Source organism: Actinomadura vinacea, assembly GCF_039532545.1.
In the GTDB taxonomy this organism is placed as follows: Bacteria; Actinomycetota; Actinomycetes; order Streptosporangiales; family Streptosporangiaceae; genus Spirillospora; species Spirillospora vinacea.
In genome coordinates this window covers 453,892-510,056 of record NZ_BAAARW010000012.1, presented here as the reverse complement: position 1 = coordinate 510,056, position 56,165 = coordinate 453,892, and the positions used below count along the sequence as shown (strand labels likewise).

At 72.1% G+C, this 56,165-nt stretch carries 56 protein-coding genes (2 of these 56 only partly in view); 31 read left to right on the top strand and 25 right to left on the bottom strand.

Translation table 11 applies throughout. From position 1 onward, the window contains the following. Positions 1-1,765, top strand: partial view of an ABC transporter ATP-binding protein gene (locus ABD340_RS17735; RefSeq protein ID WP_344590080.1) — the 3' portion only. The gene continues 2 nt to the left of window position 1, outside the view; only the last 1,765 of its 1,767 coding nucleotides appear in the window; the start codon is cut by the window's left edge — 1 of its three bases falls inside, at position 1; the stop codon is at positions 1,763-1,765. Positions 1,766-1,774: 9 nt separating this feature from the next. On the opposite strand, the gene ABD340_RS17730 is transcribed toward ABD340_RS17735, so the two are convergent. After that, positions 1,775-3,871 (bottom strand): S9 family peptidase, encoded by a 2,097-nt coding sequence (locus ABD340_RS17730; protein WP_344590079.1) that lies wholly within the window; start codon positions 3,869-3,871, stop codon positions 1,775-1,777. Positions 3,872-4,137: 266 nt separating this feature from the next. On the opposite strand from ABD340_RS17730, the gene ABD340_RS17725 reads away from it, so the two are divergent. From ABD340_RS17725 to ABD340_RS17715, 3 genes are all read left to right on the top strand, one after another. Further along, complete coding sequence (locus ABD340_RS17725) at positions 4,138-5,541, top strand: serine/threonine-protein kinase (protein WP_344590078.1); 1,404 nt, start codon at positions 4,138-4,140, stop codon at positions 5,539-5,541. A gap of 93 nt (positions 5,542-5,634) precedes the next feature. Next, positions 5,635-6,537: an N-acetyl-1-D-myo-inositol-2-amino-2-deoxy-alpha-D-glucopyranoside deacetylase gene (gene mshB, locus ABD340_RS17720; protein ID WP_344590077.1), complete on the top strand. Its 903-nt coding sequence runs from the start codon at positions 5,635-5,637 to the stop codon at positions 6,535-6,537. Between the two features lie 21 nt (positions 6,538-6,558). Beyond that, complete coding sequence (locus ABD340_RS17715) at positions 6,559-7,275, top strand: DUF6113 family protein (RefSeq protein ID WP_344590076.1); 717 nt, start codon at positions 6,559-6,561, stop codon at positions 7,273-7,275. Here the strand turns inward: ABD340_RS17715 and ABD340_RS17710 are convergent. From ABD340_RS17710 to rocD, 3 genes are all read right to left on the bottom strand, one after another. Next, positions 7,160-8,824, bottom strand: coding sequence for a DHA2 family efflux MFS transporter permease subunit (locus tag ABD340_RS17710; protein WP_344590075.1), 1,665 nt, complete (start codon positions 8,822-8,824; stop codon positions 7,160-7,162). The genes ABD340_RS17715 and ABD340_RS17710 overlap by 116 nt on opposite strands. A 24-nt stretch (positions 8,825-8,848) precedes the next feature. After that, positions 8,849-9,427, bottom strand: coding sequence for a PadR family transcriptional regulator (locus tag ABD340_RS17705; protein WP_344590074.1), 579 nt, complete (start codon positions 9,425-9,427; stop codon positions 8,849-8,851). A gap of 128 nt (positions 9,428-9,555) precedes the next feature. Next, positions 9,556-10,749: an ornithine--oxo-acid transaminase gene (gene rocD / locus ABD340_RS17700; RefSeq protein WP_344590073.1), complete on the bottom strand. Its 1,194-nt coding sequence runs from the start codon at positions 10,747-10,749 to the stop codon at positions 9,556-9,558. A 128-nt stretch (positions 10,750-10,877) separates the two neighbouring features. Between rocD and ABD340_RS17695 the strand changes: the two genes are divergently transcribed. Further along, positions 10,878-11,333, top strand: a complete 456-nt coding sequence (locus tag ABD340_RS17695) for an Lrp/AsnC family transcriptional regulator (protein WP_344590072.1) — start codon at positions 10,878-10,880, stop codon at positions 11,331-11,333. On the opposite strand, the gene ABD340_RS17690 is transcribed toward ABD340_RS17695, so the two are convergent. Next, positions 11,326-12,426: a serine/threonine-protein kinase gene (locus ABD340_RS17690; protein WP_344590071.1), complete on the bottom strand. Its 1,101-nt coding sequence runs from the start codon at positions 12,424-12,426 to the stop codon at positions 11,326-11,328. The two genes, ABD340_RS17695 and ABD340_RS17690, sit on opposite strands and share 8 nt — an antisense overlap. A 123-nt stretch (positions 12,427-12,549) precedes the next feature. Between ABD340_RS17690 and rraA the strand changes: the two genes are divergently transcribed. Both rraA and ABD340_RS17680 read left to right on the top strand, forming a co-directional pair. Beyond that, on the top strand, positions 12,550-13,029 hold the full coding sequence (gene rraA, locus ABD340_RS17685; RefSeq protein ID WP_344590070.1) for a ribonuclease E activity regulator RraA: 480 nt from the start codon (positions 12,550-12,552) through the stop codon (positions 13,027-13,029). Between the two features lie 132 nt (positions 13,030-13,161). Further along, positions 13,162-15,228: a M6 family metalloprotease domain-containing protein gene (locus ABD340_RS17680; protein WP_344590069.1), complete on the top strand. Its 2,067-nt coding sequence runs from the start codon at positions 13,162-13,164 to the stop codon at positions 15,226-15,228. A gap of 1,455 nt (positions 15,229-16,683) precedes the next feature. Here ABD340_RS17680 and ABD340_RS17675 read toward each other — a convergent pair. Then, a complete protein-coding gene (locus ABD340_RS17675; RefSeq protein WP_344590068.1) occupies positions 16,684-17,952 on the bottom strand; it encodes a Cmx/CmrA family chloramphenicol efflux MFS transporter in 1,269 nt (422 codons plus the stop codon). Positions 17,953-18,026: 74 nt separating this feature from the next. Beyond that, positions 18,027-18,599 (bottom strand): TetR/AcrR family transcriptional regulator, encoded by a 573-nt coding sequence (locus ABD340_RS17670; RefSeq protein ID WP_344590067.1) that lies wholly within the window; start codon positions 18,597-18,599, stop codon positions 18,027-18,029. 50 nt (positions 18,600-18,649) lie between these two features. On the opposite strand from ABD340_RS17670, the gene ABD340_RS17665 reads away from it, so the two are divergent. Genes ABD340_RS17665 through ABD340_RS17655 form a run of 3 tightly spaced genes read left to right on the top strand, consistent with a single transcriptional unit; the run spans position 18,650 to position 20,540 of the window. Further along, positions 18,650-18,991, top strand: coding sequence for an MmcQ/YjbR family DNA-binding protein (locus ABD340_RS17665; RefSeq protein ID WP_344590066.1), 342 nt, complete (start codon positions 18,650-18,652; stop codon positions 18,989-18,991). Positions 18,992-19,018: 27 nt separating this feature from the next. Continuing rightward, entirely contained in the window at positions 19,019-19,927 is a 909-nt protein-coding gene (locus ABD340_RS17660; protein ID WP_344590065.1) for a Gfo/Idh/MocA family protein, read from the top strand. A gap of 10 nt (positions 19,928-19,937) precedes the next feature. Continuing rightward, positions 19,938-20,540 carry a DUF7691 family protein gene (locus ABD340_RS17655; RefSeq protein ID WP_344590064.1) on the top strand — a complete coding sequence of 201 codons (603 nt, stop codon included), beginning with the start codon at positions 19,938-19,940 and terminating at the stop codon, positions 20,538-20,540. Positions 20,541-20,556: 16 nt separating this feature from the next. Here ABD340_RS17655 and ABD340_RS17650 read toward each other — a convergent pair whose 3' ends face one another. The 4 genes from ABD340_RS17650 to ABD340_RS17635 all read right to left on the bottom strand — a co-directional run bounded on the left by ABD340_RS17650 (position 20,557) and on the right by ABD340_RS17635 (position 24,339). Continuing rightward, positions 20,557-22,290, bottom strand: a complete 1,734-nt coding sequence (locus ABD340_RS17650) for a serine/threonine-protein kinase (RefSeq protein ID WP_344590063.1) — start codon at positions 22,288-22,290, stop codon at positions 20,557-20,559. Continuing rightward, a complete protein-coding gene (locus ABD340_RS17645; protein WP_344590062.1) occupies positions 22,287-23,036 on the bottom strand; it encodes a hypothetical protein in 750 nt (249 codons plus the stop codon). Before ABD340_RS17645 ends, ABD340_RS17650 begins: the two co-directional genes overlap by 4 nt. Further along, complete coding sequence (locus tag ABD340_RS17640; RefSeq protein WP_344590061.1) at positions 23,033-23,731, bottom strand: hypothetical protein; 699 nt, start codon at positions 23,729-23,731, stop codon at positions 23,033-23,035. The genes ABD340_RS17645 and ABD340_RS17640 overlap by 4 nt, the downstream gene beginning before the upstream one ends. A 155-nt stretch (positions 23,732-23,886) precedes the next feature. Further along, a complete protein-coding gene (locus tag ABD340_RS17635) occupies positions 23,887-24,339 on the bottom strand; it encodes a hypothetical protein (RefSeq protein WP_344590060.1) in 453 nt (150 codons plus the stop codon). Between the two features lie 332 nt (positions 24,340-24,671). On the opposite strand from ABD340_RS17635, the gene ABD340_RS17630 reads away from it, so the two are divergent. Continuing rightward, on the top strand, positions 24,672-26,459 hold the full coding sequence (locus tag ABD340_RS17630) for a serine/threonine protein kinase (protein WP_344590059.1): 1,788 nt from the start codon (positions 24,672-24,674) through the stop codon (positions 26,457-26,459). Here ABD340_RS17630 and ABD340_RS17625 read toward each other — a convergent pair whose 3' ends face one another. Continuing rightward, positions 26,460-26,792 carry a YnfA family protein gene (locus tag ABD340_RS17625; protein WP_344590058.1) on the bottom strand — a complete coding sequence of 111 codons (333 nt, stop codon included), beginning with the start codon at positions 26,790-26,792 and terminating at the stop codon, positions 26,460-26,462. Positions 26,793-26,887: 95 nt separating this feature from the next. On the opposite strand from ABD340_RS17625, the gene ABD340_RS17620 reads away from it, so the two are divergent. After that, positions 26,888-27,844, top strand: a complete 957-nt coding sequence (locus tag ABD340_RS17620; protein ID WP_344590057.1) for a zinc-binding dehydrogenase — start codon at positions 26,888-26,890, stop codon at positions 27,842-27,844. Continuing rightward, positions 27,844-28,728, top strand: a complete 885-nt coding sequence (locus tag ABD340_RS17615) for an LLM class flavin-dependent oxidoreductase (RefSeq protein ID WP_344590056.1) — start codon at positions 27,844-27,846, stop codon at positions 28,726-28,728. Before ABD340_RS17620 ends, ABD340_RS17615 begins: the two co-directional genes overlap by 1 nt. On the opposite strand, the gene ybiA is transcribed toward ABD340_RS17615, so the two are convergent. Next, positions 28,721-29,242 carry a riboflavin biosynthesis intermediates N-glycosidase gene (gene ybiA / locus ABD340_RS17610; RefSeq protein ID WP_344590055.1) on the bottom strand — a complete coding sequence of 174 codons (522 nt, stop codon included), beginning with the start codon at positions 29,240-29,242 and terminating at the stop codon, positions 28,721-28,723. The genes ABD340_RS17615 and ybiA overlap by 8 nt on opposite strands. 115 nt (positions 29,243-29,357) lie before the next feature. Here ybiA and ABD340_RS17605 point away from each other — a divergent pair, with 115 nt between their 5' ends. Continuing rightward, positions 29,358-31,304, top strand: a complete 1,947-nt coding sequence (locus ABD340_RS17605; protein ID WP_344590054.1) for a TNT domain-containing protein — start codon at positions 29,358-29,360, stop codon at positions 31,302-31,304. 6 nt (positions 31,305-31,310) lie between these two features. On the opposite strand, the gene ABD340_RS17600 is transcribed toward ABD340_RS17605, so the two are convergent. After that, positions 31,311-31,991: a hypothetical protein gene (locus tag ABD340_RS17600; RefSeq protein WP_344590053.1), complete on the bottom strand. Its 681-nt coding sequence runs from the start codon at positions 31,989-31,991 to the stop codon at positions 31,311-31,313. Between the two features lie 57 nt (positions 31,992-32,048). Next, a complete protein-coding gene (locus tag ABD340_RS17595) occupies positions 32,049-32,876 on the bottom strand; it encodes a class I SAM-dependent methyltransferase (RefSeq protein ID WP_344590052.1) in 828 nt (275 codons plus the stop codon). A 108-nt stretch (positions 32,877-32,984) separates the two neighbouring features. Here ABD340_RS17595 and ABD340_RS17590 point away from each other — a divergent pair, with 108 nt between their 5' ends. The 4 genes from ABD340_RS17590 (at position 32,985) to ABD340_RS17575 (ending at position 36,021) form a co-directional block, all read left to right on the top strand. Beyond that, complete coding sequence (locus tag ABD340_RS17590) at positions 32,985-33,353, top strand: hypothetical protein (RefSeq protein ID WP_344590051.1); 369 nt, start codon at positions 32,985-32,987, stop codon at positions 33,351-33,353. Positions 33,354-33,476: 123 nt separating this feature from the next. Next, positions 33,477-34,349 carry a crotonase/enoyl-CoA hydratase family protein gene (locus tag ABD340_RS17585; RefSeq protein ID WP_344590050.1) on the top strand — a complete coding sequence of 291 codons (873 nt, stop codon included), beginning with the start codon at positions 33,477-33,479 and terminating at the stop codon, positions 34,347-34,349. 349 nt (positions 34,350-34,698) lie between these two features. Then, on the top strand, positions 34,699-35,280 hold the full coding sequence (locus tag ABD340_RS17580; RefSeq protein ID WP_344590049.1) for a polysaccharide deacetylase family protein: 582 nt from the start codon (positions 34,699-34,701) through the stop codon (positions 35,278-35,280). Between the two features lie 147 nt (positions 35,281-35,427). After that, complete coding sequence (locus ABD340_RS17575) at positions 35,428-36,021, top strand: hypothetical protein (RefSeq protein WP_344590048.1); 594 nt, start codon at positions 35,428-35,430, stop codon at positions 36,019-36,021. 8 nt (positions 36,022-36,029) lie between these two features. Here ABD340_RS17575 and ABD340_RS17570 read toward each other — a convergent pair whose 3' ends face one another. Further along, entirely contained in the window at positions 36,030-36,287 is a 258-nt protein-coding gene (locus ABD340_RS17570) for a putative acetyltransferase (RefSeq protein ID WP_344590047.1), read from the bottom strand. A 111-nt stretch (positions 36,288-36,398) separates the two neighbouring features. On the opposite strand from ABD340_RS17570, the gene fdxA reads away from it, so the two are divergent. Then, the gene (gene fdxA, locus ABD340_RS17565) at positions 36,399-36,725 is read left to right on the top strand and encodes a ferredoxin (RefSeq protein ID WP_197010200.1); all 327 of its coding nucleotides are present in this window, start codon (positions 36,399-36,401) and stop codon (positions 36,723-36,725) included. Between the two features lie 159 nt (positions 36,726-36,884). Continuing rightward, entirely contained in the window at positions 36,885-37,970 is a 1,086-nt protein-coding gene (gene dapC, locus ABD340_RS17560) for a succinyldiaminopimelate transaminase (protein WP_344590046.1), read from the top strand. Positions 37,971-38,054: 84 nt separating this feature from the next. Here dapC and ABD340_RS17555 read toward each other — a convergent pair whose 3' ends face one another. The 6 genes from ABD340_RS17555 to ABD340_RS17530 form a co-directional block, all read right to left on the bottom strand. Then, entirely contained in the window at positions 38,055-39,416 is a 1,362-nt protein-coding gene (locus ABD340_RS17555) for an MFS transporter (RefSeq protein WP_344590045.1), read from the bottom strand. 134 nt (positions 39,417-39,550) lie between these two features. After that, positions 39,551-41,050 carry a mannitol dehydrogenase family protein gene (locus tag ABD340_RS17550; protein WP_344590044.1) on the bottom strand — a complete coding sequence of 500 codons (1,500 nt, stop codon included), beginning with the start codon at positions 41,048-41,050 and terminating at the stop codon, positions 39,551-39,553. Then, entirely contained in the window at positions 41,047-42,267 is a 1,221-nt protein-coding gene (manD, locus tag ABD340_RS17545) for a D-mannonate dehydratase ManD (protein WP_344590043.1), read from the bottom strand. The genes ABD340_RS17550 and manD overlap by 4 nt, the downstream gene beginning before the upstream one ends. Next, positions 42,264-43,292, bottom strand: coding sequence for an NAD(P)-dependent alcohol dehydrogenase (locus tag ABD340_RS17540; RefSeq protein WP_344590042.1), 1,029 nt, complete (start codon positions 43,290-43,292; stop codon positions 42,264-42,266). The genes manD and ABD340_RS17540 overlap by 4 nt, the downstream gene beginning before the upstream one ends. Further along, on the bottom strand, positions 43,289-44,296 hold the full coding sequence (locus tag ABD340_RS17535) for a sugar kinase (protein ID WP_344590041.1): 1,008 nt from the start codon (positions 44,294-44,296) through the stop codon (positions 43,289-43,291). The genes ABD340_RS17540 and ABD340_RS17535 overlap by 4 nt, the downstream gene beginning before the upstream one ends. Next, positions 44,293-44,901 carry a bifunctional 4-hydroxy-2-oxoglutarate aldolase/2-dehydro-3-deoxy-phosphogluconate aldolase gene (locus ABD340_RS17530; RefSeq protein WP_344590040.1) on the bottom strand — a complete coding sequence of 203 codons (609 nt, stop codon included), beginning with the start codon at positions 44,899-44,901 and terminating at the stop codon, positions 44,293-44,295. Before ABD340_RS17530 ends, ABD340_RS17535 begins: the two co-directional genes overlap by 4 nt. A gap of 85 nt (positions 44,902-44,986) precedes the next feature. On the opposite strand from ABD340_RS17530, the gene ABD340_RS17525 reads away from it, so the two are divergent. The 8 genes from ABD340_RS17525 (at position 44,987) to ABD340_RS17490 (ending at position 51,585) form a co-directional block, all read left to right on the top strand. After that, positions 44,987-45,766, top strand: coding sequence for an IclR family transcriptional regulator (locus tag ABD340_RS17525; RefSeq protein ID WP_344590039.1), 780 nt, complete (start codon positions 44,987-44,989; stop codon positions 45,764-45,766). A gap of 26 nt (positions 45,767-45,792) precedes the next feature. Then, on the top strand, positions 45,793-46,788 hold the full coding sequence (locus ABD340_RS17520) for a 2-hydroxyacid dehydrogenase (protein ID WP_344590038.1): 996 nt from the start codon (positions 45,793-45,795) through the stop codon (positions 46,786-46,788). A 130-nt stretch (positions 46,789-46,918) separates the two neighbouring features. Then, a complete protein-coding gene (locus tag ABD340_RS17515; RefSeq protein WP_344590037.1) occupies positions 46,919-47,542 on the top strand; it encodes a DUF4178 domain-containing protein in 624 nt (207 codons plus the stop codon). Positions 47,543-47,551: 9 nt separating this feature from the next. Beyond that, positions 47,552-48,052: a DUF2617 family protein gene (locus ABD340_RS17510; protein ID WP_344590036.1), complete on the top strand. Its 501-nt coding sequence runs from the start codon at positions 47,552-47,554 to the stop codon at positions 48,050-48,052. Then, entirely contained in the window at positions 48,049-48,486 is a 438-nt protein-coding gene (locus tag ABD340_RS17505) for a DUF4247 domain-containing protein (RefSeq protein WP_344590035.1), read from the top strand. The genes ABD340_RS17510 and ABD340_RS17505 overlap by 4 nt, the downstream gene beginning before the upstream one ends. Continuing rightward, entirely contained in the window at positions 48,483-49,544 is a 1,062-nt protein-coding gene (locus ABD340_RS17500) for a hypothetical protein (protein WP_344590034.1), read from the top strand. The genes ABD340_RS17505 and ABD340_RS17500 overlap by 4 nt, the downstream gene beginning before the upstream one ends. Then, positions 49,541-49,969, top strand: coding sequence for a DUF350 domain-containing protein (locus ABD340_RS17495; RefSeq protein ID WP_344590033.1), 429 nt, complete (start codon positions 49,541-49,543; stop codon positions 49,967-49,969). The genes ABD340_RS17500 and ABD340_RS17495 overlap by 4 nt, the downstream gene beginning before the upstream one ends. 5 nt (positions 49,970-49,974) lie before the next feature. Next, a complete protein-coding gene (locus ABD340_RS17490; RefSeq protein WP_425547386.1) occupies positions 49,975-51,585 on the top strand; it encodes a polyamine aminopropyltransferase in 1,611 nt (536 codons plus the stop codon). Positions 51,586-51,588: 3 nt separating this feature from the next. Here ABD340_RS17490 and ABD340_RS17485 read toward each other — a convergent pair whose 3' ends face one another. Continuing rightward, entirely contained in the window at positions 51,589-52,284 is a 696-nt protein-coding gene (locus ABD340_RS17485) for a MerR family transcriptional regulator (RefSeq protein ID WP_344590032.1), read from the bottom strand. Positions 52,285-52,360: 76 nt separating this feature from the next. Here ABD340_RS17485 and ABD340_RS17480 point away from each other — a divergent pair, with 76 nt between their 5' ends. Beyond that, positions 52,361-53,503 (top strand): acyl-CoA dehydrogenase family protein, encoded by a 1,143-nt coding sequence (locus tag ABD340_RS17480; protein ID WP_344590031.1) that lies wholly within the window; start codon positions 52,361-52,363, stop codon positions 53,501-53,503. A 126-nt stretch (positions 53,504-53,629) separates the two neighbouring features. Here the strand turns inward: ABD340_RS17480 and ABD340_RS17475 are convergent, their stop codons facing one another. Then, positions 53,630-54,049, bottom strand: a complete 420-nt coding sequence (locus ABD340_RS17475; RefSeq protein ID WP_344590030.1) for a hypothetical protein — start codon at positions 54,047-54,049, stop codon at positions 53,630-53,632. Between ABD340_RS17475 and ABD340_RS17470 the strand changes: the two genes are divergently transcribed. Then, entirely contained in the window at positions 54,039-54,386 is a 348-nt protein-coding gene (locus ABD340_RS17470) for a hypothetical protein (RefSeq protein WP_344590029.1), read from the top strand. The two genes, ABD340_RS17475 and ABD340_RS17470, sit on opposite strands and share 11 nt — an antisense overlap. A 341-nt stretch (positions 54,387-54,727) precedes the next feature. Here the strand turns inward: ABD340_RS17470 and ABD340_RS17465 are convergent, their stop codons facing one another. Next, positions 54,728-55,501, bottom strand: coding sequence for a TetR/AcrR family transcriptional regulator (locus ABD340_RS17465; protein WP_344590028.1), 774 nt, complete (start codon positions 55,499-55,501; stop codon positions 54,728-54,730). Between the two features lie 135 nt (positions 55,502-55,636). Between ABD340_RS17465 and ABD340_RS17460 the strand changes: the two genes are divergently transcribed. Beyond that, on the top strand, positions 55,637-56,165 hold the beginning of the coding sequence (locus tag ABD340_RS17460) for a serine hydrolase domain-containing protein (protein ID WP_344590027.1). 860 nt of this gene lie beyond the right edge of the window; 529 of the gene's 1,389 nt are visible here — the first part of the coding sequence; the start codon lies at positions 55,637-55,639; its stop codon lies beyond the right edge, outside the window.

Genomic DNA, 56,165 nt, shown 5'->3' with positions numbered 1-56,165 from the left:
GAGTGCCGAGATCCTGCCGGTGGCGTCGGCGCGGCAGGTGCGGGCGTACGCGCGCCGGCTGGTGCTGCGGCATCCGCGCGCGCTGTTCGGCGCACTGGGGCTGCACGCGCTGGCCGCCGTCGCCGGGCTGGTCACGCCGCGGCTGCTGGGCGGCCTGGTGGAGAACGCGGGCCGCGGCGGGGCGGGCATCGACACCGTCGGCGCCGCCATCGCGGCCTTCATGATCGTGCAGGGCGTGCTGATCCGGTACGCCTACCTGGCCTCGGCGCGGCTGGGCGAGCGGGTGCTGGCCGAGCTGCGCGAGGAGTTCGTCGAGCGGGTGCTGGCGCTGCCACTGGCCACGGTGGAGCGGGCGGGCACGGGCGACCTGGTGAGCCGTTCGTCCCGGGACGTGGAGACGCTGGGCACCAGCGTGCGGTACGCGGTGCCGGAGATGCTGATCGGGCTCGTGGTGACCGTCCTGACGGTCGGGGCGCTGATCCTGAACGGCCCGCTGGTGGCGCTGCCGTGCCTGATCTCGGTGCCGCTGCTGTGGGGGGTGATGCGGTGGTACCTGCCGCGCGCCCACTCCGGCTACCTGCGGGAGAACGCCCGCTGGGCGGATCTCACCGACACCCTGGCCGAGACCGTGCACGGCGCCCGCACGGTGGAGGCGCTGCGGCTGGCCGACCGCCGGCATCGCCGCGGCGACGCCGACATCGCCGAGTCGTACCGGGCGGAGCGGTACACGCTGCGGCTGCGCACCATGCTGTATCCGGCGATCGAGATGGGTTTCGTGCTGCCGGTGGCGGCGACGCTGCTGATCGGCGGGCTGTTCTACATCAACGGGATGGCGTCGCTGGCGCAGGTGACGGCGGCCACGCTGTACGCCCAGCAGCTGATCGGCCCGATCGACATGCTGCTGACCTGGCTGGACGAGCTGCAGCTGGGCGGCGCGTCGCTGGCCCGGCTGCTCGGGGTCGGCGAGGCCGGGGAGGAGCGGTCACCGGAGCCGGGCCGCCGCGTGGACGGCGAGCGGCTCACCGTGCGCGGCGTCCACTACGCCTACCGGGCGGGGCAGGACGTCCTGCACGGCATCGACCTGGAGCTGCGCCCGGGGGAGCGGCTGGCGATCGTGGGCCCGAGCGGCGCGGGCAAGTCGACGCTGGGCCGGCTGCTGGCCGGGATCGACGGCCCGCGAACCGGCTCGGTCACCGTCGGCGACGGGACCGGCGGGGTGCCGCTCGCCGAACTGCCGCTGGACGAGCGGCGCGGCCACGTCGCGCTGCTCACCCAGGAGCACCACGTGTTCCACACGACGGTGCGGGAGAACCTGGTGATGGCCCGCCCGGACGCGGCGGCCGAGGAGGTCGAGGCGGCGCTGCGCGCGGTCGACTGGGACGGCCCTGGCCTGGACACGCTCGTGGGATCGGGCGGGGAGACGCTCTCGCCCGCCCAGGCCCAGCAGCTCGCGCTGGCGCGCCTGGTGCTGGCCGACCCGCACACGCTCGTGCTGGACGAGGCGACCTCGCTGCTCGACCCCCGCGCCGCCCGCCGGCTGGAGCGCTCGCTGGCGGCGGTGCTCGACGGCCGTACCGTGGTGGCGATCGCGCACCGGCTGCACACCGCGCACGACGCCGACCGGGTCGCGGTGGTCGAGGACGGCCGGATCGCCGAGCTGGGCACCCATGACGAGCTGATCGCCGAGGACGGCTCGTACGCCGTCCTCTGGCGCAGCTGGCACGGCACCCCCCGGGACCCGGCCGCCGCCGCCAGTGATCAGTGATCAGTGGCGTTACCCGAGATTGCGTTTGAGGAAGTCGACCTGCAGGCGCAGCAGGTTCTCGGCGACGATCTCCTGCGGGGTCATGTGGGTGACGCCCGAGAGCGGCAGGACGGTGTGCGGCCGTCCGGCCGCCAGCAGCGCCGACGACAGCCGCAACGTGTGGGCCGCGACCACGTTGTCGTCCGCCAGGCCGTGGATGAGGAGGAGAGGGCGTTCCAGCTTGCCGGCGTTCTCGATGAGGGAGTTGGCGGTGTAGTTCTCCGGCTCCTCTTCGGGGTGGCCGAGGTAGCGCTCGGTGTAGTGGGTGTCGTAGAGGCGCCAGTCCGTCACCGGCGCGCCGGCCACGGCGGCGTGGAACACGTCGGGGCGGCGGAGCACGGCCAAGGCCGCCAGCCAGCCGCCGAACGACCAGCCGCGCACGCCGACCCGGCCCAGGTCGAGCGCGTCGGGATGCCGCCGGGCCGCCTCCTCCAGCGCGGCGACCTGGTCGTCCAGGACGGGGCCGGTGAAGTCCCCGCGCACGGCGCGCTCCCAGGCGGGGCCGCGCGCGGGCGTGCCGCGCCCGTCGGCGATCACGACGGCGAAGCCCTGGTCGGCGAGCCACTGGGGCTCGTAGAAGGCGCGGCGGGTGGCCAGCACCCGCTGGGCGTGCGGGCCGCCGTAGGGGTCCACCAGCACCGGCAGCGGGCCCGCGTCCGGCTCCCATCCGGTGGGCAGCAGCACGGCGGTGCGGATCTCCCGCTCGCCCGCGCGCAGCAGTTCGACCTTCGGCGTGACCTCGGGGACCTGGGCGAGCGAGGCGATCTCCCGCACCCCGGACGGGGTCCGCACCTCGACCGCGACGCCCGGCCGGTCCAGCAGGGACGCGGTCAGCACGGTGACCTCGCCGGTCCGGACGCCGCCGAACACGCCCTGGCCCTCGGTGAGCCGGGTGGCGGTGCCGGTCGCGCCGTCGTACGACCACACGTGCACCTCGGTGGGCTCCTCCGCGGCGGTGAACAGGATCCGCTCGCCCTCGGCGCCGAGCACCGAGCGCACCTGGAGCCCGGCGGGGGTGACCGGTTCGCCCGCGACGGTGAGCCGCCGGGTGTCGGTCCCGGCGTCGTCCACGACCCAGACCGGGCGGCCGGAGCCGGTGTTGCACGGCACGCCGGAGACGATCTCGGTCCAGACCGGGTCGTGCGCGGTGTGCAGCAGCTCGGTCTCGCCGTTGGACGGGTCGACGCCGAGCACCCGCTGGGCACGCTGGTCCCGCGACTGGACGACGATCCGCAGGCCGTGCCGGTCCCAGGACGCGGTGACGACGTAGGGGAACTCGCCGCGGTCCCAGGCGACCGCGACCCTGCCGCCGCCGTCGGACTTCACCAGGACCAGCGACACGATCGCATTGGGGGTGCCGGCGGCGGGGTAGGCGACCTCGTGCGCGGGACGGTCCGGGTTGGCGGGGTCGGCGATCGTCCAGCGGGTCACGGGGGTCTCGTCGACGCGGGCGACGAGGAGCGCGCCGCCGTCGGGGGACCACCAGTAGCCGCGCATCCGGTTCATCTCCTCGGCGGCGATGAACTCGGCGAGGCCGTAGGAGACCTGGTCGCTCTCCGGCTGGATCAGCGCCCCCTCGTCGCCGTCCGCGCCGCCGTCCCAGGCGGTGACGTGCACGGTGCGGCCCGAGACGTAGGCGATCCTGCGGCCCGCCGGGTCGAGGCGGGGGTCGAACACCGGCGTCGCGGCGGGCAGCGCGCGCACGTCCCCGGACCTGAGGTCGGCCGCGAACAGCTGCCCGGCGAGGGCGAACACCGCCCGGGTGACGTCCCGGTCGACCGCGTAGCCGACGATGCCGCCGGCCTGCTCCCGCGCCCGCTCGCGGCGCGCCCGCTCCTCGGGCGGCAGATCGGCCTCGCCGGGCAGGTCGAGGGCGGCGGGGTCGGCGACCAGGCGCTCCGCGCCGGTCGCGGTGTCCAGCGTCCACAGGCAGGTGACCGGGTCGTCGCCGGCCTTGGTCCGCAGGAAGGCGACGTACGAGCCGTCCGAAGCGATCTGGAAGGCGCGCGGGACGCCGAGGGTGAACCGCCGGGTGCGGGCGCTCTGCCGCGGGTAGCCGATGCTCATGGGATCCGAGTCTGCCAGGACGGACCCGGTGGTCATGGCCTGGTCCCGCCCTCGCGGAGTACGGTACGAGCCGGGCGTTCCGGAGCGGTCTCGGAGATTCGGGCCAGAGCGGAGCGCCGATTCCGACTGACCTCGTCGGCACCGCGATGTAAGGTGCCCGATCGGGAACCGCCAGTGATCGCGGGCACGCTGGCGTAAGCTCGAGACTTCTCCCCCATTCATCATTCATCACCATCACTTGACATCGCGGTACGAAGGAGTGGTCCATGCCGGAGCTGCAGCCGGGAGATCCCCGGCGGCTGGGTTCATACGAACTGCTCGAACGGCTTGGCGAGGGCGGGCAGGGCGTGGTCTACCTGGGCGTGGACGCCTCCGGGAGCCAGGCTGCGATCAAGTTGCTGCGAGCCGATCTGGCCGTGGACGCCGACGCCCGCAACCGCTTCGTCCGCGAGGCCCAGGCGGCCAAGCAGGTCGCCCGGTTCTGCACGGCGCAGGTGCTGGAGGCCGATGTCGCGGGGGACCAGCCCTACATCGCCAGCGAGTACGTGCCGGGCCCGTCGCTGCACAAGCACGTGATGGAGCAGGGGCCTATTCCGGGCGCCGCGCTGGAGCGGCTCGCGATCGGCACGCTGACCGCGATGGTGGCCATCCACCAGGCCGGGATCGTGCACCGCGACTTCAAGCCGCACAACGTGATCATGGCACCGGACGGGCCGCGGGTCATCGACTTCGGCATCGCGCGCGCCCTGGACACCGGGCAGACCGCCGCCACCAAGGCGATCGGCACGCCGTCGTACATGGCCCCCGAGCAGGTCGCCGGGGCCACCCTCACCGAGGCGGTGGACGTCTGGGCCTGGGCCACCACGATGGTGTTCGCCGCGACCGGGCGCCCTCCGTTCGGCGACGACACCGTGGTCGCGGTGATCAACCGGGTGATGCACGAGCCGCCCAGCCTGGAGGGGCTGCCGCCCGACCTGCACCGGCTGATCGCGGCCTGCCTGGCCAAGGAGCCCGAGCGGCGGCCCACCGCGCAGCAGCTGATGATGACGCTGATCGGCGCCGGCCCGGCCGCCCAGACCCAGATGGACGACCCGGCGCAGGCCACCACGCTGCTGGCCGAGGGGTCGCACCGGGCCGCCGGGGCGCCCATGCCCAGCGGCACCCAGCCGGTCGCCGACCGCACCCGCGCGATGCCGCCGGTCGGGGCCGGCGCGCCGCCGCTCCCGCCCGCGTACGGTCCCGGCGGGCCGCGTCCGCCGGGCCGGGCCGGCGGGCACCGGGCCTGGGAGCCCGAGCGCAAGTCGCGCTGGCCGGTCGTGGCGGGGGTCGGCGCGATCGCGGCGCTGGCGCTGGTGGTCGGGCTGATGATGGCCTCGTCCGGCGATGACACGCCGGGCAACGACCCGACCCCCGGTACCTCGGAGACCGTCCAGGACTCGCCGACCCAAGAGGACACCCCGGACGATACGCCGACGACCCGGATCACCCGCACCCGCGAACGCGAGCCCCAGCCGACCGTGCCGAGCAGGCAGCCGACCAGGTCCGAGCCGGCGCCGACGCAGTCGGACCCGGCGCCGACCGACTCCGCGTCGCCGCCCGACACCGAGGAGCCCCCGCCCGGCGACGACGAAACGCCGCCCGACGACGGCGGCAACAACCCCCGCAACTGAGCGTCACCGCGCCCTCCCGGCGGTGCCGCCGCGGCGGCACCGCCGGGAGGGCGGTACCCGATCGGGTCCCCGTCCTGAGTAGGCTCGTGTCTTATGAAGGAGCCGCGGATCCTGTTCGTCCACGCCCATCCGGACGACGAGTCCATCGGGACCGGGGCCACCATGGCCAAGTACGCGGCCGAGGGCGCCCACGTCTGCCTCGTCACCTGCACCCTCGGTGAGGAGGGCGAGGTCATCCCCGATGAGCTGCGCCATCTGGCCTCCGACAAGGAGGACCGGCTGGGCGAGTACCGCATCGGCGAGCTGGCCGAGGCGTGCGCCGCGCTCGGCGTGTCCGACCACCGCTTCCTGGGCGGGCCGGGCCGGTGGCGCGACTCGGGCATGATGGGCACCGCCACCAACGACGACCCCCGGTGCTTCTGGCGCGCCGATCTGGACACGGCCGCGGGGGAACTCGTCAAGATCATCCGCGAGGTGCGGCCGCAGGTCGCCGTCACCTACGACGAGCGCGGCAACTACGGCCATCCCGACCACATCCAGGCGCACCGGGTGACCTGGCGGGCGGTCGAGCTGGCCGCCGATCCCGGCCACGACGACGGGCAGGGCGGCGAGCCCTGGAAGGTCGCCAAGATCTACGCCTACGCCACGCCGCGCACCGTCCTGGCCCGGGCCATCGCGGTGATGCGGGAGGCGCGGCTGCCGTTCGGCCGGGTGGCGAGCCTGGACGAGCTCGGCTCCGGGGTGCCCGACGACCAGCTGACCACGGTGGTGGACTCCCGGGCCCACCTGCCCGCCAAGCTGGCCGCGCTGCGCGCCCACGCAACCCAGATCGTGGTGGCCCCCGAGGAGGTCGGGCCGTTCTTCGCGCTGTCCAACAACCTCGGGCAGCAGGCGTTCGGCACCGAGTACTTCATCCTGCTGGAGGGCGAGCGCGGCCCGGCCCTGGCCGGCGGGCGGGAGAGCGACCTGTTCGCCGAGCCTGCCCCGCCCTCCTGACCGGTCGCTACGCTTGCGAGCGTGAACAAGGATCGACCCCCGGCCGAGCCCGGCGGCCAGGACGAGCAGGCCGCGCCCCCCGCCTGGGCCCCACCGGACGGCCCGCACCCGCCACACGACCAGGGCGCGCCGAGCGCCCAGGCTCCGCAGGACGGCCAGGGTATGCAGGGAGGCCAGTGGCCGGTGCACGGCCAAGCGGTGCCGCACGGTCAGGTCCCGCAGTACGGGCCGGGAGGGCCGTACGGGCCGGTTTTCCCTTACGAGGCTGCCGTGGACGGGCCGCGGTCTGACGCGACGTTGGAGGCGTTCGTCTCCGGCGCGGCCTACGCGGCGCTCGGGCTTCTCGGCGCGCTGCTGGGGCTGGTCGGCTCGTTCGCGCAAGGCTGGACGATCGGGTCGGTACCGGTCGTGGCCATCGTGCTCATCCTGGTGAACTTCGGCCTCGCCCGGCTGGCCGGCTGGGCGATGCGCGGCCGGATGGGCCCGATGACGCTGGTGCTCGTCTGGGGGCTGGTCACGTGGTCGCTGTCGGTGCCCCGGGACGAGGGCGACCTGATCGTCCCGGGCACGCTCACCGGGTACCTGTTCATCATCGGCGGGCTGCTGGCCGGGGTGATCGCCGTCACGCTCGTTCCGGCCGCGCGTCCGGAGGGGAACTGGCTGACGTGGCGGGCCCCTGGACCGGCCCGGCCTCCGGGCCCGCCTCCGGGGCAGGGGCCGGCGTCCGGTAGCGCCTGACGGCGACGCTCGCGGCGGCGGCCAGCACGATGACCGCGACCGGGACCATCAGCGCGGGCCGCATCGCCTGGACGAACCCGTGCGCGAAGACGTCCGCGGCCAGGTTCTGGAAGCGTTGCGCCAGGTCCGGCGGCACGCTCGCGGAGAGCGGGTGGGCACCGGCGTGCTGTGCGGCGCCGATCTCCAGGCCGCCTTCGGCCGCACCCGCGAAGCCGTCGACGAACTCGCCGCGCAACCGCGACGGCAGCTCACCGGCCCGGGCGGCGGCCTCGTCCCGGAGCGCGGTCGCCAGCCGGTTCTGCAGCACCGCCCCGACCACCGCCGCGCCGAGGACCGAGCCGACCTGCCGGATCGTGTTGTTCACGCCGGCGGCGGCCCCGGCCAGCCGCGGCGGGACGTTGCGCGTCGCCTCGGTGGCCATCGGGGCGAACACCCAGCCGATGCCGATCCCGGAAAGCATGAACGGGCCGAGGAACGCCGTCCACGACCGTCCCACCTCGGCGGTGGCGTTGAGCCACAGCAGCCCGAGCGCGTACAGGACCAGCCCGCCCGTCAGGAGGGGCCGGCCGCCGATCCGGTCCGTCAGGCGTCCCGCCAGCGGGGCCAGCAGCATCGAGACGACCGAGGACGGCGCCATGACCAGCCCGGTCTGCAGCGCGCTGAGGCCCAGCACCGTCTGCAGGTAGAGGGTCAGCGGCAGCGCCATCCCGACCATGCCGATCGAGACGGCGCCGCCGACCAGGCAGAGGACGGCGAAGTTGCGGTCGCGGAAGAGCGCGAACGGTACCAGCGGCTCGGCGTCCTGCCGGGCCCGCTGGTGCAGCAGGAAGATCGCCAGGAAGACCGCGGCGGTGCCGGCCAGGGCCAGGATCCCGCCGTTCCAGTCGTGCTTCTGGCCCTCGGTGAGCGCGAAGATCAGGCAGAACAGCGCGGCCGAGGCCAGCAGCACGCCGGTCAGGTCGAAGCGGCGCCGGACGGTGCGGGTGCGGCCGGGCAGCACCGCGGCGGCCAGCACCAGCGTCAGCACGCCGATCGGCAGGTTGACGATGAAGATCCACCGCCAGTCCAGCGTGGTGACCAGCAGCCCGCCCACGGTGGGCCCGGTGATCGTGGACAGCCCGGCCACCGAGCCCCAGACGCCCAGCGCGACGCCGCGCCGCTCCGCCGGGAAGGTGCCGATGATGATCGACATGGTCTGCGGCATCAGCAGCGCGGCGCCCAGGCCCTGCACCGCCCGGGCCGCGATCAGCCAGGCCGGGTCCCGGGCGAGCCCGCACGCCAGGCTGGCCAGGGTGAACACCGCCACCCCGGCGATGAACAGGTTCCGCTTGCCCAGCAGGTCGCCCAGCCGGCCGCCGGTGATCAGCAGCACGGCCAGCACCAGGACATAGGCGTTGACCACCCACATCGCCTGGTCGAGCGAGGCGCCGAGCCCGGCCACGATGCCGGGGATCGCGATGTTGACGATGGTCAGGTCGAGCAGCGTCATGAAGAACCCGAGGGAGAGGGTGAGCAGGATCGCCCACGGGTTGCCGCGCCAGGTCCGCACCTGCGGTCTCCGTTCTAGTCGCGCCTACTCGCGTTCGCGGCCGCCGGACCAGGTCAGGCGTCCGGCCTCCAGGTCGTCGGCGAGATCGCGGACCAGGTCGAGTTCGGCCCGCCGGCGGGTGAGGGCGAGCTCGTGGTCGATCAGCTTGTAGCGCTCGAAGCCCTGCTTGCCGAGCACCTCGTACACGGCCTGGTCGGCGGCCAGCAGCGTCTCCAGCGCCACCTGGCGCCGCCGCAAATGCCGGGCGACCTCGTCCTCGGGCAGCAGGTTGACGAAGGCCAGCGCGGTGCCGAAGAGCGGGAACTCCTCGGCGGGCTCGGCCAGCAACTCGGTCATCCGCAGCCGCGCGGCGTCCCGGCCGTCGTCGGTGATCGCGTACACGGTGCGCTCGGGACGGCGGCCCGCCCGCCCGGTCTCCACCGGCTCGATCAGCCCGGCCGCCGCCAGCCGCTCCACCGAGTGGTAGAGCGAACCATGGGTGATCTTCACGGCCCGGTCGTAGGCGTGCTGGCGGATCCGCTGCTGCATCTCGTAGGGGTGCATCGGCCCGTCGTGCAGCATGCGCAGCACCGTGAGCGCGGGCGGTGCGATGGGTCTCGGCATGGGCGCCTCGTTCCCGGTATCTCGTCCATACAGAATAGTCCACTCAGACTAATCCGGCTGGATCGAGAAAGTGAGGGAGGGCTTCCCACAGCGCTGTGGAAAGCCCTCCCTCATGCCAGGGAAGGGGGTCAGCCCTTCAGGGCGATCTCCAGACGGTCCAGCGCCCAGTCCAGGTCCGCGCGGCTGATCACCAGCGGCGGGGCCAGCCGGATCGTGGTCTCCTGGGTCTCCTTGGCCAGCACGCCCAGCTCCATCAGCCGCTCGCTCACCGGGCGCGCTTCGCCGTACAGCTCGACCCCGGCCCACAGGCCGCGGCCGCGCACCTCGCGCACCAGATCGGGCGGCAGCGCGCCCAGCCGGCGGTGCATGTGCTCGCCCAGCGTGCGGGACCGCTCCTGGAACTCGCCCGTCCGCACCATCGCCACGACCTCCCGCCCGATCGCGCACGCCAGCGGGTTGCCGCCGAACGTGGAACCGTGCTGGCCGGGCTTGAAGACCCCCAGGACCGCCCGGTCGGCGACCACGGCCGAGACCGGCATGAGGCCGCCTCCCAGCGCCTTGCCCAGGACGTAGACGTCCGGGACGACGTTCTCGTGTTCCACCGCGAACGTGGTCCCGGTCCTGCCCAGGCCGGACTGGATCTCGTCGGCGATCATCAGCGTGCCGTTGGCCGTGCACATCTCGCGGACGGCGGTGAGGAAGCCGCTGGGCGGCACGTTCACCCCGGCCTCGCCCTGGATCGGCTCGATCAGCACGCCCACCGTGTCCTCGTCCATCGCCGCGCGCAGCGCCTCGGCGTCGCCGTACGGGACCGTCCGGAACCCCGGAGTGTACGGACCGTAGGAGTCCTTGGCGTCGGGATCGGTGGAGAAGCTGACGATGGTGGTCGTACGGCCGTGGAAGTTGCCCTCGAAGGTGACGATGTTCGCCCGTCCGGCCGGCACGCCCTTGACCTCGTACCCCCACTTGCGGGCGGTCTTCAGCGCCGTCTCCACCGCCTCGGCGCCGCTGTTCATCGGCAGCACCATCTCCTTGCCGCACAGCTCCGCCAGCTCGCGCGCGAACGCCCCGAACTGGTCGTGGTCGAAGGCCCGGCTGACCAGCGTGACCCGGTCGAGCTGGCGGCGCGCCGCCGCGGTCAGCCGCGGGTTGCGATGCCCGAAGTTGACCGCCGAATAGGCGGCCAGCATGTCCAGATAGCGCCGCCCCTCGACATCGGTGACCCAGGCCCCCTCGGCCTCGGCGATCACGATCGGCAGCGGGTGGTAGTTGTGCGCGCTGTGCTCTTCGGACAGGGCCCGCAGCTGGTCGGTCAGGCTCACGACGCTCCCTCCGGCGTTCTCGGGCCGGTGGCCGCGCCCGTGCCACGCTGGCCGCCCACCCATATTCAGCGTATGTTCGGGATCGGCGCACGACCAGCGTCCGGAATCGTCGTCCAGGAGGTGATCCGTTGCGTCTTGACGAGCTGGACCGTCGAATCGTTGCGCAGCTCCTGGAGCATGGCCGCGCCTCGTACGCGCAGATCGGCGACCGGGTCGGCCTGTCGGCCCCGGCGGTGAAGCGGCGCGTCGACCGGCTCCGCGCGGACGGCGTGATCACCGGGTTCGCCGCGGTCGTCGACCCGGCCGCGCTCGGCTGGACCACCGAGGCGTTCATCGAGATCTTCTGCACCGGGGCGACCTCGCCCGACGAGATCTACTCCAGCATCCGCAAGCATCCCGAGGTGATGGCCGCCTACACCATCAGCGGCGATGCCAGCGCGCTGGTGCACGTGCGGGTCCGCGACATCCAGCATCTGGAGCAGGCGCTGGAGCGGCTGCGGCGGGAGGACAACATCACCGCGACCAAGACCGCGATCGTGCTGTCCCGGCTGATCGGGCGGCCGACCGACACCCCGTCTAGTTGAGGAAGAGCAGCAGCAGGATCAGGACCAGCAGCCCGAACGCGCCGCCGCCGATGCCGAGCGCGACGACCAGGTCGTGCCGGTAGCTGCCCATCACCGGCTCCACGGCGTGCTGGGCGAGGGACGGGTCGGTCTGCGGCGGCTGCTCCGGGACGACGAAGTTGGGCCGGGGGCGCGCCTTGGCGGGAACGTCGGGTCGGGTGGACGGCGCGGTGGGCGCGGTGGGCGCGGACGGCGCGGCCGGAGCCGGAGGCTCGGGTGAGGGGGCGGGGTCGGGGTCGGGGAGCGGGGACGCGTCCGGGCGCGGCGGCTCGGCGAGGTAGGCGGGCAGCAGCTCGGCGAGCCCTGACGGCGGCCAACCGGCCTCCGGCGACCCGTCCTCCTTCGAATCGTCCTCCTCCAGTTCCGCGGCGAGCGTGCGCGGCTCGGGACGCTCGTCCGGCCGCTCGGCGAGGCAGCGCTCGATCGGGCCGCGCAGCTCGTCCGGGCAGTCGCCGAGGTCCGGCGGCTCCTGCCCGGTCGCCGCGAACAGGGCCGTACGGCCGAGCATGAACACATCACCGGGCGCGGACGGCTCGTGCTCCAGCGATCCGAAGTCGACGACGCGCGGCCCGTCCTCGGCGAGCAGCACGTTGGACGGCCGCAGATCGCCGTGCGCCAGGTCGGCGTCGTGCAGGGCCTGGAGGGCCTGCGCGAGGGCGTCCAGCAGCACGCGCACCGCCGGGACGGGCAGCGGCCCGTTCGCGGTCACCGCGTCGGCGAGGGTGGGGCCGGGGACGAACTCGGTCGCCACCCAGGGCCGCGACCCCTCGGCGTGCCCGTCGACCACCCTGGCGAGGAACGGCCCGCGGACGCGCTGGCCGGCGGCGATCTCCTGCTTGAAGCGGCGCCGGAACGCGTCGTCGGCGGCGAGTTCGGGCCGCACCGACTTGAGGGCCAGCCGCCGCCCGCTCTGGGTGGCCGCCAGGTACACGGTGCCGAGCCGGCCGGTGCCGAGCCGGGCCAGCACCCGGTAGCCGCCGATCAGTGCCGGATCTCCCGGTTCGAGCTGCTGGAACGGCTCGAACGCGGGGCCGGGCCGGCTGGGGGGCTGCATGGCGACCTCCTGGGTTCAGAAGAAGGTTTTACCGAAGATCACCGTGTCCTGTCAGGCGTCCGGCCTCCCCCGGCCCCGGACCGCCGATTACCTGCCGGTAGGGGTCTCGGTAGGCTGCCCCGCATGGACTTCGCGACCGCCGATCTGATCGATGACTTCGGGGACGAACTGCAGAGTTGCGAGACGCAGTTCCGCGGTTACGGGGCGCGCACCGCGTTCGCCGGCCCGATCGCGACCGTGCGCTGCCACCGCGACAACGCCCTGGTGAAGCGGCTGCTCAACACGCCCGGCGAGGGCCGTGTCCTGGTCGTGGACGGCGGCGGCTCGCTCGGCTCGGCGCTGATGGGCGACCTCATCGCCGCCGCGGCGGTGCGCAACGGCTGGGCCGGGGTGGTCATCAACGGCGCCGTGCGGGACGTCGCCACCCTGCGCACCCTCGAACTGGGGATCAAGGCGCTGGGGTCCAATCCGCGCAAGAGCGCCAAGGACGCCGCCGGCGAGGTGGACGTGGCGGTGCGCTTCGGCGGCGCGGAGTTCCGTCCCGGCGATCATCTCTACAGCGACGAGGACGGGATCGTCACCGCCCGCCGACCGCTCCTCTGACTCCCGTGACGGCCGCCCGGCGGCCACGGCGGTAGGTGCTAGCGCGGCGCGTTCAAGATCGGCTATCTCGGCCATTGCCGGGATGAAACCGGCGTCTCTACGGTCTCACCAACAACTGCAGACGGGTGAGACATGCGCGTTGACAAGAGACTGCTGGTACCGCTCGTGACGATCCTGACACTGTCCGCGGGGCTCGCGGCGGCGCCGGCGACCGCACGGCAGCGGGCGCCGATCCCCGAACCCACCAAGAACCCCTGGCAGATGCGGCACTGGCCGCAGACCCAGCCGTGGCAGCGCGCCCAGCAGCAGCGCACGTTCGCCGCGGGCGCCCCCAGGCCGATCGACCCGCAGGATTACGAACTGCCCGACACGATGACCTGGGACGACTACAAGCCCGTCCCGGGCACCTCCTGGGCCGACCAGTCCAGGAAGGGGTCGGTCAAGAACTTCAAGGGCGCGGTCGTCCTGGTCGACTACCCCGACCAGGAGTTCGTGGTGACCCAGGCCAAGAACTCCACGATCTTCGGCAACCCGAGCCTGGCCGGCGACGTCCCGCGCGGCGAGGTCGCCCGGTTCTACCAGGACTTCCTCAACAAGCCCCAGCAGCTCAACAGGGGGCACACCCTCCACGAGTACTGGATGGAGGACTCCGGGGGCCGCTACGGGGTCGACCTGACCGCGTTCGGCGCGTACCGGATGCCCGCCAAGGACCACGAGTACGGCGTGGAGAACCGCATGCAGGGCGGCACGGGCTGCCCCACCGGGGACACCTGCGACCGCGACATCCGCGCGGACGCGCGGGCGGCGTGGATCGCGGACGTGGGCGAGGCGAAGGCCAAGGAGTTCGACTTCGTCTTCTTCCTCTCCGCTGGACAAGATGAATCGTCCACGTGGCAGGAGTTCGGGCAGATGAAGTTCAACTCCCCGGAGGAGGTGACGCCCGAATGGGGCCCGAAGGACCCCGCGCTGCCCAACTGGGTGAAGACCCGGTACGTCCCGTGGTCGTCCTGGGCGTCGGGCTCCACCATTTGGCCGAACGCCGTCAGCGGTAGCTCGACCCAGGCGGAGAGCTCCGGAATGGGCGTCTTCGCGCACGAGTTCAGCCACATCCTGGGGATCGGCGACAACTACAACAACCCGTACGCCGTCCCCGCGCGGCGCGCGTACTCCGGTCCGTGGGAGATGCTGAGCCGGGGCAGCTTCAACGGCCCCGGCGGGCCGCACAGCCGGTGGATGGTCCCGGCGACGGGCGGCGGCTCGATGGGCGCCCAGCACACGCTCCGCAACAAGCTGAAGCTGGGCATCGTCGACCCAGATCACGTGCTGCGACTCGACCGCGACACCCTCGCCGCGTCCGGGGCCATGGTCGCCAAAGTGACCGCGCGCGCCGCCGACCCGGGCAAGGGCGGCCTGGCCGGCATCAACCTCAAGCTCGGCACGGGCGGGGACAAGAGCCCCGCGTGCGACGAGACCGCCGACGCGCTCTGCGACGGCGGCGGCTACGACAACTACACCCTCGAGGTCGTCGACCGGATGGGCTTCGACTCCTTCACACCCGACTCCGGCGTGCTGCTGTCCAAGACCAAGGACAAGGACGACGCCCCGTTCATCTGGGTGAAGGACGCCAACCCGCAGGACATCGACAAGGTCGACTTCGTCCTGCCGAACGGCACGCCGCAGAAGATGACGATCGGCGACTACCGGCAGTTGTCGGACGCGCTCTTCCACGCCGGGAACGGGTCGGGCAGCGAGTTCGAGTACGTCGACAAGGCCAACCGCCTGCACTTCTACGTGCTCGACCTCAAGCGCGACGGCAAGGGGATCCTGTCCTACACGGTCGCGATCCGTTCGCTGGACGGCGCCGGCTCTCAGCGGCGCGGGGTGAAGGTGGACAAGGGCCGGGTGCAGAACGCGGGCTCGGGCTGGATGAAGTGCACGATGCCGGTGCGCAACTCCGGCAAGGGCGGCAGCGGGAACCACGCGTCGGACGTGTTCCGAGTGACGGCGTCGGCGTCCGACGCCCGCTGGACGACCTGGGTGCCGAACTCGCTGGCCACCGCGAAGGCGGGCGAGCGGACGTCGGTGGAGGTGTGGGCCAAGCCGGCCGCCGGCGCCGACCCGCGGGCGAAGCTCCAGGTGAAGGCGGTCTCGGAGAGCGACCCGGGCAAGGCCGACAGCGGCACGTGCCGCCTGGGCTGATCCCGATGCCGGCCTGACGCGCCGCCGGCCCGGCTTGCCGGCGGCCCCTGCCGGTGGTCCCGTGACGTGCGGGATCGCCGCGGGGGCCGCGCTGCGACGCGCTTCCCCCAGGTGCGGTTTACCGCGATATCGAATCGTTATCAAGATTCGCGTGAGAGCGTCGTCGACACCCGTTCCGCGTGGCGGTACCGCTGACCTCCCAAGGATCTCCACCAGCGATGATGTCATTGCTTAGCGTGATCTTGGGTGAAAAGTCCGAATAATGCTAACTTCCGTGATCCCCTGGAGGTGATCACGTGAACGGTCGGCGCCTGCTCGCCCTGGCCGCCCCCCTTTCCATCGTGGCCATCGGAGCTCCCGCCTTCGCTTATTTCGTCCCCGACTACTCCGAGAAGGTGGCGGCGACCGCGTCCGCCGCGCCGCCGTCCAAGAGCCCCTACATCCTTAAGGCCGGCAAGGGGCCGGACGCAGGCGCCCTTGGCGGCATGGCCGAGAACCTGGAAACGACAGGCGTCCAAGACCTGCTCAACCAGAAGGGCGGCCGCACGGGCAAATGGGGCGGAAGCTGTGGCTCCGCCGCCAAAGTCCCAGCAGGGGCCAAGGTGTTCTGCTTCAACTCCGCCGACACCAAGTCCAAAGAGTGGTACCCGCAGGGCATGACCGGCGTCTCCGACGCGCAGGACGACGAGAAATGGGGCTCGGAGAAGCCCCTCCTGGTCAGCTGGTACGACGCCGACAAGAAGGCCCCGCACAAGAGCGCGCGCGTCACCTTCATCAACACCAAGGACAACACCTACCGGCACGTGCTGCTGGTGTGGCCGTACCAGAACGCCGACGGCAAGACCACCTTTGAGCCGGTCGGCGCCCACGGCTCGGACACCGGCATCCACGCCGGGGGCATCGCCTGGTACGGCAACCGCCTCTACGTCGCCGACACCAACACGGGTCTGCGCGTCTTCGACATGCGCCAGATCTTCGACCTGGGCAAGAGCGAGAACGGCTCCACGGGCAAGCCCGACCAGGTCGGCCTGGAGGGCAAGACCTACTACGGCTACGGGTACCGGTACGTGATGCCGCAGGTGCTGTCGTACGTCCCGAACAAGCAGTCCGGCGGTTCCTGCACGGCCAACGGCACCCCGAACCACTCGTGGCTGTCCATCAACCGCACCGGCAGCGACAGGCTGGTGACGGGCGAGCGGTGCAAGAACGGCAACGGGCGCGTCGCGCAGTACCAGCTGACAAGCGACAGCGGGACGAACGACCTGGAGACCGACGCCGCCGGTCGCGCCACGCCGTCCTCGGTGGCCCGGCTCCCCGTGTCGTACGTACAGGGAGGGACCGCCTCGGACGGCACCTGGTGGTTCACGCGCAACGTCCCCCAGGAGGAGCAGCCCTACGCGGCCGGCCAGAACAAGAACCAGGGGCAACTCATCCAGGCCGTCTGGTCGAACGGCTTCAAGGACGTGAAGCGCGAGAGCGCTTCGTTCGGTCCTGAGGACCTGCACTGCTGGCGTGGCGCGAATCAGGTGTGGGCGTTGGCGGAGCATCCAGGGCAGCGGGCGGTCTACGGGATGAAGAAGCCGCAGTGCTGACGAAGGCGCCCAGCGCCACCATGCCCAGTGCCGCCAGGGCCATCCCCGCACCGGCCCAGGCGGCGGAGGGGTAGCCGAAGCCCGCGCTGATGACGAGCCCGCCGAGCCATGGCGCGAGTGTGTTCCCCACGTTGATGGTCGAGGTCACCATGGCGCCGGCCAAGGTGCGCACCTCGCCCAAGTGCGCGAACACGCGGACGCTCACCGCGGGGTTGGTCGCAAGGCCGAACCCGCCGAGCAAGGGCACCAGCGCGATGACCACAACCGGGTAGCTCGCTCCTAGGGCGATACCGGACGACGCAAGCACAACTCCCGCCATCCCAACGGTGAGCGTACGGAACGTGTGCGCGTCGGCGACCCGCCCCCCGATCGTGATGCCGATGAGCGACCCGACGCCGAACAGCGCCAGCACGGCCGGCACCCACGCCTCGGACAGGCCCGTGGTGCCGGTCAGCATCGTCCCCAGATAGCTGAAGGTCGCCATCATGGAACTGAAGGTCAGGGCGCTCGTCCCGTAGGCGATCCACAGCCCTAGCGAGGACAGGCTGCGCAACTCCTCACGCAGCCCCGGCACGGGCCCCGCATTGGAACGCCCTGGCAGGGCCATGGCCACGCCCACCAGCGCGACCGCGCACAGCAGCGCCACCGTCCAGAACGCCGACCGCCAGCCCAGGTACTGCCCGAGGAACGTGCCGCCGGGGACGCCCAGGATCGTTGACACGGTGATCCCGCCGATGACGATCGCGATCGCCCGTCCGCGCGCGTTCTCCGGCACCAGGTCGACCGCCGCGACCGCCGCCACCCCGAAGAACCCGGCGCTGGCGATCGCGCCCAGCAGCCGGGTCGCGAACAGCACCTCGTAGCCGGGGGTCAGCGCGCCCGCCACGTGCATCAGGACGAAGACCCCGAGGAACGCCAGCAGCGAGGTGCGGCGCGGCAGCCGGAGCGTGGCCATCGCCAGCACCGGCGCGCCGGCCACCATCCCGAGGGCGTACGCGGAGATCAGCAGTCCGGCCGTGGGCACCGACACGCCCAGCTCGGCCGCCATCTCGGGCAGCAGCCCGGCCAGCATGAACTCCGAGGTGCCCTGCGCGAAGATCGCGAACCCCAGCACATAGATCGCCCATGGCATGGGCGTTCTCCTCTCATTTTAGATCGATCGGTTTAAAATTTGGGCATGCGTCGGGACGGCCCCATACGCGTGGGTCAGAAGGCGCGGAGCGCCGCGCTCGCCACCGCCTCCAAGGTCGCCCGCTCGGCGCCCGAACGGGCCGCCACCCGGATGCCGCTGATCGTCGCGATGATGAAATGGGCCATCTCGACCGGATCCCGGTCAGGGGCGATCTCCCCGTCCCGCCGCCCGGCCTCGAACGCCGCGCGCAGTACCTCGAGCCGCCGCCGGTAGTCCCGCTCCAGCAGCGCGGCGACCTCGGGGTCCCGCGGTGCCAGTTCGACGGCGGTGTTGACCACCAGGCAGCCCAGGCCGTCCCCGGTCTCGTCGTCGATCATCCGCCGCAGCAACTCGGTGATCTTCCCGCGGACCGTCCCGGGGCCCTCCAGGAGCGAGGTGTAGCCGCCCGTCTTGAGGTCCATGTAGCGTCGAAGGGACCGCTCGAACAGGTCGTGCTTGCTCTTGAAGGTGTTGTAGATGCTGCTGCGGCCCAGCCCGGTGGCCTCGCACAGATCCTGGGTGGAGGTCGCCTCGTACCCGGCGGTCCAGAACGCGCGCATCGCCGCCTCGACCGCCCGCTCCTCGTCGAAGTTCCGTGGACGGGCCATGGCGGCACGCTACCACGTTTTGAAATGACCGATCCAATACGGAGACCGCGTTGATCACCGTCGCCGACGTCCGCCGGCTCGCCCTCACCCTGCCCCGCACCACCGAGCACCTGATCAGGGACCGCGTCAAGTTCCGCGTCGGCGCCATCGTCTACGTCGCGTTCTCCCAGGACGAGACCGTGATGGGCTTCGCCTTCCCCAAGGAGGAACGCGACGCGCTCATCGCGTCCGAACCCGCCAAATTCCACCTGCCGCGCCTCTCCGACCAGCGCTTCAACTGGGTGGACGCCCGGACCGCCGCCCTCGACGAACCCGAGATGCGCGAACTGGTCACCGACGCGTGGCGGATGGTCGTCCCGAAGAGCGTCGCCGCAGGCCACCTGGGCACCTGACCGCCTTGGAACGGTACCTTCGCAAAAGTGAAGACGCTCAAGATCGGCGTGATCGGACTCGGTGACATCGCCCAGAAGGCGTACCTGCCGGTCCTCTCCGCCCAGCCCGGCATCGAACTGCACCTGCACACCCGCTCCGTGGCGACCCTTCACCGGGTGGCCGCCTCGTACCGCCTCCGCCACCGGCACGGCTCCCTGGACGACCTGCTCGCCGAAGACCTCGACGCCGCCCTCGTCCACGCCCCCACCGGCCTGCACCGCCCCATCACCGAACGCCTCCTCCAGGCCGGAGTGCCCGCCTACGTCGACAAGCCCCTCGCCGCCGGACTCGACGACGCCGCGCACCTCGCCGACCTCGCGGCCCGCACCGGCACCGGCCTCATGGTCGGCTTCAACCGCCGCCACGCCCCCGACTACCGCGCCCTCCTCGACCACCCGCGCGACCTGATCGTCCTGCAGAAGAACCGCGCGGCCCTGCCCGCCGAGCCCCGCACCGTCGTCTTCGACGACTTCATCCACGTCGTCGACACCCTGCGCTTCCTCGTCCCGGGCCCCATCGAGCACACCGACGTCCGCACCCGCGTCCGCGACGGCGCGCTGCACCACGTCGTCCTGCAACTGTCGGGCGACGGCTTCACCGCCATCGGCGTCATGAACCGCTCCAGCGGCTCCACCGAGGAGACCCTCGAGGTCATGGGACGCGACGCCAAACGCGAGGTGCTCAACCTCTCCGACGTCATCGACCACCGCGGCGGCACCACCCTGCACCGCCGGGGCGACTGGATCTCGGTCGCCCGCCAGCGCGGCATCGAGCAGATCACACTGGGTTTCCTGGAAGCCGTCCGCACCGGCGAGTTCCCGCCCGTCACCGACGCCCTGGAAACCCACCGGCTCTGCGAGGAGATCGTCCGGACGACTGTCGGAGCGGACCGCTAGGGTCGCGCCCATGAGCTACTCGCTGAGCCCCTACCTCGTCGATCTCAACAAGCTCAACGGCGCGATCGGTGCGCAGGACGACAAACTGCGGCGAATGATCGGAGGCCGTTTCAAGACCCGGCTCGCCCACGACGACGAGTATTTCTCCGACCAGATCGAAGAGGGCTGCCCCACCCGCTACGAAGCCGTCCGCGCGGTCATCAACGGCGGCCCCTTCGACGAGTCCTACAGTTTCCAGTACGGCTATGCCTTCCAGACCATCTGCGAATTCTACGGCCGGTTCCTCTACAACAACCATTTCTCCCCGTTCCGGGGCGCCTGGCTGGAGACAGTGGACGAGGGCCTGGCCAAGCTGGGAATCAAAGCCGTCGCCGTCACCGACTTCATGTACGGCTCCGTCCCTTCCCCGCTTCCTCGCCCCGACCACCTGCCCTGCTACGGCGAATGGACCCCGGCCCAGTGCGCCGAGGCCCTGGCCCAATGGGAGGCGACGACCCAGGAACAGCGCGACTCCCTCGACAGCGAGGTCCTGGAAGCCGTCGAGTCATGCATCGAATGGACCCGCGAAGCCCAGAACAAACCAGGCTGGGGAGTAGCCGCCTTCCACTTCTGAGCACGCTTGCCCCGGCTCAGGACTCCAGTACTTCCAGAGCCGGCAGGGAGCCCTCGACCCGCGCGCCCGCCGAGGCGGGAGTGATCGTGGTGAGGCGGCGGTTCACTTCCACCTTCACCTGGCCTATTCCGACCGGATAGTACCGGGACAGCCGGTACTTTCCAGGAGTGACCGAAGAGCCGAGAGGGACGGCGAAATCTATGGTCGTGCTGGCGTTGAACGTCCAGGAGCAGTGTTTGTTGTCGTAGTATTTTTCCTGGTCATGCTGCTTGGCGAGGTTGCCCTGGACGCGGACGGGTGTACCCGTGGGAATGTCGTTCGGTGACTTGTCGTTTGTGCGGTAAAGCCAGATGTCCGGCTTCTTTGTGTCCTTGCTCTGGGTCCTCTCCTCGCCGAGGCCGAAACTGTACCCCCGGTGGTAGGCGTCGGCCCGTTCGGAATTGGGGGACAGGCAGCGGAAATTTCCGCGACCGAGATACTGGAGCCCCCACGGTGTTCTTGCGTGCCAGATGATGTCCACACGGACGCGGGTGCCCGGCTTGGCGCGGGCGGGAGTGATGGTGATCTTCTCGCTCACCAGCGGGCTCGCGGCGTTGTCGCCGTCGGGGATCGAGGCGTTGGCGAGGACGACGCTGGGGCGGGTGAAGTACGCCCGGTAGTCGCCGGTGGAGGTGCCGCCCACGCCGGGCCCCTCGGGCCAGAAGTACAGCCCGATCATGACGGCGGCGGCCGTTCCGGCGGCGGCCCCACCGGCGCCCTTGGCACCGCCGATCTTGGCCAGCAGGCCCTTGCCGCCCAGCACCCGCCCGGCCTCGCCCGCGGCCTGGGCTCCCGGAGCGATCAACGCTCCAGGGGTGAGCGCGCCGCCGAGCATCGCGACAGGGAGGGTTGCGGCGAGGACCGCGGCGGCCGCGCACAGGGACACCAGGCCCCGGCGTTCCCAGTCGGAGCCGTAGGTCGCCGAGGCCACGGCGTCGAGCTCGCTGAGGAGAGCGACGATGTCCCAGTGACGTCGACCAGGATTCTTCGCCATGCCTTGGGCGACCAGTGGTCGCAGTGGCTCGGGTAGCTCGTCGATGGGAACCGGTGCGGTGATGTGGTGCGCGCGCAGGGCTGCCTGGGTGGTGGCGAGATAGTAAGGCTTATGGCCTGTCAGGCACTCATAGAGAACGCAGGTCGCGGCATACACATCGGTGGCCGGAGTCGCCGGAGCACCTTCCCATTGCTCTGGCGCCATGTAAGCGGGCGTGCCCATGATGTTGCCCTGGCCGGAGAGAACGGCGACGCCGAAATCGATGAGCTTGCTCTGACCGTCGTCCTGGATGAGGACGTTCGCGGGCTTGTAGTCACGGTGGATCACGCCGACCGCGTGGGCGGCGGCCAGCCCTTGGAGCGAGCCTTTGAGAATGGTGAGCGCGGCCTCGGGTTCCAAGGGGCGATCGTGCCCGTTCAGTACGGCGCGGAGCGATCGACCGGGAACTGCCTCCATGACGATGGCCGCACCCTCGGGAGCCTCGACATAGTTCAGGAGACGGGCGACATGGGGATTGGCCACGCGCTTCAACAGTTCCGCCTCGCTGCGGAACGTCTCGCGGGCACGGGTGTCACCCAGCAGCCTTGAGGCCAGGTACTTGATCGCCACATGGCCGCCGGTCACCTCATGGCGGGCCAGCACCACACGCCCCTGCGTCCCGGCCCCCAGTTCCTGGACCTCGACGTAGCCGGGAATGTGCTGGCCGCTCCGGGTCATCCGAACTTCTGCAACTGCTTGGTCAGCAATTCCGTGGCCCGGCGGCCGATCGGATCCGCCGGCTTCTTCGGCTCGGTGCGCTCCCAGTACACCGTGGCGATCACCAAATTACCCCGAACGGCATAGTCGTACATGAAGTGGAGCACGTTGAACTTGCTCGCGGAGGCGGGGTAGGTCTGTTGCTCCGTTCCGCGGAGCCGGCGCCATCCGGCCACGGTGTCCTCGGTCACCTTCCAGGTGTCGTCGTGCGCGAACAATGTGAAGTTCTTGCGGATCTTCTTGGCCGGGACGTTACGTCGTGGTGGGCACCCGCGCGCGCTGCTCCGCAAAGCCTGGAACGACTCGTTGGCCGCGCCGCCGTCGTCATAGCGGGCGATCAGTTGCGCATACCTGATCTCATCGCTGCCCTGGGCGGAGTTAGCGTACTGGCGCACACCGATTTCCGGATCGCCCTTGAGTTCGACCCCTGAAAGGGAGCACATGGGGGCTTGTCGATCCTTCAAGGCCTCCACCGCCGCCTGGGTTTCTCGGATGTCTTTGCCGACTTCCTTCGGCGTGAGCGACGCAGCCTTGATCTTCTCAGGCGAATAGCTGGGCGGTGGCGAGGCGGCCGTGCTACTGGAGGGTTTCGGCGGTGGGGGAGCACTTTGGCCCTCGTCGCTGCAGGCGGAGAGACAGAGGGCCGCCGACACAAGGATGGCTGGGGTCGCAGTGACGCGCGTCGTCCCGCGCAATGTGAAGGTCATTGCTGCGTGTTGGTCTGGATCTCGCCCACGATCAGCGGAGTCGGGGCCGAGGGACTTGAGGCATCTTCGAGAGTTCCGCCTGCAGCATCACAATTTGCTCCGGTGCAGGTCCATGCGACACCCCAGTAAATCGTTGCGGTGATCTGATAGGCGCCGCCCGGCTGCTGGGTGGACGATCTCTGATACGTGTGACTGCAAGTCGTGTCGTTCTGGCTGCCCGCTCCGTTGCAGGTGAGCGTGGTCTCGCCGAGATTCCATTCGACCCTCTTCGGAGTCGCGGTGGCCTGGATGGTCTGGCCGTCCACGGTGATCGGCTCTGTCGACACCGTGGTGAAGCCTTCGACCCAAAGGCCCGTGCGCACCCGAACGTAGGTCCTGCCCTCGGGGGAGGTGTGGACCTGAGGAACGGGGAATTGGGCCGAGTCGCGTGCCTGCTGGGCGAGTACCGCGGTCGGTACGGCCGCCGCCGCTTGCGGAGGGGCGTTCTGCGCACCGATACCGCCGCTGTCCAGGCCGTCAAGTGTGGGGATCTCGCCGGTGCTGCCGCCTCCTCCTCCGCCACCCGTCCCGATGCCTCCGCCGGAGGAGCCGCCCGGGGATGACTTGCTGCAGTCGAGGTTGCCGCCAGGAAGGGTGCAAGGGGCGGCGGTGGCGGGGAGGGCGGTGATGACCGTGGCGGTCAGCGCGCCCGTCACCAAGGCGCCGCCCAGGACGGAGCGCCGGCGGGACGGGCGTGGAAGGGGAACGGAGCGCATCGGGTGTCCTTCTCTGCGAGCCGTGACGGGTGCGGGCGAGGCGCCGGCGAGGTTTCTGGCGCTTGCGGCGACGGAGCGGCGCGTTCGGTCGGGCGTCAGCATTTCTTGTCCCGTACGGAGTCGGAGACCTTCCACGTGCCCTGGTCATAGCGGACGGCGGTGCGGTGGAGGAAGGCGCCTCCAGGGCCGCCTCCGGTGCGCTTGCCGGTCTTCGCCGAGAAGCGGTAGCCCGCCAGGGTGCGGATGCAGTCGACCACGTAGACGGTGAGGCCGTCCTTGGAACGGCTGTAGACGCGCGCGTTGGAGACGGTGGTGAAGCGCCAGATCTCGCCCTTTGCCCTGATCTGTGCGATATCGCGGGTGACCTCGCCGAGCAGCGGATCCATGGCGACGGTGCTGAGCTCGGCGGCGTCGTTCATCTCGTACACCCGCTTGAAGACCTTCCTGTACTCGTTGTAGCGGGTCAGGACGGTCTTGGTTAGTTCGGCGGTTGGGATGGCCGTGGGTGGGCTGGACGCGGTGGGGGTGCCCGGGGTGGTGCTGGCCAAGGAGCCCTTGGGTTTGAAGGTGCCCGAGGAGGGGCCGCTTCCGCATGCGGAGAGCGAGGCGGCCGCGAGTAGTGCCAGTGTGGCGGTGGTGCGTACGCGGCGAGGCCGGTGAGGGGAGAAACGTACCAACCGGGCGCGCATCGCCATCCCTGATCGTCCAGTCTCGACAACGGGGCGGAGTACCTGCGAAAGCTTACAGAGGAGCCTGGGGCGGGAAAAGGGATTCGTTGCGGAAAGGTCGGCCGGGTGGTGTGGGAGGTTCCGCCGAACTTTCCGGTCAGGTACGGCGATCTCACGGTGCGTGCCTGATGATCGTGGCAGGAGGGTGTGCGGTGAGCGAGTGGCGGATCGACGGGTTCCAGGAGGTCCGGGAGCTGGGCACCGGGGCTCAGGGGCGGGTGGTGCTGGCCCGGCATCAGACGGCCGGGACGCCGGTGGCGGTCAAGTACCTGTACCGGGCGTCGGCGGAGGAGCTCGAGCGGTTGCGGCAGGAGGCGGTGCTGCTCGGGCGGGTGTCGGACCCGCATGTGGCGCGGCTGTACCGGCTGGTGGAGAGCGAGCACGGGGCGGCGATCGTCATGGAGGCGATCAATGGGGTGTCGCTGAAGGAGGTGTTGGCGGAGCACGGTGCTCTGGGGGTGGAGTCGTCCCTGGCGGTGTTGAAGGGGTCGTTGCTGGGATTGGCGGCGGCGCATGCGGTGGGGGTCGTGCACCGGGACTTCAAGCCGGCCAATGTGGTGGTGCAGGCCGATGGGTTGAGCAAGCTCATCGACTTCGGGATCGCGGCTTCGCATGGGGAGGGGACGCGGTCGGGCACGCCCGCGTACATGCCTCCTGAGCAGTGGAGGGGTGAGCCTGCGACGCCCGCGGCGGACGTGTACGCGGCCACGTGCGTGTTCTTCGAGTGCGTGACGGGGCGGCTGCCCTATACGGGGTCGGGGCCGGAGTTGAGGGCGCGGCACACGAACGCGCCGGTTCCGGTGGACGAGCTGCCTGAGGCGTTGCGGGAACTGGTGAGCCGCGGGATGGCCAAGGACGCGGCGCAGCGTCCCTACGGGGCGGCCGCTTTCGTCGGGGAGTTGGAGCAGGCGGCGGCGGAGGCGTACGGGCCGGATTGGGAGCATCGCGGAGTGCGGGCGCTGGCGGGTACGGCGGTCGCGTTGGCGGCGCTGTTCCCGCTGGTCGCGGCGGGGATCGCTCCTGCGGCGCCGGTCGTGGCAGGTACGGCCGCGGCCGCCGGCGGTGGGGCGGCGGTCGGCGGTGGCGCGGCGGTCGGGGGCGGGGGTGGCGCCACGGGCAGCGCTTCGGGGTTCCTGGCGGGCGTGGGCGGCAAGGCCGCGCTGGCCGTGGCGGGGACCGCGGTGGTGGCGGGCGCGGGCGGTACGTACGCGTACACGAACCAGAATGACGAGCCGCGGCCGCGGCCGGTGGTGGCGACGGTATCGACGATGAACCAGTCGTACACCGATGTGCGGTTGGTGGTCCGGAACGCGCAGTACGCGCGGGTCTCCGGGCTTGCGAACGCGGCCCTGCAGCGGCGGATCAACCAGGCGCTGCGGGCTCCGCTGGACGACACCGTCGGGTTCATGCGGAAGGGGACGGCGGAGGCGGGGGCGGCGTGCACACAGAACGCGCAGGTCAACACCAGTGTGCGAATCGGGGTGCGGGGTCCGGCGCTGGTCTCGGTCGTCTACCGGGTGCAGGCGGAGTACTGCGCGCCCGCGGACGGTGAGATGCCGGGGCGTGCGGTGACGGTGGACCTGAAGACCGGGCGGGTGCTGACCAACGAGGACGTGTTCAAACCCGGCACGCTGACGGGGGCGGGCCTCAAGACGTTGTGGGGGCGGCTGAAGGGGGACAGCCCGACCATGTGGGGGCCGGAGGGATGCAGGCGGGACGGGCCGCAGCGTTCCGACTTCTTCCCGAATCCGAACCGGGAACCGAGCACGTGGCCGGCGTCGACGCCGTTCTTCGGCACGGATCGGTTCGAGATCAATTACTCGACCGGCGGTAGCGAGTGCCCGTACGACCGGCTGACGGGGTCGTACGCGAACGTGCGGGATCTGCTGAAGCCCGAGATCGCGGCGGTGCTGCCCGGGCCGTCCCCGCGGAAGACGTGATCAGGAGCGGGGGGCGTACATGATGACGGCCACGCCCGCCAGGCAGATGGCGGCGCCGGCGATGTCGTAGCGGTCGGGACGGTAGCCGTCCATGGCCATGCCCCAGAGCAGGGATCCGGCGACGAAGACGCCGCCGTACGCGGCGAGGATGCGGCCGAAGTGGGCGTCGGGCTGGAAGGTGGCGGCGAAGCCGTACAGGCCGAGGGCGATGACGCCGGCGCCGATCCAGGCGGCGCCGCGGTTCTCGCGGACGCCCTGCCAGACCAGCCAGGCGCCGCCGATCTCGGCGATCGCGGCCAGGGCGAACAGGAGCAGGGAGCGGGCGACCGTCATGGCCCGCACGCTAACGGAACGCCGTGGGTTGACCTCAAGCGAGGTGGAGGTTGCAGGGTTTGCAGGGTCGTTGAACGAAACGGAAGGCGACTCTGATGCGCGCGGTTTGGTTGAAGGAGTTCGGCGGGCCCGAGGTGCTCGTCGCGGGGGAGGCGCCCGATCCGGTCCCGGGGCCCGGGCAGGTGTTGGTGGAGGTGGAGTTCGCCAACATCACGTTCGTGGAGACCCAGTTCCGGTCGGGCGGCTTCTCGCCGTTCCAGGTGGAGTTGCCGGTGATTCCGGGGAATGGTGTCGGTGGTGTGGTGACGGAGGTCGGCGAGGGGGCCGACCCCGGTCTGGTCGGGACGCGGGTGGTGACCGGAACGGGCGGCTCGGGCGGTTATGCCGAGGTGGCCGCGGTGGACGCCGCCGGGCTGTTCCCCGTGCCGGAGCGGCTGCGGTTGGACGAGGCGGTCGCGCTGCTGGCCGACGGCCGTACCGCGACGATGATGCTGCGGGCGGTGGCGCCGCGGCCCGGCGAGCGGGTGCTGGTCGAGGCCGCCGCGGGCGGTGTGGGGACGCTGCTGGTCCAGCTCGCGAGGGCCGAGGGGACGACGGTCGTCGCGGCGGCCGGCGGGGAGCGCAAGACGGAGGTCGCGCGCGACTTGGGCGCGGACGTGGTGGTCGACTACACCCTTCCCGGCTGGCCCGACCGCGTGCGCGCGGCGGTCGGCGGGGTGGACGCGGTGTTCGACGGGGTCGGCGGCGACATCGGCCGCGCCGCGTTCGATCTGGTCGGACGAGGGGGCCGGATGATCAGTTACGGGCTGGCGAGCGGCGAGTGGGCGGGCGTCCCGCCGGAGCGGGCCGCCGAGCGGGGCGTGACCCTCGTCGAGGCCAAGCCGACCCCCGAGGCGATCCGCGAGTGCACCCTGCACGCTCTGGACGAGGCCGCGGCCGGCCGGTTGCGTCCGCTGATCGGCCGGCGGTTCCCGCTGGAGCGGGCCGCGGACGCGCACGCGGCGATCGAGTCGCGCGCGAGCGTGGGCAAGACGCTGCTGGAGGTGCGGTGATGACGAAGGTCGGGGTGCACCTACCCGCGTTCGGCGTGGATCCGTCGGCGGGCACGGCCGAGCACGCGCGGCACGCCGAGGACGTGGGGCTGGAGTCGGTCTGGGTGGGCGACCACCTGATCCCCAAGGGCAGGCCGTACGTCGACAGCACGCTGACGCTGGCGACCGCCGCCGCCGCGACCGAGCGGATCCGGCTCGGCTTCGGGGTGATGATCGTGGCGTTGCGGCCGGTGGCGTGGGCGGCCAAGCAGATCGCGAGCCTGCAGCACCTGTCCGGCGGCCGGGTCCTGCTGGGCGTCGGTTCGGGCGGGGCCGTGCACGGCGACGCGGCCTGGCGGGCGGTCGGCGTCCCCTACCGCGAACGCGGCGCGCGGACCGACGCGGCGCTGGACGTGCTGCCCGCGCTGATCGCGGGCGAGCCGGTCAAGGTGGCCGGGGAGGAGGTCGCGCTGTCGCCCGGAGCGACCGTGCCGCCGCTGCTCATCGGCGGGGGCGCGGGGACGCTCCGCCGGGTCGCCCGGTACGGCGACGAGTGGTACGCGGCCTTCTCCGGGCCCGCGGAGATCGCCGCCGCGATGGGCCGGCTGGGCGGGCTGGCGGAGGAGTACGGCCGTCCGGTGCCGCGGTTGACCGTCGGCGTCAGCGTCGGCCTCGGGGACGTGCCGGCCGCGCGGATCGACGCGCAGGTGCGCGGGCTGACCGAGTACGGGATGGACGAGGCGGGGGCGCGCGCCTCGCTGATCGTCGGGGAGCCGGCCGCGGCGGCGGAGCGGTTCGCGGAGCTGGCCGAGGCCGGCGCCCACCGGATCATCGCGATGCCGTTCCCGGCGGACCGGCTGCGCCAGACCGAACTGGTGGCCGGGGTGGCGGCGCTGCTCAGGTGAGCGCTTCGCGGGCGTCCATCAGGGCGAAGCCGAGCAGGTTGAGGCCGCGCCACTGGGACGGCCGCAGCGCCTCCGGCCGCTCCTCGCCGAAGCCGATCCCCCAGATGGTGTCCAGCGGGCTGGCCTCGACGAGGACCTTCCCGGTGGTGCCGGACAGGAAGTCGCGCAGCCGGTCGTGCGCGCCGAACTTGGCCACGTTGCCGCGCACGACGATGTCGTAGCGTTCCCGCACCCAGGTCTCTTCGGCGTAGTTCCGGACGCGGCGGCCGAGCGCCTTCGCGCGGCCCGGGTCGGGGTCGGCGAGGATCTTCTCGACCGCGGCGGCGTCGCCGAAGAGCCGGGCCTTCTCCGCCATCATGAAGTGCTCGGCGGTCGGGTAGGTGACGCCGTCGACCGCGAACGGCGAGGGGTGCCACTGGCTGAGGCAGCCCTTGGCCGTCTTGCCGCCCCAGAACAGCACGAACTCCGGCAGCTCGCCGCGTTCCTCCAGCTCGATCAGGTCGTCGATGCGCATGCACCGAGCCTGGCCGAGCGGGCCCGTCCGTGCAATCGGTTTTTGCCTGGCGTGCACCGTTACGACCGGTAACCTGCGGGTTCAAGGTGTGACGAGTGTTATGGGGGAGCTGTCAGTGAGCGGGCAGAAGGAGCGGATCGGCGAGGCTCAGAACCGGGTCATCGACGTCCTGTCGCGGCTGGTGCCGCCCGGCGCCGGCCGGATCGACCTGCACTGCATCGCCACCGTCGCGGTGAACGACGTGGCCCTGACCGTGCTCACCGAGGACGGCAAGAGCATGACGCCCGAATCGATCCCGCCGGAGCTGACCGAGCGGCTGCTGGAGCTGCGCCGCGCCCACTACCTGCCGGAACAGGGCACCTGGTTCTCGGTGCGGTTCATGCTGCAGCCGGGCGCGCCGATCCGTCCCCTCTACAACTACGACTTCGACCCGAACTGGGACCCGCCGATCCCGCTGGAGTGCTGGCAGCGCGACCAGATCGTGATGCCGCGCGACGGCGCCCACATGCCGGGCTGGCTGCGCGACCGGCTGGACGGCCGCGAGCCCGGCCACGAGCGGATCTTCGAGACGGACGCGCTCAACCCGATGGAGCAGATGGAGATCCTCTCCGACGAGTTCTGCGTCCTGGTGGCCGACCAGGCCCCGGCGCTGTGGGAGCAGGTCTTCGGCTACTACCAGGTCGTCGGCGACCATGTGGAGTTCCCGGCGGCGATGGTGCAGCGGGCCGACCGCACGATGCTCACGTGGAGCCTGCCCCCCGCCGCGCAGTCGCTGCTGGACCGCTTGCGCGCCGGTACGTACGGCTTCCAGGACTCCACCTGGTCCCGGATCGACTACCGGGTGCTGTACGAGGAGGGCTCGGTACGGGTCCAGGCCAAGTTCACCAATGACGAGGAGCCCGCCTGGAACACCGAGCCCTCGGTCGAGGACGTGCGGCGCGAGGTGGAGCGGTTCCCCGGCCACGGTTCGCGCGACTGGGTCAAGCGCCGTCTCGACGCGGCGGGCGGGAGCGCGCCGTCGCCGCGGCCGTCCCCGCCGGAGACGGGGGGCGGCATGCGGAAGGCGCGCGTGTTCGACCAGACCGGGCCGGACGGCGAGGGCCCGTCGGTGTCGCGCCCGGACGTCCCGCGGGACGAGGTCGCGCGGCTGGTCGAGTACCTGCGGAAGGCGCCGATCGTGATGGCGGCGCGGACGTACGCGCCGGACCAGATCGACCCCTCGCGCGGCGACCGCGTCCCGCTGACCTTCCACACCGACGGCTCGTGGGTGTGGGCCGGGGCGGTCGGCTACTACCTGGAGGAGCACGGCGTCCCGCCGGAGCCCGACCTGGTCGGGCACGCCAGGGCGCGCGGCTTCCGGATCCCCGAGATCGACGAGGACACCATGGACGCCGCGAGCGCCGCCGTCACCGGACGGCCGGTCCCGCCGCGGCTCAACACCGACCCGAACTCCGGGCGGCCCCCGTCCAGGCCCGCCGCGGCTCCGGAGTCGCCGGTCGCGGCGGCGCTGAAGCGGCGGTCGGCCGAGCTGGGCGTGGCCTCCGCCGCGTACCGGATCGGCGAGCTCGCCGACGGTGCCTGGAGCCTGATGTCCGAGGGCGGGCGCTGGTCGGTGTTCCTCGGGGAGAACGGTGAACGCCGCCGGGAGGTCCGTTTCCAGACAGAGGAGCAGGCGGCGGCGTACCTCCTCGGATCCCTGCTGTTCACGGCCCCGGCCGCGGCCGCGCCCCCGATCGGGCCGTTGACCGGCGAGCCGCCGCTGAGCCTCTTCCGGGACCGGCGGGAGACGCGAGTCCCGGCGGGCACGACCGTGGACCGCTACGGCGGTGACGGCGGCAACGTCGCCTACACGCTGGGGACGCCGTTCGCCGAGCGGTCGCTCCCGCCGGACTGGGAGAACCGGCCGTTGCGGGTCTACCGCCTGCGACGGGCGCTGCGGGCGCTCACGGGCGTGGCGGTGCCGTGGTTCGACCAGCCGGGCGGCGGGACGGCCTACGTCTTCGAACGCTCGATCGCGGACCTGGTCGCCGACGGGTCGCTCGCCCCCGTCCAGGACGCCTGACCCCGTTCAGGCGCGGCCGATCTCGGAGACGAGGTCGAGGCCGAGGACCAGGTCGAGATGGATGACGGTCTCCACCTTGGCCCCCGGCTCGACCTGCGGATCGGCGGTCAGGTCGTCCAGGACGGCCAGGGCGGTGGGGCTGTCGAGGTCGTCGGCCAGCGCCGCCTCGGCCTCGGCCGCGTAGGCCCGGTCCAGCGGACGGCCGGGCTCCGTCGCCCACTCGGCCATCGACTCGCGCCAGTGGGCCAGGTCGCCGCCCGCCCCGGCGACGAGGTCGCCGTCCATCGCGTCGGGGTCGCGGTAGCGCTCACGCAGGATCGCCAGTCGGACGCTCAGCGGGTCGGCGCTCGTGCTCTCCACGAGCTCGGCCCAGGCGTACCGCTCCGGCGGCACGATCAGGCAGCGGCGTTCGGGGACGTCCTCCGAGCCCACCCAGATCGCGTTCCCGGGCACGTCCGCGGCCGCCGCGACCTCCACCTCGGGCAGGTTGAGCTCGGCGAAGTCGGCGTGCGGCCGCACCCGCGCGGCCCGGGTGAGCGCGACGCGGCGGCGGGACCGCTCGGCCAGCCGGCGCAGCAGGTCGGCGGTGACCAGAGCACGCTCCCGCCCGGCGTGGACGTGGACGTGCAGCGTGGAGGGCGGGAGTTCGAGGGCCTGTCCGGTGCGGTGGTCCTGCAGGCGCAGCATGCCCCAACCCTACGGTCGGGGGCACGCCGAACCCAGGACGACCCGGCCGGGGACGCCTCAGAGGCCGGGATCGGTCCCGAGGCCGGGGCCGCCCGCCAGGGGCGGGCCGTCGGGCATGGGCCCGGCCCTGTCGGGCTTGCGCACGGCGGCGAACCGCAGCCGCACGTAGTCGGCGACCCAGCCCGACTCGCGGCGCAGGGCGGGGGCGGCCAGGTCGTTGATGCGGGCGAGCAGCGGTTCCACCAGCTCCGGCGGCACGTCCGCGAGCGCGCGCGGCGCGTACGCGCTGACCCAGTCGGCGGCGCCGTTGGGGCCTTCCGTCATGCGGGAGGGACGGTCGGCGTGCTCCAGCAGCCTCAGGGTGAACCCGCCGTCCTCCAGGCGCTTGGCGTACTCGGCAGGGCTCGGGAAGTACCAGGGCAGCTCGGGTTCGCCGAGCCCGAAGACGCGCCAGGCGGTCTGCATCGCGACGATCAGCTCGGCGCAGTTGCCGGCGCCGCCCAGCTCGCCGACGAACCGGCCGCCCGGCCGCAGCGCCGCGTGCACCCGGGCGATCACGGCGTCCGGGTCGCGGGTCATCCAGTGCAGGGCGGCGTTGGAGGCGACCGCGTCGAAGGGGTCGGTGGTGGTGAAGTCGTGCGCGTCCCCGACCACGAACGACAGTCCCGGATGCTGCGCGGCCGCCTGGGCGAGCATCTCGGGCGAGCCGTCGATGCCCAGGACCTCCGCGCCGCGCTCGGCGATCTCCGCGGCGAACGTGCCCGTGCCGCACCCCAGGTCGATGATCCGCTCGCCGGGCTGCGGGTCGAGCAGATCGACCAGGGGCGCGCCATGTGCGGAGACGTAGCCGAAGGCGGAGTCGTACGTCGTGACGGCCCAATTCACTGTCGTAATTTATCCGATAGGTCATGAGAGTGCTGCGGCGTTGCCGAGGCCGGACCACGGCGCGGGCATGAAGGGTGATCCACTCGCCCGGGGCCGTACGGTCGGAGCATGGGTGGACGCGAAGCCGCGGGCGTCGAGATCCGGATCGTCGGCGCCGAGCGCCCGGACGGACTGGAACTGCGCACGCGGGGACTGGCCGCGCACGGGTCGCCGGAGCTGCGGGTGTCCGGACTGGCGCCCTACCTGGGGCAGGGCTGGGCGCGGGTCCTCGCGGCCCTGGCCCGCCGCCTGGCCGCCGCGCCCGGGACGGACGCCGCCGGGATCCCGGCCGAACTCGACCTGTCTCCCGAGGTCACGGTCGGGCTGGCCAGGGACGGCGACGATCTCGTCCCGGTCCCGCCACGCGACTTCACCGGCCGACCGGACGACTGGCGCCGCGACATCCTGCTCACACTGTTCCCCTCAGCCCACTCCTAGCGCTGTGCTGGCCTCTGGGTGCTCCTGGGGCCTCTGGCGGGCCTGGGGGCCCGGGGTCGGGTGTTTCTTTCGCGTTCCTAGAATCGGGTTCTGCCAGCCAGGCAGGCGCGAGAAGGGGCCGCAGTGTCGTACACCGATATCGAGTACGGGGTTCAGGACGGGATCGCCACGATCACCCTGAACCGGCCGGACCGGATGAACGCCTACACCTACGCGATGCGCAGGGAGATGGTGGACGCGTTCGACCGCGTCGACGCCGACGACGCGGTGCGGGCGGTCGTCGTCACCGGGGCGGGGCGGGCGTTCTGCGCGGGCGCCGACCTCGAAGGGGGCGGTGACACCTTCAACCTGGACAAGCGGCGGGACATGTTCGGCGCGGAGGACGAGGTCCTGGAGGACGGCACCCCGCGCGACGGCGGCGGCACGGTGGCGCTGCGCATCGCGCGCTGCCTCAAGCCCGTCATCGGGGCGTTCAACGGCGCGGCGGTCGGGGTGGGCGTCACCATGACGCTGCCGATGGACGTCCGGCTGGCCAGCGAGAAGGCCCGGTTCGGGTTCGTGTTCGCGCGGCGCGGGATCGTCACCGAGGCGGCGTCGAGCTGGTTCCTGCCGCGCCTGGTCGGGATCTCGCAGGCGATGGAGTGGGCCGCCACGGGCCGGGTCTTCGACGCCCAGGAGGCCCTCCGGGGCGGCCTGGTGTCGCGCCTGTACGCGCCGGACGAACTGCTGCCCGCCGCGTACGCGCTCGCCGGGGAGATCGCCGGCAACACCTCGGCGGTGTCGGTCGCGGCGATCCGGCGGCTCATGTGGTCGGGCCTGTCGGCGCCGTCTCCGTGGGACGCGCACATCGCCGATTCCCGGCTGATGGCGGTCATGGGCGCCGCGCCGGACGTCGCCGAGGGCGTGAGCTCGTTCCTGGAGAAGCGCCCGGCCGAATTCCCCATGCGGGTGAGCGAGGATCTGCCGCCCGAGGTTCCGGACTGGCCCGTCCGCTGAAATTCCGCCATTCCCCAATGGCGTCACGGCGTGTCGTCCTTCGCGGCGGCATGTGGCATCTCCCCGAAATACCCCGAAGTGTGTGGTTAACCCGGCGCAGGGTATGTAGCGCCCCGGATGGCGATATTCTGGGCGGTGCAACACGTTTCGGGGGTGCGTGGTGCGAAGCGGGAATTCGGCAATTCTACTGTCCCTGGGATTGGCGCTGGCCGCCGGATGCGCCGGGGACGCGGCGAACGGTCAGCGGCAGGCGGCGCCCGCGCGCCAGGAGGCCGCGCTGAAGAAGCAGCCGGCGCGTCCCGCGGGGCCGCCGGCCGCGCGGCGGCTCGACTGCGCGAGGCTCAGGTGCGTGGCGATCACCTTCGACGACGGGCCCGGCGAGCACACCGGACAGCTACTGGACCGGCTGAAGGAATCCGGCGCGCGCGCCACGTTCTTCATGCTCGGCCAGAACGTCCGGGGCAACGAGCAGCTGGTGCGGCGTATGGCCTACGAGGGCCACGAGCTCGCGAACCACACCTGGTCCCATCCGAATCTGACCGGGATGTCCAGCGGCGCGGTGCGGTCGGAGGTGCGCCGTACGCAGCGGGCCATCCAGCAGGCGTCGGGGGTGGAGCCCAAGGTGTTCCGCCCGCCGTACGGGGCGACCGACGCGCAGGTGGGACGCGCGGTGGGCATGCCGCAGATCATGTGGAGCGTCGACAGCCAGGACTGGCTCCACCACAACGTCGCCCGGAACGTCAGCGCCGGGGTGAAATCCCCTAAACCCGGGGGAGTTGTACTTTTTCATGATATTCACCATGAGACGGTGAACGCCGCGCCGAAGATCCTGGCGGGGCTGCGGGAGCGCGGCTTCACCCTCGTCACGGTCTCGGAGCTTTTCCAAACCAGAACCCTGAAGCCCGGTTCCCGTTACACCAATTTGTGGTGAACCATACGGTGAGTCCAGGGCGGCGGTTCCGTAAAAGACGAGCCGGAACGGTGTCCCGAACCCGGGTGCGCGAACAAAGGGCCGCGGCGGTCCGTCGCAAGACGCGAAGGCATGCCGTGAACGGCGGTTCGCGATCTGGAGGTTCCTGTGGAAGATCCTTCGCCCGACGCCCTTTCCGTAGACCGTCCCGACACGTCCGGGACGGCGGAGTTCCGGCCGCCCGCGACGCCCAGGGAGCGCGGGGCCCTGCTCGCGGCGCTCCTGCTGGGAATCCTGGCGACGGCGGCCGCACGGCCGTTCTGGGCCGGGTCGCCGCGCTGCCTGGCGGTCTTCGGCCCGGCCGCGGCGCTGGGGCTGCTCCTGCTGGACCGGCGGGGCGTCACGACGGCCGGCCCGGACGGGATCGTGAACGAGCGGTTCGGGACGGTGCGCAGGACGCCCTGGCGCGAGGTGGCCGGATTCGAGGTCCGCGGCACCCGCTCCGGGCGCGTCGTCCGCGTGCTGCGGCGGGACGGGAGGCCCCTCACCCTGGCGGCCCCGGTGAACGGCCCGCTCGCCCGCGACCCCGCCTTCGGCGAGCGGCTGCGGACGCTCCAGACCCTCGCCGCCGCCTACCGGCACGCGCCGCCGGGACTGCGGGAGCGGAGCTCGCGCCGGATCCGCCCGCGCACCGCGCTGCTGACGCTGCTGGCCCTCGTCCCGCCCGCGGTGAGCTGGACGCCGTGGCCGCAGCCCTGGTGATCGAGGTGTCAGGCGTCGTCGCGGCGCGGGCGCCGGGCGGGCGGCCGCGGCGGGACGACCTTGCCGGCCACCATGGTCGCCGCGGGGACCTCGACCAGTTCCCCGGTCCGCCGCCGGACCTGGATCCGTTCACCGGACCACGATTCGAGCACCCCGACCACGTCGCTGTACTCTCCCGTAGGCAGGCGACGGCGAAGCGAGACCCGCTGACCCACGTCGGCCGGAGTGATGGAAACCACCAGCCGCGCGGCGAAGTGGCCGGACATGAGGACCCCCGTGTCGAATCGACTGCGCCGTGGTGGCAATACTATTCACAACGAGCGTGCGGTAAGCCGTGACGTGCGGCGGGGCCGGTAAACCCGAGAGGAGTCACGAACGTGACCTACGTCATCGCGCAGCCCTGCGTGGACCTGCTCGACAAGGCATGCATCGAGGAATGCCCGGTCGACTGCATCTACGAGGGGAAGCGCCAGCTCTACATCCACCCTGACGAGTGCGTCGACTGCGGTGCGTGCGAGCCGGTTTGCCCGGTCGAGGCGATCTACTACGAGGACGACGTGCCCGACCAGTGGAAGGACTTCTACAAGGTCAACGTCGAGTTCTTCGACGACCTCGGCTCGCCCGGCGGCGCCTCCAAGGTGGGCAAGATCGACAAGGACCACCCGATCGTGGCCGCGCTGCCGCCCCAGGAGCACGACGAGTAGCACTGAGCACTCCGTCGCTCGGCGGGGCGCGGGAGCGTTTCCGCGAAATGCAGGGTTGCGTACCCTCAAGGCCGTGGTCTTCTCACGTCGGAGGCCGCGGCCTTGAGGGTTGTTAAGAGCCGTGTGGGCTTTGTGAGAGATGCTGGAGGAGGGGCGGTTTTGCGCACGCTGCCGGATTTTCCCTGGGATCGGATGCTGCCGTACCGGGAGCGGGCCGGCCGTCATCCCGGCGGCGTGGCCGACCTGTCGATCGGCACGCCCGTCGACCCCACCCCGCGGGTCGTCCAGGAGGCCCTCTCCGCGGCCTCCGACGCGCCCGGCTACCCGCAGACCTACGGGACGCCGCGGCTGCGCGAGGCGGTGGCGGGCTGGGCCAGGCGGCGGCTCGGGGTGGCGCAGGCCGACCCGGACGCCGTGCTCCCGGTGATCGGCAGCAAGGAGCTGGTGGCCTGGCTGCCGACGCTGCTGGGCGCCGGCCCGGGCGACCGGGTGGTCTTCCCCGAGCTGGCCTACCCGACCTATGACGTGGGCGCCCGGCTGGCGGGCGCCGAGCCGGTCGCGACCGACGGCCTGCTGTCGCTGGGCCCGGTCGCGCCGAAGATCATCTGGGTGAACTCGCCGTCCAACCCGACCGGCCGGGTGCTGCCCGCCGAGCATCTGCGCAAGGTGGTGGCCTGGGCGCGCGAGCGCGGCTCGATCGTGGTCAGCGACGAGTGCTACCTGGAGTTCGGCTGGGACGCCGCGCACCCGCCGGTCTCGATCCTCCACCCGGACGTGTGCGAGGGCTCGCACGAGGGCCTCCTGGCGGTGAACTCGCTGTCCAAGCGGTCCAACATGGCCGGATACCGGGCCGGGGTCGTGCTGGGCGACCTGAGGCTGGTGAAGCGGATCCTGGAGATCCGCAAGCACGCCGGGATGATCGTTCCGGCGCCCGTGCAGGCGGCGATGACGGCGGCGTTCCAGGACGACGCGCACGTCGACGAGCAGCGCGAGCGGTACGCCCGGCGGCGGGCGGCCCTGCGCGCGGCGTTCGAGCGGCACGGCTTCCGCATCGATCACTCCGAGGCGTCCCTCTACCTGTGGGCCACCCGGGACGAGCCGTGCTGGGACACCGTCGGCCACCTCGCCGACCTGGGCATCATCGTCGGCCCGGGGGAGTTCTACGGAGCGGCGGGCGGGCGGCACGTCCGGGTCGCGTTCACCGTCACCGACGAGGGCGCGGCCGCGGCCGTCGAGCGGCTCTGACCCCTCTGGACGCGCAAGGGAACGTGCCGGGCCTCCTGCGTGAGCCCGGCACGTTCCGGTCTTGCGATCCTCGTTCGGACTACCTCAGGTGCGGGCCAGGCGGGCGTCCTCGAACACGGTCAGGGCGCGGTCGCGGGTCTCGGGCGAGAACCAGGCGCCCAGGAAGCTCATCGCCATCATGGCCATCATGTAGATCGCCACGGGCCACCACGACTCGGCGAACGCGGCCAGCAGCGCCGAGCAGATGAGCGGGGCGACGCCGCCGCCCGCCACCGAGGCGAACTCGCGGCCGAGGGCGACGCCCGCGTACCGGTGCCGGGAGCCGAACAGCTCGGGGAAGTAGGCCGCCTGCACGCCCACCGCCCCGTACGCGGCGAAGAAGAAGCCGACCGTGATCACCGCGTACACGGCCCAGGTGGAGCCGGTGTCCAGCAGCAGGAACGACGGCACCGGCAGCACCACCAGCAGCCCGGTGATGGCCAGGTAGAGCGGCCGCCGGCCGAACACGTCCGAGAGCATGCCGGCCAGGAACGCGGCCGCCATCCCGCACACGGCGCCGAGCAGCAGCACCTTGGGGATCAGGTGGGCGTCGACCTTCAGCACGGTGATCAGGTAGCTGCCCATGAACACCTGGTAGGTGTACGACTGGCAGCTGACGCCGACCATCATGAAGAACACCCGCGCCAGTCCGGGCTTGCTGTGCTTGACCACGTGCGCGACCGGGGTGTCGGTCTGGCTGCTGGCGGCCTTCAGCTCGTTGATGACGGGGCTCTCGTCGAGCTTGCGGCGCAGTACGAACGCGGCGATGGTGACCACGGTGCTGCTCAGGAAGACCAGCCGCCATCCCCAGGACAGCAGCGCGTCGTCCGGGAGCGCCTGGGCCGCCATCCAGGCCACGGCGCCCAGCGCGGTGCCGATCGCGGCGCCGACGAAGACCATCGACGACAGCCTGCCGCGCCGTCCCGGCCGGGCCATCTCGGTGAGCAGGACGATCCCGCCGACCTGCTCGGCGCCGGCGCCGAAGCCCTGCAGCAGCCGGCAGAGCACCAGCAGCGCGGGCGCCAGCACCCCGACCTGCTGGTAGGTGGGCAGCAGGCCGATGGCCAGGGTGGAGAAGCCCATCAGGAACAGGGTGGTGACCAGCACCCATTTGCGGCCGTACCGGTCGCCGAAGCGGGAGAAGAACAGCCCGCCGAGCGGCCGGGCGCCGAACCCGACCGCGTAGGTGGCGAAGCTGGCCAGCACGCCGACGACGGGGGAGACGTCGGGGAAGAACAGCTTGTTGAAGATGATCGCCGAGGCGGTGCCGTAGATGACGAAGTCGTACTGCTCCAGGGCGGTGCCGGCCAGTCCGCCGAACGCGGCGCGGCGGACCTTGGCCTGGTCGACGTCCGCGACGGCGGCCGGTGGACCGTCCGGCGGCGGGGTGGCGGTCGTGCTTTCCATGGGCTCACTCACAGGGGTCGGGGACCGCGTTCGCGCGTTCCCGGGGGTGGGATTCAGGGTGGTGAAGGCGGGAGCGGGGATGGGGGCCGAGGTAGGGACAGGGGCAGGGGTAGGGAGCGGGGGCGGACGCGGGGTCAGCCGGCGGCTTCGGCGGCGGCCGTCTCGGGGCCGTGGCGCCGCAGCACGTCGAGCAGTGCGGCGGTGCGGTCGAGGAACGGGGTCCGGTGGCCCAGCTCGGAGCCGAAGAGGCCCTCGCCGAGCAGCGCCGCCTCCACCAGCTCCCGGCTCGTGGACGCCCGCGCGCCGAGTTCGCCGAGCCGTTCGCGGGCCGGGTCGCGGACGTCCCGGACGCCCTCGGGCAGGTCGTCGCCGGGCAGCGGGGCCAGGCAGCGCAGGTAGGCGGCGACCGTGAGCGCGAGGTGGTGCGGCATCCGCCCGGCGTCCAGATGCTCCAGGGCGGGACGGGTGACGCGCTGCGGGAGCTTGAGCGAGCCGTCCGAGCCGACCTGGGCGGCGCGGTGCGCGAGCGCGGAGTTCCGGAACCGCTGGAACAGCCGCTCCACGTACTCGTCCAGGACGATCTCCGCCGGGACGGTCAGCGTCGGCAGGTAGTCCCCGGCCAGGACCGCGCGGGCGGCGGACTCGACGAACGGCAGGGCCACCGAGTCGGGGATCGTCCGGCGGCCCGACAGCAGGCCCAGGTAGGCGATCAGCGAATGGGTGCCGTTCAGCAGCCGCAGCTTGAGCAGCTCGTATCCGGCCACGTCGGCGCTGAAGATCGCGCCGCCCGCCTCCCAGCGGGGCCGGCCCGCGGCGAAGCGGTCCTCCAGGACCCACATGGTGAACGGCTCGGCCGGCACGGCGGCGCGGTCGTCCAGGCCGAGGCGCTCGGCGGCGACGGCCAGGTGCTCGGGAGCGGTCGCGGGCACGATCCGGTCGACCATGGTGGACGGGAAGGCGACGTTCGTGTCGATCCATCCGGTCAGGTCGTCCCCGCCGGGCAGGAGGGCGGCGAACTCGCGGACCAGCCGCCGGGTGTGGGCGCCGTTGTCGCTCAGGTTGTCGCAGCTGACCACGGTCAGGGGAGTGCCGTGGGTCGCGGCGCGGCGGCGCAGCCCGGCGACGATCTGGCCGATCGGGGTGCGCGGCGCGTCCGGGGCCGCCAGGTCGTGCCGGACGGCGGGCGCGCCGACGTCCAGCCCGAGGGTCGCGGGGGAGTAGGTGTAGCCGTGCTCGGTGACGGTGAGCGTGACGATCCGGGTCGACGCGGCGGCGATGCGGTCGACGAGCGTGCCGGGCTCGTCGGCCGCGACGAGCACCTCGGTGTGCACACCTGGGACGCTCACGGCGGCGCCCTCCGGGGAGATCTCGACGACCGAGTAGAGCAGGTCCTGCTCGGTCATCGCCGAGGCCACCGCGCGGGAGCGGTTGGCGGCGGCCGCGATGCCCCAGGGGCCGTCCTCCTCGGCCAGCGCGGCGGCGGTGTAGACGGCCTGGTGGGCGCGGTGGAAGTTGCCGAGGCCCAGATGGACGATGCCCGGTTCGGGGCGGGACGTCCGGTACGTGGCCGCGGAGAGCCGGGCGGCCGTGCCGGGCCGCGCGGCGGCGGTGGCGGGCGGGGTGGTCAAGGTCACCAGTCCTTCATCGAGCCGTCGCGCAGCCGTGCCACAGGCAGGTAGGCGGGCGCGTAGGGGTACTTTGCGGCCAGCGCCTCGTCGATCTGCACCCCCAGGCCGGGCGCGTCGCCGGGGTGCAGGTGGCCGTCGGCGTACCGGTAGGCGTGCGGGAACACCTCGTCCACGAGCGGCTCGTAGCCCATGAACTCCTGGATCGCGAAGTTGTGCGTGGCCAGGCCGACGTGCAGGGACGCGGCCAGGTTGACCGGCGAGACGTCGGAGGGCCCGTGCGGGGCGGCGGCGACCTGGTAGAGGTCGGCGAGCGCGAAGATGCGGCGGACGTGGCTGATCCCGCCCGCGTGCACGACGCAGGCGCGGATGTAGTCGATCAGCCGCTCGGTGATGAGCTGCTGGCAGTCCCAGACGGAGTTGAAGACCTCGCCGATCGCCAGCGGGACGGTGGTGTGCTCGCGGACCTGGCGGAGCAGCGCCTGGTTCTCGGCGGGCGTGACGTCCTCCAGCCAGAACAGGTCGAACGGCTCCAGGCTCCGGCCCAGCCGGGCGGCCTGCGTGGGCGTCAGCCGGTGGTGCACGTCGTGGAGGAGGTGCAGGTCGGCGCCGAACCGCTCGCGGACGGCCGCCAGCACGCCCGGGATGTGGCGCATGTACTGGCCGGTGTCCCACAGTTCCTCGGCCGGACGGGCGCCGCGTTCGGCGGGTTCGTACCCGGCCGTGCCGTTCTTGCTGACGCCGTAGACGGTGTCGAGGGTCGGGACGCCGGTCTGCACCCGCACGGCCTTGTAGCCTTGCTGCACCCGCCGTTCGACCGCGTCCAGCAGCGCGGGCGTGTCGGGGCCGGTGGCGTGGGTGTAGGCCAGGACGCGGTCACGCACGGCGCCGCCGAGCAGCTGGTAGACGGGCATGTTCGCGGCCTTGCCCTTGATGTCCCACAGGGCCATGTCCACGGCCCCGATCGCCGCCATGGTGACCGGGCCGCGGCGCCAGTACGCGCCGCGGTAGAGGTACTGCCAGGTGTCCTCGATGCGCTGCGGGTCCCGTCCGATCAGCAGCGGGACGAGGTGGTCGCGCAGGTAGGAGGCGACGGCCAGCTCCCGCCCGTTGAGGGTGGCGTCGCCCAGCCCGACCTGGCCGTCCTCGGTGACGATCTTCAGGGTGACGAAGTTGCGGCCGGGACTGGTGACGATCACCTCGGCCTCGCGGATGGTGAGGCTCATGCCGGGTCCCCTCCGTTCGCGGTGACGATGACCTTGAGCTGGGCGCGGTCGGTCAGCGCGGTGTCCAGGGCGTCGGTGGCGCGTTCCAACGGGAACCGCGCGGTGACCAGCTCGTCCAGCCGGACGCGGCCGGTCGCGGCCCAGGCGATGGCGGTCGCGAACGCGCCCGGCCCGTACCGGAAGCAGCCGACCAGGTCGATCTCCCAGCGCTGCACGAACCCCAGCGGGAGCACCGGCTCGGCCGCGGGTATCCCGACCTGCGCGGCCACGCCGCCGGGCCGCAGCACGGTGATCGCGGCCAGCGCCTGCGGCGCGCCCGAGCACTCCAGCAGCCGGTCGAACGCGGCGTCCGGCAGCTCCCCGGCGGACGGGTCGATCGTGGCGGTGGCGCCGAGCCGGCGGGCCGCCGCGAGCCGTCCCGGGACGACGTCGGTCACGGTGACGCTCGCGGCCCCGGCGGCCAGCGCGGTCTGCACGGCCAGCAGGCCGATCGGCCCGGCGCCGGTGACCAGCACGTCGTCTCCGGGCCCGACCCGGCCGCGCCGGACCGCCCAGCAGGCGACGGCGAGCGGCTCGATCAGGGCGGCCTCGGCGTCGCCGAGCGCGTCCGGCACCGGGTGCGCGAACTCCGCCGGGACGACGACGGAGCCGCGCAGCGTGCCGTGCGTGGGGGGCGAGCCGAGGCAGATCCCGGCCGGGCAGGCGTTGTAGCGGCCGTCCCGGCAGGTGGGGCAGCGGCCGCAGGGGCGCGCGGGTTCGATCGCGACCCGGGTGCCGAGCCGGGACGGGTCCACGCCGGCGCCGACCTCGACGATCTCCCCGGCCGCCTCGTGGCCGAGCACGGTGGGGGCGCGCAGCACGTTGGCCCCGTTGCGGCCGTCGGTGTAGTAGTGCAGGTCGGAGCCGCACAGGCCGACCGCCCGTACCGCCACCCTGACCTCCCCCTCGCGCGGCGCGGCCGCCGGGACGGGCTCGATCCGCAGGTCGCGGGGGCCGTGCAGGACCGCGGCGGGTTCGCCGGTCATCGTTCTCCCTCTCGTTCTTTCTCCCTGACCAGGGACTCGGCCCTGACCGCACGGGCGGCCAGCTCGGCGGTGGCGACGAAGCCGGGCACGTGCCCGGTCCCGCCGCGGCCGGACACCGACAGCGAGGCGGCGGCGACCGCGTGCGCGACGGCCGCGCCGAGCCCGTCGCCGAGCGCGAGCCGCGCGGTGACGGTGCCGGTGAAGCTGTCGCCCGCGCCGGTCGCGTCCACCTGGTCGGGGTTGCGCGGCACCGGGACCCGCCACCGGCCGGAGCCGTCGGCGAGCAGGACCGATTCCGCGCCCGCGGTGACCGCGACGGCGGCGGCGCCCAGCTTCAGGCCGCGGTCGGCGGCCTCGCCCGGGTCGGTGGTGCCCAGCAGGGTCCCGGCGTCGCCCGGGCAGGACGGCGTCAGCAGGCCGGTGTAGGGCGCCATCGCGGCGAGCACGTCGCGCGCCTCGGCCGGGGTGGTGAGCCGGGACCGGAAGTTGGGGTCGTAGGTGACCCGCCCGCCCGCGTCGTGCACGATCCGGGCGGCGGCCAGCGTCGCCTCCCGGGTGGACGCCGACAGCGCGGGCGTGATCCCGCTGACCACCAGGGACCGGGCCGCCGACAGCTCGGCGGTGAAGCGTTCGACGTCGGCGGGGCCGAGGGTGGACGCGGCGCTGCCGGTGCGCCAGTAGACGAACTCGCGGTCGCCGTGCACGTCGGCCGACAGCAGGTAGGCGCCGTTGGGCCGCTCGGCGCGCCGGACCAGCGCGGTGTCGACGCCCAGCGCGCGCACGCGGTCCAGCAGGGGCACGCTCAGCTCGTCGTTGCCGACCAGGGTGAACAGCGCGGTGCGGGCCCCGGCGGCAGCGGCGGCAGCGGCGGCGTTGAGCGCGTCGCCGGAGAACGACAGGCGCAGCGGGGTGCCGTCGGAGGCGCGCTGGAGCGGGATGTCGGAGTGGATCTCGACCAGGACCTCGCCGAGCACGATCACGTCATAGCCGTCCGCGGGGCTCACTGGGCGGCCTCCAGGCGGGCGAAGAGGCCGGCGAGCTCGGCGGGGTCGGCCGGGAGGCCGGAGCCGACGCCGACGGCCGCGGCCCCGGCATCGAGCCATTCGCCGACCTGGCCGGGGCCGATCCCGCCGGTCGGGATGATCACCGAGCCGGGCAGGACGGCCCGTACCGAGCGCAGGTAGGAGGGGCCGCCCACGTGCGCGGGGAACAGCTTGGCCGGGCCGGCGGCGGCAGCGGCCGCGAGCTCGCCGGGGCTGAACGCGCCCTCGATGAACGTCGCGCCGCGCTCCCCGGCCACCCGCCGCACCTCGGGCGCGGGGAAGGGCGACACCAGGAAGGCGGCGCCGAGGTCGAGCGCGCGGGCCGCGGCCGCGGCGGTGGACACGGTGCCGACGCCGATCACCGCGGTCCGGCCCCGGGCGTCGGTCAGCCCGGCCACCGCCTCCAGCGCCGCGTCCCAGCCCGGGGTCGTGGTGGTGAGCTCGATCGCGCGGCAGCCCGCGGCCAGCAGCGCCCGGGCGCGCGCGATCGACTCCTCCGCGGTGCCGGTGCGCAGCACGGGCAGCAGCCGCTGGTCTCGTACGGCGCCGAGGGGATCGTCCGGCACGAGCACTCTCCGTTTCATGTAGCAAAATGGCGTATCATGTAGTTGAATATGTCGGGACGTTAACCGGCGACCGGAAAGGCTGTCAATGGACGACCCCGTGCCCGCCCCCCGCAAAGGACGCGCTTCGACGTCGGGAAGCTCGGTGGAGAAGGCGCTGCGGGTGCTGGAGGCCTCCGCCGCACCGGACGGCCCGCACCGGCTCGCGGAGATCGCCGCCGGGGCCGCGGTGTCCAAGCCCAGCGCCCACCGGATCCTCGGCATGCTCGCCGCGCAGGGGTACGTCGTGGCCGACGGCGCCGGCACCTACGGCGTCGGCCCCCGGCTACGCGCGCTGGCCGCCGGGGTCGGCGCGGACGAGACCGCGGGGATCGACGAGGTGCTGGCCTCCTTGCAGCACAAGGTCGGGAACACGGTGCACCTCGCGCTGCGCAGCGGCGACACCGCCACCTACATCCGCAAGGTCGACACCGACCGGCCGTACCGGATGGCCTCCCGGGTCGGGATGCGGCTGCCGCTGCACTGCACCGCCATCGGCAAGTGCGTGCTGGCCCACCTGCCCGCCGAGCAGGTCGAGGCGATCGCCGCCGCTTCCGGGCTGCCCGCGCGCACCGCCAACACCATCACCGACCTGGACCGGCTGCACGCCGAGCTGGCACGGGTGCGCGAACACGGCGTCGCCGTCGACGACGAGGAGAACGAGGAGACCATCCGCTGCCTCGGCGCGCCCGTCTTCGACGCCGACGGGCAGCCGGTCGGCGGCATCAGCATCTCGACCGTGACCTTCCTCGTCCCGCGCGAGGAGATCGAGTCGTACGCCCCGGCCCTGCGCGAGGCGGCCACGGCCCTCACCGGCCTGCTCCGCTGACCGTTCGCTCCCCCAGAGAGGAAGACATGAAGGTCGTCGTCGCCGACCCCAACCTGGTGCCCTTCCGGGACCTGCTGGACGCCCGGCTCCCCGAGGGCGCCGTCCTGTCGATGCATCCGCGGTTCGACGAGGCCGCGGTCATCCCCGACCTGGCCGGCGCCGAGGTGTTCGTCGGCCCCGCGTTCACGCCCGAGATGGGACGGGCGGCCCGGCGGCTACGCCTGGTGCACGTGGCCGGCGCCGGGGTCGACGCCGTCGACCGCGCCGCGCTGCCGCCCGGCACGATCCTCGCCAACACCTTCCACCACGGCCGTTCGATCGCCGAGTACGCGGCGATGGCCCTGCTGGCGCTCAACCGCGAGCTGCTCGTCCAGGACCGGGAGCTGCGCGCCGGCCGCTGGCACAGCTCGGTGTACGACCCCGCCCTGTCCGCCCCGCCCGTCCTGGCCGGGCAGACCGTCGGCCTGATCGGCTTCGGCCACATCGGCGGCCTGGCCTGGGAACGGCTGCGCGGCTTCGGCATGCGCGGCGTCGCGGTCGGCTCCCGGGCCCGTCCGGACGATCGGGAGCGGGCCGGACGGAACGGGCTGGAATGGCTCGGCGGCCCGGACCGCCTGCACGAGCTGCTGGCCGGGTCCGACGCCGTGATCGTCAGCGTCCCGCTCGGCCCCGCGACCGAGGGGCTGATCGGCGCGGCCGAACTCGCCGCGATGAAGCCGTCCGCGCTGCTGGTGAACGTCGGCCGCGGCCCGCTGGTCGACGAGCGTGCGCTGTACGAGGCGCTGCGCGACCGCCGGATCCGCGGCGCCGCGATCGACGTCTGGTACCGCTACCCGGCCGCCGGCGAGCGGACCGCCGAGCCGTCCCGGTTCCCGTTCGGGGAGCTGGACAACGTGCTGATGACCCCGCACTCGTCGGGTGTCACCGCCGAGACCTACACCGGCCGGATCGGCGACATCGCCGCCAACATCACCCGGCTGGCCGAAGGCGGGCCCCTGGAGAGGGTCGTCGCGCGAGCGTAGGGGACAATCAGGACGAATCGGGGGAACCGCGGTGATCTGGGTGGCGTCCGAGGTGCCGATAGAGCTTTCCTTCACATCTCGGTAGGATCCGCGAGTTGCCCAATAAGCTGCTGTTTCGATGGAGGTGCCCGTGGACGGGAAAGTGATCGCCGTCCTGCTGGCGCTCATCCTGTGCGCTCTGGTCGTCATCATCGTCCTGATGCTGCGGCGCCGTTCCGCGGTTCCGGACGCGCCGTCGCGGGCCGCCGGCTCCGCCGCGCCGCGCGACCCGTTCGCCGCCGAGGACCAGGTGGGCGGCGACCCGCGCACCCTCAAGGCCGGCGACATGGTGGAGTACCTCGGCGTCCGCTACTTCGTCCGCGGCTCGCTGCGGCTGCGCGAGGGCGGCTTCACCTGGAGCGAGCACCTCCTGGACGCCGACACCATCGAGGACGCCAAGGTCTGGATCTCCGTCGAGGAGGACCCCGACCTGGAGGTCGTCTGGTGGACCGAGCTGGACGCCGAAGGACTCGTCCCCGACAAGAAGACCCTGACCGTCGACGGCGTGGAGTACCGCCGCGACGAGCACGGCACCGCCGACTACGCCGGTGAGGGCACCACCGGGGTCGGCGACAGGGGCCGCGTCGAGTACGTCGACTACGAGGCCTCCGGCGGCCGCTACCTGTCGTTCGAACGGTTCGGCGGCGGTGCCTGGGAGGCCGGGACCGGCGAGCGCGTCCCCAACGGCACCCTCACGATCTACCCGGGAAGCTGAGCCGGCCCCTTGCTCACCTCCCTCGACACCCCCTACGCGGACTCGCGCGCCGACGCGCTGTCGTTCGCGCTCGGCCTGGCCCGGCTCGACGCGCTGGCCGTGCTGACCGTCCCAGCGGTGCCCTCGGTGGAACTGCGCCTGCTCGGCGCCTCCCACCAGGTCCTCGTCGGCTCGTTCTGCGAGACGGTGGCCTGCCTGCCCGGCGGGCACGACCCGCTCCCCGGGCGGTTCCGGACGACGACCGGCGGCTGGGACTACGACTTCACCGCGACCACGGTCGCGCACGACGGCGACGCGGCGTTCCGCCGAACCGTGGACGAGCTGCGCGACCGGCTCGCCGACCGCACCGACGCGCTGACCGGGACCTTCCCCGGCTCCCCGCACGCCGTCACCGCCCTGGCCATCGCAGCCGGAACGCCCCCGGGCGAGCTGGGCTGGCGCACCTGGCACGCCTATCCGCAGACCCGGGAGATCGTCATGACACGGAGCCGACTTGTGAGCGAGACATGAGCGCCGATGCGGCGCCTGCCGGGCGCGGCTGGAAGAAGCCGCTGATCGGGGCCTCGGTGCTGGTCGTCCTCGGCGCGGTCGTGCTGGTGATCGCGCTGTTCGCGGGCCGGACCTCGCCGCGCGGCTGGATCCCCGGCAAATACGAACGGGTCGCGGCCGACACCTACCGCTCCCCGAAGGCGCCCCTCGCGGTCGCGAGGGAGATCGTGCGGAAGTACGAGACCGACGAGCGGGTCTACTCGCCCAGCGGGGTCTTCCTGCGCTACCACGACGCGGTCGTCGGGATCCTGCCCGACGGAACCGGCTCCCGCATCACCCTCGACACCCCCGACCGCGGTTACGCCCGCTACCACTCCTACGTCGGCGGCAGCTGGGGCGGACCGGGCGGGCGCGCGGGCTCCTTCCGCGGCGGCGGCCCCGGGGAGGGGAAGTGAGCGGCGGCGGCCAGGGCAAGTCAAGCAAGCAGGGCAAGTCGAGCAAGCAGGGCAAGTCGAGCAAGCAGGGCAAGTCGAGCGACAAGAAGGCCCTCGAGGCGGCCAACGGCGGCAAGTCGGGCTGCGGCTGCCTGGCCGCCATCTTCCTGGTGGTGTTCGTCCTGCCCACGGTGTGGGGCCTGTACGACGAGGGCGTGTTCAACAAGAAGGACCCGCGGGCGGACACCGCGCCGGTCTTCGGCTCCCGGGAGTCCGGGCAACTGATCGAACGGCTCGCCGCCGCGTCCAAGGCCCAGGGCATCTGCTACGGCTGGGTCGTCGACTCGGGTCGTGCCCGGGAGGCCCCGAAGGTCACCCCGTCCTACAGCGGCACGTTCCGCCCGGAGAGCGCACGGCCCTCGCCGCGCGCGACGCCGTCCCCGCGCCGGACACCCACCGCCACCCCGCGCAGGACCGCCCCGGGCACCGCGCAGCCGACGCGGCGCCCCCGCGCCACCGCCCCGGCGCCCACCCCGTCCCGGTCGATGTCGCGCTTCGAGCGCGCGGACATGGAGCGGGACCTGGAGCAGCTCAACGAAGCCGGGGTCGAATACGGCTCCAACCTCGGCATCGAGATCGACCCGCGCCAGGTGCCCGACCGCTGCCCGCGCTGGGTCGTGCTGACCGTCGACTACAACTACTCCTTCATCGACCAGGAGTGGACCTCGGCGATGCAGGAGATCGACACCAGCGCTGACCTCGACCTGGACACCGATGTGCGCCTCGGGTTCGAGCGCGTGATGGCCCAGGAGGACAAGGACATCATCGGCGACCGCTCGGTCGCGCGGCTCGCCGACGGGATCGGCGCGCTGCCGATGCTGGTCGCGCAAGAGGGCAAGGCGCCGCCGGTGCCCGCCCCGGCCGCCGCCGCCGCGCAGCCGCCGCCGGGCGACCGGATCGACAGCGGATCGAGCCTCGGCCGCACCATCTTCATCGGAATCGGGATCGCGCTGATCGCCGGCGGGGTGGTCTGGATCGCCGTCGCCGCCGTACGCAACCGGAAGGGCACCAGCTCATGATCGACGACATCCTCCAGGAGAGCGGTGCCGCGCTGGCGTACGGCGCCGTCGGCATCGGCCTGATGGCCCTGGGCTACCTGGTGGTGGAGGTGACCACGCCGGGCCACCTCGGCCGCCAGATCTGGACCGACCGCAACCGCGGCGCCGCGCTCATCCTGGCCGCCAAGCTGCTGGGCGTGGGCGCCATCGTCACCACCGCCATCGCCGTCAGCGAGGACGACCTGGCCGCCGGGCTGCTCGGCACGGTGGCCTACGGCGTCATCGGGATCGTCCTGATGACCGCGGCCTTCTACATGCTCGACCTGCTCACGCCCGGGAAGCTGGGCGCGACCGTGGTCGACGCGAAGGAACTGCACCCGTCCTGCTGGGTGGTGGCCGCCGCCGACCTGGGCACGGCCGCGATCGTGGCCGCCGCCATCTCCTGAGCACCGTGGCGGACGCGGCGACGGACACCGCCGAGACGGCTCCGAAGGACGAGCCGCCGCGGGGCCCGCTGCGGCTGCCCGCCCGGGCCGCCCGCGCGCTCGTGCTGGCGGCCGTGTTCACCTGCGCCGCGTGCGGGCTGGTGTACGAGCTGGCGCTGGTCGCGCTCGGCAGCTACCTGGTGGGCAACTCCGTCACCCAGGCGTCGATCGTGCTGTCGGTCATGGTGTTCGCGATGGGCGTCGGATCGCTGGCCGCCAAACCGCTGCAGCGCTTCCCGATCGTCGCGTTCGCCGTCGTCGAGGGCGCGCTGGCGCTGCTGGGCGGGCTGTCGGTGCTGGCGCTGTACGCGGCGTTCGCCTGGCTGAACCTGTACGTGCCCGCGCTGGTCGTGGTGGCCTTCGCCGTCGGGGCGCTGATCGGCGCGGAGATCCCGCTGCTGATGACGCTGCTGCAGCGGATCCGGCGGCAGGACGCGGGCAGCGCCGTCGCCGACCTGTTCGCCGCCGACTACGTGGGCGCGCTGATCGGCGGGCTGGCCTTCCCGTTCTTCCTGCTGCCGCTGTTCGGGCACATCAAGGGCGCGCTGCTGGTCGGAGCGGTGAACGCCGTGGCGGGCATCGCCGTCGTGCTGTGGCTGTTCCGGCGGCAGATCCGCCGGGGCGCCCGGGCCGCGCTGTGGACGGGCATGGCGGTCGTCCTGGCCGTCCTCGGCGGCACGTACGCGCTGGCCGACCGCTTCGAGGTCTCCGCCCGCCAGGTGCTCTACCGCGACCCGATCGCGCTGGCCGAGCGGACCCCGTACCAGGAGATCGTGATCACCAAGAAGGTCGCGCTGTCCGGCCGCCCCGACCTGCGCCTGTTCCTGAACGGCGACCTGCAGTTCTCCTCGGTCGACGAGTACCGCTACCACGAGTCGCTGGTGCACCCGGCGATGGCCGGAACCCGCGGGAACGTGCTGATCCTCGGCGGCGGCGACGGGCTCGCGCTGCGCGAGGTGCTGCGCTACCCGGACGTCCGCAGCGCCACCCTGGTCGAGCTGGACCCCGAGATGATCCGGCTGGCCCGCACGTACAAGGAGATCGCCGGCCTCAACGGGCGCGCCTTCGACGACCCCCGCGCCCGCACCGTCAACGCCGACGCGTTCTCCTGGCTCCGCACCGTCTCGCAGCGCTACGACTCGATCATCGTGGACATGCCGGACCCGGACGACGTCGCCACCGCCAAGCTGTACTCGGTCGAGTTCTACGGCCTGGTCAAGCGGGCACTGGCGCCGGGCGGGCGGATGGTCGTCCAGTCGGGCTCGCCGTACTTCGCGCCCCGCTCGTTCTGGTGCATCGAGAAGACCATCCGCGAGGCGGGGCTGGCGACCGTCCCGTACCACGTGGACGTGCCCAGCTTCGGCGACTGGGGCTACGTCCTGGCCACCCCCACCGGCACACCGCCCGAACTCGAACTGGCCTCCGCCCTGCCCGGCGGCCTGCGCTTCCTGGACGCCGACGTGCTCCGTTCGGCCACCGTCTTCGGCAAGGACCTGCGGCACCGCGACGTCGAGGCCAACACCCTCGTCCACCCCCGCCTGGTCGAGTACGAGAACGACGAATGGAAGGACGCCTGATCGTCAGCCGCCGGTGGCGGAGCGGCGGATGGCGCGGTCCACGGCGCGCTGGAACGAGCCGACCAGCGACTGGATCATCAGGGGCTTGACCTTGGCGGCCAGCTCCAGCAGCCGCTCCCGCTCCTCGGGCGGACGGCCCCGCTCCCGGTAGGGGCGCACCACCGCGTCCTGGAAGACCCGCTGGAGTTCGGCGGCCAGCTCCGAGGTGTGCCGCTCGACCGACTCGTGCACGGCCATCAGGGCGTCCAGCGGCATGGCCGACAGCTCCGCGGCCATGCTCAGCAGCGCCGGGCTGAGGACCCGGGCGCCGTCGGGCGTCTGCTCGATGACGCCGAGCGCCTCCAGCTTCTTGCGGGTCTCGTCGTCCAGGTGCCGCCCGGCCCGGCGGTCCAGCTCGTGGTGGTCGAGGACCTCCGGCCGCTCCGCCGCCCACGGCGACAGCAGCGCCCGCTGGAGGGCCAGGTCCTCGGGCGGGGCGTCGGCGGGGATCCGTGCGAGGTGCCGCTCGATCGCGGCGAGGGTGAGGCCGAGGGCCTGCAGTTCCCGGACCAGTTCCAGCCGCGCCAGGTGGTCGGGTCCGTACAGGCCCGTGCGGCCGCGCAGGCGGGGCGGCGGGAGCAGGCCGCGCCCGGCGTAGAACCGCACCGTCCGCACGGTCAGGCCCGCGCGGGCGGCCAGCTCGTCGACCGTCATCTCCATGAGCCCTCCTATGTGACAGCACTAGTGTTACATTGATCCTGTATCAGGGCACGCTTACTAAGGGAGAGCCGGCCGGATGGCACGTGAGATCTTCACCGCGGAGCACGAGGCGTTCCGCGACATGGTGCGGTCCTTCATCGCCAAGGAGATCACCCCGCACCACGAGCAGTGGGAGCGCGACGGCATCGTGCCCCGCGAGGTGTGGCTGGCCGCCGGACGGCAGGGGCTCCTCGGCATCGAGGTGCCGGAGGAATACGGCGGCGGCGGCGACCCCGACTACCGGTACTACGTCGTCCTGAACGAGGAACTCGCCCGCGCGGGCGTCACCGGTCCCGGGTTCACGGTGCACAACGACATCAACGGCGCCTACCTGCTGAAGCTGACCAACGACGAGCAGAAGCGGCGCTGGCTGCCCGGCTACTGCTCCGGCGAGCTCATCACCGCGGTCGCGATGACCGAGCCGGCCGCGGGCTCGGACCTCCAGAGCATCAAGACCACCGCGGTCCGCGACGGCGACGACTACGTCCTCAACGGCTCCAAGACCTTCATCTCCAACGGCATCCTCGCCGACCTGGTCATCGTGGTCGCCAAGACCGACCCGTCCGCCGGGCACAAGGGCGTCAGCCTGCTGGCCGTCGAGCGCGGCATGGACGGCTTCGAACGCGGCCGCAACCTCGACAAGGTCGGCCTGCACGCCCAGGACACCGCCGAGCTGTTCTTCAACGACGTCCGCGTCCCCGCGTCCAACCTCCTGGGCGAGGAGGGGATGGGCTTCATCTACCTGATGCAGAACCTGGCCCGCGAACGCCTCTGCATCGGCGTCGGCGCCCAGACCGGCGCCGAAGCCGCCTTCGAGCAGACCCTGGAGTACTGCAAGACCCGCGAGGCGTTCGGCCGCCCGATCGGCAAGTTCCAGCACAACCGCTTCACCCTCGCCGAGATGAAGACCGAGCTGACCGTCACCCGCGCCTTCACCGACGAGTGCATCGCCAAGGAGAGCAGGGGCGAGCTGAGCGCCGAAGAGGCCGCGATGCTCAAGTACTGGAACACCGAGCTGCTCAAACGAGTGGTCGACCGCTGCGTCCAGCTGCACGGCGGCTACGGCTACATGACCGAGTACCCGATCGCCAAGGCCTACCAGGACGTCCGCATCCAGACCATCTTCGGCGGCACCACCGAGATCATGAAAGAGATCATCGGCCGCTCCCTGGGCGTCTAGCCCGGAAGATCTCGATCGTCTGCTGACCGGGCCGCGGGCCGGGCGTGCTGCTTTCGAGGCGGCCCTTGGGGCCCCCAAATTGATCCGGTGGGCCTAAAGGCCCTATCTGTCATTTCCCTCGCACCATTAGTTTTCCTCTCGTGCCGGAAAACGAACCGGCCGGACCGAGAGAAAGCGGTGGCGTATGAAAAAGGTAAGGGTGTTGGTCGGGGCCGGCGCTGTCGGCGCGGTAGTGGCGACCGGCGGTATCTGGGCGCTGAACGGCAGCGAGATGACGACGGCGCGGAACGTCTCGAACGAGAAGGGCATCGTCGCCGGCGCGAACAGCTCCCGGGGCAGCGATACGAGCAGAGCCGCGGGCACCCGGGAGACCAGGGAAACCGGCAATGCCACCACGAACGGCGCAAAGTCCCCTGAGCGGCTCTCCGCGACGACCTTCTTCGCCCGCGGGAAGGGCCCCTTCACCCACCAGAGCGACGAGGTGTACACATCCTCCGGGGGGCAGGTGAGCTGCATCTCGGGGAAGACGTGGTCGATGGTCGCCACCTTCCACGTCAAGGACGTGACCGCGACCAGCGCCTACGTCAGCAAGATCGTGGCGACCTACCGGGCGCCGGTGAAGTCGAAGGCCGTGGTCCTGGGCGGCCAGCAGTTCTACCAGGGCGACGGCAAGCAACTGCTGGCGAACGACGTCGGCAAGATCGGTACCCTGCAGGGCGGCGGCAAGTGGACGCAGACGCACGTCATCAACAAGCGGGTGAGTTTCGCGAAGGGCGCGGCCATCTTCAAACGCAGGGCGTCCATCAGCCAGGCGCCGGGCACCAAGGAAGCCGGCTGGTGCGGCGGGCCGGCCGGCCTGGAGATCAAGGTCCGGCCGCGCTAGGCCGACCGTGACCGGTCCGCCCGGGAGTTCTGAGCAACGGCTGGATGTGGGCGAGAGCGTGACCCCATCGCCCCCGGCGCGCCCAGCGCCGCGGGCAATGGGGGCTGGAAGCCGCGCCCTGGTCTCTGGCCTTGCCTTTGCCGGTCCGGCACGGCGAGCCGGCGGGCGCGACGCAGGTGGACATCGGGCAGTCGTTGGGTTCCACGCGGGTGAGTCGTCGTCGCTCACGCCCGGAATCGTTTTATGGGGGTGTTTCACAGGCCCATACGTATGCAACAACCCATGAAACGAAATCCGCCCTCGATGGCACGTGTCGCATGGGCTGTTTCATAGGTCCTCACCTATGAAACAGCGTCGCTGCCCGGAGTTGGAGTTGGGCGTTCGCGTGTCAGAGGGGCGTCAGAGCCTCCGGGATTCTGGGAGCGCCGGCGTTCCCCGGGCGGCAGTTTGGCCTCCAAGCCGTCGAGGAGCGCCTGGAGACCGAAGTCGAAGCTGTCGTCGGGTGCCGCGGCATAGTCGATATCCCGGTCGGCGGCTGTGTCCAGGCGGCTCTGCAACCGTGGGAACTGTGCCGCGATCTCGCTGGCTTTCGCCATGTGGTCGCGCATCAGCTCGTCGGCGTTGCCGCCGTTGCGGTTGAGCCGCCGGGTGAGTGAGGCGGCCGCGGCCGGGCCGAGGGCGTTGCCGAGCACGTAGGTGAAGACGGCGGCCGCGGCCTGGTCGGCCCGCGCGCCGGTGAATCCGGCTGCCTCGTAGATGGCCAGGGTGTGGTCGTCGCGGCGCGCCTTGCCAAGGCTGGGCAACAGGAAAGAGCCGAAAGCCTCGACCAGCCACGGGTGACGGGTGAGCATCGTGTGCAGGTCGGCGGCCATGCGCGTGGCCGCCGTCCGCCAGTCGACCACGCTCAGGTCGGGCAGTGCGATCTCGTTCCACACCCGGTCGGCGGCGAGGGCGATGAGGTTGTCCTTGCTGCCCACGTGCCAGTAGACCGCGGTGGCCGCCGAGCCCAGCCGACGACCCAGCGCGCGCATGCTCAAGCCCTCCAGGCCCTCGGCGTCCAGCAGGTCGATCGCGGCCCGGACGATCTGGTCACGGGTCAGGGTGTCGCGTGGCATGAGCTCACGATACGACCTGACTTGCACATCGTTCAAGAACCCACTTGCACACGTTCAAGTGGTGGGTACCGTCTACTTGAACGCCGTACAAGTCGTAGTAGGCGTTGCTCACGAACAGACACGAAGGAGAACGTCATGACATCGAACGCCCTGCAGGAGTTCGTCGCGGCCAAGGCCACCGAGCTGGGCGTTCCGGGCGTCTCCGTCGGAGTATGGGTCGACAACCGGGCGATCTACGCCGCCCACGGCGTCGACAGCATCGACGATCCGCAGCCCGTCGACCAGGACACGCTGTTCCTGTTGGGCTCGGTCTCCAAGTCCTTCACCGCGACCGCGCTGATGCGCCTGGTCGCCGACGGCCAGGTCGAGCTGAACGCGCCGGTACGCCGGTACGTCCCCGAACTCGAACTCGCCGACGAGCAGTCGGCGGCGAAGATCACCGTATTGCAGCTGCTCAACCACACCGCCGGGCTGGACTGGCGGTTCAGCGCCGAAACCGGCGAGGGCGACGACGCGCTGGCCGCCTACGTGGCACGGCTGGAGGAGTCGGAGCTGGTCGGCCCGCCCGGCGGCCGGTCCTCCTACAGCCAGACGGGGTACAACCTGGCCGGACGGATCATCGAGAAGGTCACCGGCCAGACCTTCGACCGGGCCGTCGCCGCGC

Bases quoted from the DNA above. Each gene is read 5' to 3' on its own strand.
- ABD340_RS17730 (WP_344590079.1), bottom strand. From the start codon at position 3,871: ATGAGCATCGGCTACCCGCGGCAGAGCGCCCGCACCCGGCGGTTCACC.
- ABD340_RS17725 (WP_344590078.1), top strand. From the start codon at position 4,138: ATGCCGGAGCTGCAGCCGGGAGATCCCCGGCGGCTGGGTTCATACGAA.
- mshB (WP_344590077.1), top strand. From the start codon at position 5,635: ATGAAGGAGCCGCGGATCCTGTTCGTCCACGCCCATCCGGACGACGAG.
- ABD340_RS17705 (WP_344590074.1), bottom strand. From the start codon at position 9,427: ATGCCGAGACCCATCGCACCGCCCGCGCTCACGGTGCTGCGCATGCTG.
- ABD340_RS17690 (WP_344590071.1), bottom strand. From the start codon at position 12,426: ATGCAGCCCCCCAGCCGGCCCGGCCCCGCGTTCGAGCCGTTCCAGCAG.
- rraA (WP_344590070.1), top strand. From the start codon at position 12,550: ATGGACTTCGCGACCGCCGATCTGATCGATGACTTCGGGGACGAACTG.
- ABD340_RS17680 (WP_344590069.1), top strand. From the start codon at position 13,162: ATGCGCGTTGACAAGAGACTGCTGGTACCGCTCGTGACGATCCTGACA.
- ABD340_RS17675 (WP_344590068.1), bottom strand. From the start codon at position 17,952: ATGCCATGGGCGATCTATGTGCTGGGGTTCGCGATCTTCGCGCAGGGC.
- ABD340_RS17670 (WP_344590067.1), bottom strand. From the start codon at position 18,599: ATGGCCCGTCCACGGAACTTCGACGAGGAGCGGGCGGTCGAGGCGGCG.
- ABD340_RS17655 (WP_344590064.1), top strand. From the start codon at position 19,938: ATGAGCTACTCGCTGAGCCCCTACCTCGTCGATCTCAACAAGCTCAAC.
- ABD340_RS17650 (WP_344590063.1), bottom strand. From the start codon at position 22,290: ATGACCCGGAGCGGCCAGCACATTCCCGGCTACGTCGAGGTCCAGGAA.
- ABD340_RS17645 (WP_344590062.1), bottom strand. From the start codon at position 23,036: ATGACCTTCACATTGCGCGGGACGACGCGCGTCACTGCGACCCCAGCC.
- ABD340_RS17625 (WP_344590058.1), bottom strand. From the start codon at position 26,792: ATGACGGTCGCCCGCTCCCTGCTCCTGTTCGCCCTGGCCGCGATCGCC.
- ABD340_RS17620 (WP_344590057.1), top strand. From the start codon at position 26,888: ATGCGCGCGGTTTGGTTGAAGGAGTTCGGCGGGCCCGAGGTGCTCGTC.
- ABD340_RS17615 (WP_344590056.1), top strand. From the start codon at position 27,844: ATGACGAAGGTCGGGGTGCACCTACCCGCGTTCGGCGTGGATCCGTCG.
- ybiA (WP_344590055.1), bottom strand. From the start codon at position 29,242: ATGCGCATCGACGACCTGATCGAGCTGGAGGAACGCGGCGAGCTGCCG.
- ABD340_RS17600 (WP_344590053.1), bottom strand. From the start codon at position 31,991: ATGCTGCGCCTGCAGGACCACCGCACCGGACAGGCCCTCGAACTCCCG.
- ABD340_RS17590 (WP_344590051.1), top strand. From the start codon at position 32,985: ATGGGTGGACGCGAAGCCGCGGGCGTCGAGATCCGGATCGTCGGCGCC.
- ABD340_RS17570 (WP_344590047.1), bottom strand. From the start codon at position 36,287: ATGTCCGGCCACTTCGCCGCGCGGCTGGTGGTTTCCATCACTCCGGCC.
- ABD340_RS17555 (WP_344590045.1), bottom strand. From the start codon at position 39,416: ATGGAAAGCACGACCGCCACCCCGCCGCCGGACGGTCCACCGGCCGCC.
- manD (WP_344590043.1), bottom strand. From the start codon at position 42,267: ATGAGCCTCACCATCCGCGAGGCCGAGGTGATCGTCACCAGTCCCGGC.
- ABD340_RS17540 (WP_344590042.1), bottom strand. From the start codon at position 43,292: ATGACCGGCGAACCCGCCGCGGTCCTGCACGGCCCCCGCGACCTGCGG.
- ABD340_RS17525 (WP_344590039.1), top strand. From the start codon at position 44,987: ATGGACGACCCCGTGCCCGCCCCCCGCAAAGGACGCGCTTCGACGTCG.
- ABD340_RS17520 (WP_344590038.1), top strand. From the start codon at position 45,793: ATGAAGGTCGTCGTCGCCGACCCCAACCTGGTGCCCTTCCGGGACCTG.
- ABD340_RS17505 (WP_344590035.1), top strand. From the start codon at position 48,049: ATGAGCGCCGATGCGGCGCCTGCCGGGCGCGGCTGGAAGAAGCCGCTG.
- ABD340_RS17495 (WP_344590033.1), top strand. From the start codon at position 49,541: ATGATCGACGACATCCTCCAGGAGAGCGGTGCCGCGCTGGCGTACGGC.
- ABD340_RS17485 (WP_344590032.1), bottom strand. From the start codon at position 52,284: ATGGAGATGACGGTCGACGAGCTGGCCGCCCGCGCGGGCCTGACCGTG.
- ABD340_RS17480 (WP_344590031.1), top strand. From the start codon at position 52,361: ATGGCACGTGAGATCTTCACCGCGGAGCACGAGGCGTTCCGCGACATG.
- ABD340_RS17470 (WP_344590029.1), top strand. From the start codon at position 54,039: ATGGTCGCCACCTTCCACGTCAAGGACGTGACCGCGACCAGCGCCTAC.
- ABD340_RS17465 (WP_344590028.1), bottom strand. From the start codon at position 55,501: ATGCCACGCGACACCCTGACCCGTGACCAGATCGTCCGGGCCGCGATC.